At 56.5% G+C, this 54,730-nt stretch carries 61 protein-coding genes and 1 tRNA gene (2 of these 62 running past the window's edge); 33 read left to right on the top strand and 29 right to left on the bottom strand.

Annotation, left to right across the window (positions count from 1 at the left end):
- On the bottom strand, window positions 1–1,007 hold the 5' portion of the coding sequence (locus TPEN_RS04535; RefSeq protein ID WP_011752547.1) for a radical SAM protein. The gene continues 118 nt to the left of window position 1, outside the view; only the first 1,007 of its 1,125 coding nucleotides appear in the window; the start codon lies at window positions 1,005–1,007; its stop codon lies beyond the left edge, outside the window.
- Between the two features lie 97 nt (window positions 1,008–1,104).
- Between TPEN_RS04535 and tpiA the strand changes: the two genes are divergently transcribed.
- Window positions 1,105–1,788, top strand: a complete 684-nt coding sequence (gene tpiA, locus TPEN_RS04530; protein WP_011752546.1) for a triose-phosphate isomerase — start codon at window positions 1,105–1,107, stop codon at window positions 1,786–1,788.
- Between the two features lie 189 nt (window positions 1,789–1,977).
- Here the strand turns inward: tpiA and TPEN_RS04525 are convergent, their stop codons facing one another.
- Both TPEN_RS04525 and rpl12p read right to left on the bottom strand, forming a co-directional pair.
- Window positions 1,978–2,622, bottom strand: coding sequence for a prepilin peptidase (locus TPEN_RS04525; protein ID WP_052885146.1), 645 nt, complete (start codon window positions 2,620–2,622; stop codon window positions 1,978–1,980).
- Between the two features lie 50 nt (window positions 2,623–2,672).
- Window positions 2,673–2,999, bottom strand: a complete 327-nt coding sequence (gene rpl12p / locus TPEN_RS04520; RefSeq protein ID WP_011752544.1) for a 50S ribosomal protein P1 — start codon at window positions 2,997–2,999, stop codon at window positions 2,673–2,675.
- 158 nt (window positions 3,000–3,157) lie between these two features.
- On the opposite strand from rpl12p, the gene TPEN_RS04515 reads away from it, so the two are divergent.
- Genes TPEN_RS04515 through TPEN_RS04505 form a run of 3 tightly spaced genes read left to right on the top strand, consistent with a single transcriptional unit; the run spans window position 3,158 to window position 4,800 of the window.
- Window positions 3,158–3,898: an ERCC4 domain-containing protein gene (locus TPEN_RS04515; RefSeq protein WP_011752543.1), complete on the top strand. Its 741-nt coding sequence runs from the start codon at window positions 3,158–3,160 to the stop codon at window positions 3,896–3,898.
- 52 nt (window positions 3,899–3,950) lie between these two features.
- Window positions 3,951–4,259 (top strand): metal-sulfur cluster assembly factor, encoded by a 309-nt coding sequence (locus tag TPEN_RS04510; protein ID WP_011752542.1) that lies wholly within the window; start codon window positions 3,951–3,953, stop codon window positions 4,257–4,259.
- A gap of 1 nt (window position 4,260) precedes the next feature.
- Window positions 4,261–4,800 (top strand): HemK2/MTQ2 family protein methyltransferase, encoded by a 540-nt coding sequence (locus tag TPEN_RS04505; RefSeq protein WP_011752541.1) that lies wholly within the window; start codon window positions 4,261–4,263, stop codon window positions 4,798–4,800.
- A gap of 174 nt (window positions 4,801–4,974) precedes the next feature.
- Here the strand turns inward: TPEN_RS04505 and TPEN_RS04500 are convergent, their stop codons facing one another.
- The gene (locus TPEN_RS04500) at window positions 4,975–5,193 is read right to left on the bottom strand and encodes a hypothetical protein (protein ID WP_011752540.1); all 219 of its coding nucleotides are present in this window, start codon (window positions 5,191–5,193) and stop codon (window positions 4,975–4,977) included.
- An 18-nt stretch (window positions 5,194–5,211) separates the two neighbouring features.
- Between TPEN_RS04500 and TPEN_RS04495 the strand changes: the two genes are divergently transcribed.
- Window positions 5,212–6,684 carry a hypothetical protein gene (locus TPEN_RS04495; protein WP_011752539.1) on the top strand — a complete coding sequence of 491 codons (1,473 nt, stop codon included), beginning with the start codon at window positions 5,212–5,214 and terminating at the stop codon, window positions 6,682–6,684.
- A gap of 98 nt (window positions 6,685–6,782) precedes the next feature.
- The gene (locus TPEN_RS04490; RefSeq protein WP_011752538.1) at window positions 6,783–7,253 is read left to right on the top strand and encodes a pyruvoyl-dependent arginine decarboxylase; all 471 of its coding nucleotides are present in this window, start codon (window positions 6,783–6,785) and stop codon (window positions 7,251–7,253) included.
- On the opposite strand, the gene TPEN_RS04485 is transcribed toward TPEN_RS04490, so the two are convergent.
- Window positions 7,231–8,442 (bottom strand): Cdc6/Cdc18 family protein, encoded by a 1,212-nt coding sequence (locus TPEN_RS04485; RefSeq protein ID WP_148677948.1) that lies wholly within the window; start codon window positions 8,440–8,442, stop codon window positions 7,231–7,233. The genes TPEN_RS04490 and TPEN_RS04485 overlap by 23 nt on opposite strands.
- A 277-nt stretch (window positions 8,443–8,719) precedes the next feature.
- On the opposite strand from TPEN_RS04485, the gene TPEN_RS04480 reads away from it, so the two are divergent.
- Entirely contained in the window at window positions 8,720–9,616 is an 897-nt protein-coding gene (locus tag TPEN_RS04480) for a hypothetical protein (RefSeq protein ID WP_148677947.1), read from the top strand.
- A 190-nt stretch (window positions 9,617–9,806) separates the two neighbouring features.
- On the opposite strand, the gene TPEN_RS04475 is transcribed toward TPEN_RS04480, so the two are convergent.
- Window positions 9,807–10,052: an Lrp/AsnC family transcriptional regulator gene (locus TPEN_RS04475; RefSeq protein ID WP_052885141.1), complete on the bottom strand. Its 246-nt coding sequence runs from the start codon at window positions 10,050–10,052 to the stop codon at window positions 9,807–9,809.
- 151 nt (window positions 10,053–10,203) lie between these two features.
- Here TPEN_RS04475 and TPEN_RS04470 point away from each other — a divergent pair, with 151 nt between their 5' ends.
- Genes TPEN_RS04470 through TPEN_RS04455 form a run of 4 tightly spaced genes read left to right on the top strand, consistent with a single transcriptional unit; the run spans window position 10,204 to window position 12,759 of the window.
- A complete protein-coding gene (locus TPEN_RS04470) occupies window positions 10,204–10,503 on the top strand; it encodes a hypothetical protein (RefSeq protein WP_011752534.1) in 300 nt (99 codons plus the stop codon).
- Between the two features lie 12 nt (window positions 10,504–10,515).
- A complete protein-coding gene (locus TPEN_RS04465) occupies window positions 10,516–11,577 on the top strand; it encodes a DUF354 domain-containing protein (protein WP_011752533.1) in 1,062 nt (353 codons plus the stop codon).
- Window positions 11,578–11,635: 58 nt separating this feature from the next.
- Window positions 11,636–12,031 (top strand): PDDEXK family nuclease, encoded by a 396-nt coding sequence (locus tag TPEN_RS04460; RefSeq protein ID WP_011752532.1) that lies wholly within the window; start codon window positions 11,636–11,638, stop codon window positions 12,029–12,031.
- A gap of 20 nt (window positions 12,032–12,051) precedes the next feature.
- Complete coding sequence (locus TPEN_RS04455) at window positions 12,052–12,759, top strand: MBL fold metallo-hydrolase (RefSeq protein ID WP_011752531.1); 708 nt, start codon at window positions 12,052–12,054, stop codon at window positions 12,757–12,759.
- 130 nt (window positions 12,760–12,889) lie between these two features.
- On the opposite strand, the gene TPEN_RS04450 is transcribed toward TPEN_RS04455, so the two are convergent.
- Window positions 12,890–14,032, bottom strand: a complete 1,143-nt coding sequence (locus tag TPEN_RS04450; RefSeq protein WP_011752530.1) for a site-2 protease family protein — start codon at window positions 14,030–14,032, stop codon at window positions 12,890–12,892.
- A 101-nt stretch (window positions 14,033–14,133) separates the two neighbouring features.
- On the opposite strand from TPEN_RS04450, the gene TPEN_RS04445 reads away from it, so the two are divergent.
- The gene (locus TPEN_RS04445) at window positions 14,134–14,979 is read left to right on the top strand and encodes a signal peptidase I (protein ID WP_011752529.1); all 846 of its coding nucleotides are present in this window, start codon (window positions 14,134–14,136) and stop codon (window positions 14,977–14,979) included.
- 58 nt (window positions 14,980–15,037) lie between these two features.
- On the opposite strand, the gene TPEN_RS04440 is transcribed toward TPEN_RS04445, so the two are convergent.
- Window positions 15,038–16,363, bottom strand: a complete 1,326-nt coding sequence (locus TPEN_RS04440; protein WP_011752528.1) for a RuvB-like helicase — start codon at window positions 16,361–16,363, stop codon at window positions 15,038–15,040.
- 105 nt (window positions 16,364–16,468) lie between these two features.
- Here TPEN_RS04440 and TPEN_RS04435 point away from each other — a divergent pair, with 105 nt between their 5' ends.
- The 3 genes from TPEN_RS04435 to TPEN_RS04425 all read left to right on the top strand — a co-directional run bounded on the left by TPEN_RS04435 (window position 16,469) and on the right by TPEN_RS04425 (window position 20,403).
- Window positions 16,469–18,703, top strand: a complete 2,235-nt coding sequence (locus TPEN_RS04435) for a DEAD/DEAH box helicase (RefSeq protein ID WP_011752527.1) — start codon at window positions 16,469–16,471, stop codon at window positions 18,701–18,703.
- Between the two features lie 62 nt (window positions 18,704–18,765).
- Window positions 18,766–19,110, top strand: coding sequence for a helix-turn-helix domain-containing protein (locus TPEN_RS09975; RefSeq protein ID WP_011752526.1), 345 nt, complete (start codon window positions 18,766–18,768; stop codon window positions 19,108–19,110).
- Between the two features lie 51 nt (window positions 19,111–19,161).
- Window positions 19,162–20,403: a nicotinate phosphoribosyltransferase gene (locus TPEN_RS04425; RefSeq protein ID WP_011752525.1), complete on the top strand. Its 1,242-nt coding sequence runs from the start codon at window positions 19,162–19,164 to the stop codon at window positions 20,401–20,403.
- Here TPEN_RS04425 and TPEN_RS04420 read toward each other — a convergent pair.
- Window positions 20,400–20,876, bottom strand: a complete 477-nt coding sequence (locus tag TPEN_RS04420) for a GIY-YIG nuclease family protein (protein ID WP_148677944.1) — start codon at window positions 20,874–20,876, stop codon at window positions 20,400–20,402. The genes TPEN_RS04425 and TPEN_RS04420 overlap by 4 nt on opposite strands.
- Before the next feature lie 66 nt (window positions 20,877–20,942).
- On the opposite strand from TPEN_RS04420, the gene TPEN_RS04415 reads away from it, so the two are divergent.
- Together TPEN_RS04415 and TPEN_RS04410 are read left to right on the top strand one after the other, a co-directional pair.
- On the top strand, window positions 20,943–22,658 hold the full coding sequence (locus TPEN_RS04415; protein WP_148677943.1) for a 2-oxoacid:acceptor oxidoreductase subunit alpha: 1,716 nt from the start codon (window positions 20,943–20,945) through the stop codon (window positions 22,656–22,658).
- Window positions 22,655–23,509 (top strand): thiamine pyrophosphate-dependent enzyme, encoded by an 855-nt coding sequence (locus tag TPEN_RS04410; protein WP_011752522.1) that lies wholly within the window; start codon window positions 22,655–22,657, stop codon window positions 23,507–23,509. The genes TPEN_RS04415 and TPEN_RS04410 overlap by 4 nt, the downstream gene beginning before the upstream one ends.
- 8 nt (window positions 23,510–23,517) lie before the next feature.
- On the opposite strand, the gene TPEN_RS04405 is transcribed toward TPEN_RS04410, so the two are convergent.
- The 3 genes from TPEN_RS04405 to twy1 form a co-directional block, all read right to left on the bottom strand.
- On the bottom strand, window positions 23,518–24,210 hold the full coding sequence (locus tag TPEN_RS04405) for a hypothetical protein (protein WP_148677941.1): 693 nt from the start codon (window positions 24,208–24,210) through the stop codon (window positions 23,518–23,520).
- An 86-nt stretch (window positions 24,211–24,296) separates the two neighbouring features.
- The gene (gene nucS, locus TPEN_RS04400) at window positions 24,297–25,019 is read right to left on the bottom strand and encodes an endonuclease NucS (protein WP_011752520.1); all 723 of its coding nucleotides are present in this window, start codon (window positions 25,017–25,019) and stop codon (window positions 24,297–24,299) included.
- 16 nt (window positions 25,020–25,035) lie between these two features.
- On the bottom strand, window positions 25,036–26,097 hold the full coding sequence (gene twy1, locus TPEN_RS04395) for a 4-demethylwyosine synthase TYW1 (protein ID WP_245534187.1): 1,062 nt from the start codon (window positions 26,095–26,097) through the stop codon (window positions 25,036–25,038).
- Window positions 26,098–26,343: 246 nt separating this feature from the next.
- Here twy1 and TPEN_RS04390 point away from each other — a divergent pair, with 246 nt between their 5' ends.
- Complete coding sequence (locus TPEN_RS04390) at window positions 26,344–28,191, top strand: MFS transporter (RefSeq protein WP_011752518.1); 1,848 nt, start codon at window positions 26,344–26,346, stop codon at window positions 28,189–28,191.
- A gap of 17 nt (window positions 28,192–28,208) precedes the next feature.
- Here the strand turns inward: TPEN_RS04390 and TPEN_RS04385 are convergent, their stop codons facing one another.
- The 4 genes from TPEN_RS04385 to asnS all read right to left on the bottom strand — a co-directional run bounded on the left by TPEN_RS04385 (window position 28,209) and on the right by asnS (window position 32,770).
- Window positions 28,209–29,006, bottom strand: coding sequence for an anaerobic ribonucleoside-triphosphate reductase activating protein (locus TPEN_RS04385; protein ID WP_011752517.1), 798 nt, complete (start codon window positions 29,004–29,006; stop codon window positions 28,209–28,211).
- A gap of 1 nt (window position 29,007) precedes the next feature.
- Window positions 29,008–31,095 (bottom strand): ferrous iron transport protein B, encoded by a 2,088-nt coding sequence (gene feoB / locus TPEN_RS04380; protein ID WP_011752516.1) that lies wholly within the window; start codon window positions 31,093–31,095, stop codon window positions 29,008–29,010.
- Entirely contained in the window at window positions 31,088–31,333 is a 246-nt protein-coding gene (locus TPEN_RS04375; protein WP_011752515.1) for a FeoA family protein, read from the bottom strand. The genes feoB and TPEN_RS04375 overlap by 8 nt, the downstream gene beginning before the upstream one ends.
- Before the next feature lie 144 nt (window positions 31,334–31,477).
- The gene (asnS, locus tag TPEN_RS04370) at window positions 31,478–32,770 is read right to left on the bottom strand and encodes an asparagine--tRNA ligase (protein ID WP_011752514.1); all 1,293 of its coding nucleotides are present in this window, start codon (window positions 32,768–32,770) and stop codon (window positions 31,478–31,480) included.
- Window positions 32,771–32,837: 67 nt separating this feature from the next.
- Between asnS and TPEN_RS04365 the strand changes: the two genes are divergently transcribed.
- Window positions 32,838–33,422 carry a methyltransferase gene (locus tag TPEN_RS04365; protein WP_187146358.1) on the top strand — a complete coding sequence of 195 codons (585 nt, stop codon included), beginning with the start codon at window positions 32,838–32,840 and terminating at the stop codon, window positions 33,420–33,422.
- An 11-nt stretch (window positions 33,423–33,433) separates the two neighbouring features.
- Here the strand turns inward: TPEN_RS04365 and TPEN_RS04360 are convergent.
- Together TPEN_RS04360 and TPEN_RS04355 are read right to left on the bottom strand one after the other, a co-directional pair.
- Window positions 33,434–33,530: transfer RNA gene (locus tag TPEN_RS04360), tRNA-Gly, on the bottom strand.
- A 138-nt stretch (window positions 33,531–33,668) separates the two neighbouring features.
- On the bottom strand, window positions 33,669–34,400 hold the full coding sequence (locus TPEN_RS04355; RefSeq protein WP_011752512.1) for a DUF2208 domain-containing protein: 732 nt from the start codon (window positions 34,398–34,400) through the stop codon (window positions 33,669–33,671).
- A gap of 95 nt (window positions 34,401–34,495) precedes the next feature.
- Between TPEN_RS04355 and TPEN_RS04350 the strand changes: the two genes are divergently transcribed.
- Together TPEN_RS04350 and TPEN_RS04345 are read left to right on the top strand one after the other, a co-directional pair.
- Window positions 34,496–34,981, top strand: coding sequence for a hypothetical protein (locus TPEN_RS04350; RefSeq protein ID WP_052885137.1), 486 nt, complete (start codon window positions 34,496–34,498; stop codon window positions 34,979–34,981).
- A 44-nt stretch (window positions 34,982–35,025) separates the two neighbouring features.
- Window positions 35,026–35,616: a COG1361 family protein gene (locus tag TPEN_RS04345; RefSeq protein WP_011752510.1), complete on the top strand. Its 591-nt coding sequence runs from the start codon at window positions 35,026–35,028 to the stop codon at window positions 35,614–35,616.
- Here TPEN_RS04345 and TPEN_RS04340 read toward each other — a convergent pair.
- Together TPEN_RS04340 and TPEN_RS09970 are read right to left on the bottom strand one after the other, a co-directional pair.
- Window positions 35,613–36,872: a Glu/Leu/Phe/Val family dehydrogenase gene (locus tag TPEN_RS04340; protein WP_011752509.1), complete on the bottom strand. Its 1,260-nt coding sequence runs from the start codon at window positions 36,870–36,872 to the stop codon at window positions 35,613–35,615. The genes TPEN_RS04345 and TPEN_RS04340 overlap by 4 nt on opposite strands.
- Window positions 36,873–37,105: 233 nt before the next feature.
- Complete coding sequence (locus TPEN_RS09970) at window positions 37,106–37,276, bottom strand: hypothetical protein (RefSeq protein ID WP_011752508.1); 171 nt, start codon at window positions 37,274–37,276, stop codon at window positions 37,106–37,108.
- A gap of 154 nt (window positions 37,277–37,430) precedes the next feature.
- Here TPEN_RS09970 and TPEN_RS04335 point away from each other — a divergent pair, with 154 nt between their 5' ends.
- Window positions 37,431–38,390 (top strand): isoaspartyl peptidase/L-asparaginase, encoded by a 960-nt coding sequence (locus TPEN_RS04335; RefSeq protein WP_011752507.1) that lies wholly within the window; start codon window positions 37,431–37,433, stop codon window positions 38,388–38,390.
- 24 nt (window positions 38,391–38,414) lie between these two features.
- Here TPEN_RS04335 and TPEN_RS04330 read toward each other — a convergent pair whose 3' ends face one another.
- Window positions 38,415–39,296 carry an AEC family transporter gene (locus TPEN_RS04330; RefSeq protein ID WP_011752506.1) on the bottom strand — a complete coding sequence of 294 codons (882 nt, stop codon included), beginning with the start codon at window positions 39,294–39,296 and terminating at the stop codon, window positions 38,415–38,417.
- Between the two features lie 58 nt (window positions 39,297–39,354).
- Between TPEN_RS04330 and TPEN_RS04325 the strand changes: the two genes are divergently transcribed.
- From TPEN_RS04325 to TPEN_RS04300, 7 genes are all read left to right on the top strand, one after another.
- Window positions 39,355–40,287, top strand: a complete 933-nt coding sequence (locus TPEN_RS04325) for a sugar phosphate isomerase/epimerase family protein (protein WP_052885135.1) — start codon at window positions 39,355–39,357, stop codon at window positions 40,285–40,287.
- A 16-nt stretch (window positions 40,288–40,303) separates the two neighbouring features.
- A complete protein-coding gene (locus TPEN_RS04320) occupies window positions 40,304–40,687 on the top strand; it encodes a cyclophilin-like family protein (protein WP_011752504.1) in 384 nt (127 codons plus the stop codon).
- Window positions 40,684–41,460, top strand: a complete 777-nt coding sequence (locus tag TPEN_RS04315; protein WP_011752503.1) for a class I fructose-bisphosphate aldolase — start codon at window positions 40,684–40,686, stop codon at window positions 41,458–41,460. The genes TPEN_RS04320 and TPEN_RS04315 overlap by 4 nt, the downstream gene beginning before the upstream one ends.
- Window positions 41,461–41,569: 109 nt before the next feature.
- Complete coding sequence (locus TPEN_RS04310) at window positions 41,570–41,875, top strand: ArsR/SmtB family transcription factor (protein WP_011752502.1); 306 nt, start codon at window positions 41,570–41,572, stop codon at window positions 41,873–41,875.
- Window positions 41,862–42,215: a hypothetical protein gene (locus TPEN_RS04305; protein ID WP_011752501.1), complete on the top strand. Its 354-nt coding sequence runs from the start codon at window positions 41,862–41,864 to the stop codon at window positions 42,213–42,215. Before TPEN_RS04310 ends, TPEN_RS04305 begins: the two co-directional genes overlap by 14 nt.
- On the top strand, window positions 42,212–42,349 hold the full coding sequence (locus tag TPEN_RS09965; RefSeq protein ID WP_011752500.1) for a hypothetical protein: 138 nt from the start codon (window positions 42,212–42,214) through the stop codon (window positions 42,347–42,349). The genes TPEN_RS04305 and TPEN_RS09965 overlap by 4 nt, the downstream gene beginning before the upstream one ends.
- A gap of 1 nt (window position 42,350) precedes the next feature.
- Complete coding sequence (locus TPEN_RS04300; RefSeq protein WP_011752499.1) at window positions 42,351–43,034, top strand: polymer-forming cytoskeletal protein; 684 nt, start codon at window positions 42,351–42,353, stop codon at window positions 43,032–43,034.
- 14 nt (window positions 43,035–43,048) lie between these two features.
- Here the strand turns inward: TPEN_RS04300 and TPEN_RS04295 are convergent, their stop codons facing one another.
- The gene (locus tag TPEN_RS04295) at window positions 43,049–43,918 is read right to left on the bottom strand and encodes an SPFH domain-containing protein (RefSeq protein ID WP_011752498.1); all 870 of its coding nucleotides are present in this window, start codon (window positions 43,916–43,918) and stop codon (window positions 43,049–43,051) included.
- Window positions 43,919–44,021: 103 nt separating this feature from the next.
- On the opposite strand from TPEN_RS04295, the gene TPEN_RS04290 reads away from it, so the two are divergent.
- Window positions 44,022–44,879 (top strand): hypothetical protein, encoded by an 858-nt coding sequence (locus TPEN_RS04290; protein WP_011752497.1) that lies wholly within the window; start codon window positions 44,022–44,024, stop codon window positions 44,877–44,879.
- A 7-nt stretch (window positions 44,880–44,886) separates the two neighbouring features.
- On the opposite strand, the gene TPEN_RS04285 is transcribed toward TPEN_RS04290, so the two are convergent.
- From TPEN_RS04285 to TPEN_RS04275, 3 genes are all read right to left on the bottom strand, one after another.
- Window positions 44,887–46,131, bottom strand: a complete 1,245-nt coding sequence (locus TPEN_RS04285; RefSeq protein WP_052885134.1) for an NfeD family protein — start codon at window positions 46,129–46,131, stop codon at window positions 44,887–44,889.
- A 79-nt stretch (window positions 46,132–46,210) separates the two neighbouring features.
- Window positions 46,211–47,032: a DUF92 domain-containing protein gene (locus TPEN_RS04280; protein WP_011752495.1), complete on the bottom strand. Its 822-nt coding sequence runs from the start codon at window positions 47,030–47,032 to the stop codon at window positions 46,211–46,213.
- Window positions 47,033–47,081: 49 nt separating this feature from the next.
- Entirely contained in the window at window positions 47,082–47,600 is a 519-nt protein-coding gene (locus tag TPEN_RS04275; protein ID WP_011752494.1) for a hypothetical protein, read from the bottom strand.
- 457 nt (window positions 47,601–48,057) lie between these two features.
- Between TPEN_RS04275 and TPEN_RS04270 the strand changes: the two genes are divergently transcribed.
- Genes TPEN_RS04270 through TPEN_RS04260 form a run of 3 tightly spaced genes read left to right on the top strand, consistent with a single transcriptional unit; the run spans window position 48,058 to window position 51,443 of the window.
- The gene (locus TPEN_RS04270) at window positions 48,058–49,224 is read left to right on the top strand and encodes a nucleotidyltransferase family protein (RefSeq protein ID WP_011752493.1); all 1,167 of its coding nucleotides are present in this window, start codon (window positions 48,058–48,060) and stop codon (window positions 49,222–49,224) included.
- Complete coding sequence (locus tag TPEN_RS04265; protein ID WP_011752492.1) at window positions 49,221–50,579, top strand: phosphohexomutase domain-containing protein; 1,359 nt, start codon at window positions 49,221–49,223, stop codon at window positions 50,577–50,579. Before TPEN_RS04270 ends, TPEN_RS04265 begins: the two co-directional genes overlap by 4 nt.
- 12 nt (window positions 50,580–50,591) lie before the next feature.
- On the top strand, window positions 50,592–51,443 hold the full coding sequence (locus TPEN_RS04260; protein WP_011752491.1) for an N-glycosylase/DNA lyase: 852 nt from the start codon (window positions 50,592–50,594) through the stop codon (window positions 51,441–51,443).
- On the opposite strand, the gene TPEN_RS04255 is transcribed toward TPEN_RS04260, so the two are convergent.
- From TPEN_RS04255 to iolM, 4 genes are all read right to left on the bottom strand, one after another.
- Entirely contained in the window at window positions 51,425–52,210 is a 786-nt protein-coding gene (locus tag TPEN_RS04255) for a GTPase (protein WP_011752490.1), read from the bottom strand. The genes TPEN_RS04260 and TPEN_RS04255 overlap by 19 nt on opposite strands.
- Before the next feature lie 41 nt (window positions 52,211–52,251).
- Entirely contained in the window at window positions 52,252–53,271 is a 1,020-nt protein-coding gene (gyaR, locus tag TPEN_RS04250; protein ID WP_011752489.1) for a glyoxylate reductase, read from the bottom strand.
- 79 nt (window positions 53,272–53,350) lie between these two features.
- Window positions 53,351–54,271 (bottom strand): creatininase family protein, encoded by a 921-nt coding sequence (locus TPEN_RS04245; RefSeq protein ID WP_052885133.1) that lies wholly within the window; start codon window positions 54,269–54,271, stop codon window positions 53,351–53,353.
- 32 nt (window positions 54,272–54,303) lie between these two features.
- On the bottom strand, window positions 54,304–54,730 hold the 3' end of the coding sequence (gene iolM / locus TPEN_RS04240) for a scyllo-inosose 3-dehydrogenase (protein ID WP_052885132.1). The gene runs 779 nt beyond the window's last position; only the last 427 of its 1,206 coding nucleotides appear in the window; its start codon lies off the right edge, out of view; its stop codon occupies window positions 54,304–54,306.

Below are 54,730 nucleotides of genomic sequence, written 5' to 3'. Positions count from 1 at the left end.
ACGAGGTGCTCGGGCCTATACTGGTCCATCACGTTGACAAGCGCTCTTGGACAGTTTTCCGAGATCCATTTCAGGACGGGCTTGGTGCAGCACTCTACGTGCGACGGGAGCACCAGGTGCCTGATGATTATGTCTCTGCCTGCGTCGCAGACTACTTTGTGGTTTCTCGAAACAACCTCGAAGTACCTTGGAACCCCGGAGAGCCTCCTAGCGCAATCGTCATTACCGTACTTGAAGTCCGGTAGCCATATGTCCACCACGTCTAGGAGCAGTGATAGAGCCTCCTGCGACATGTACATGTTGGAGTTCCACAGCAGTGGGACATTTACGTCCATGTAGCGCAACGACTCGAGTATAACGTGGAGCTGCTGATCCGGGTTCCCGCCCACGTAGTTAATGTTCCTGGCCCCCCTGAGGTACAGGGCGGTGGCTATTCCTGCGAGCTCCTGTGGAGTAACCTTCTCGCCGTTATCAACCCTGGTGGAGATATCCCAGTTCTGGCAATACACGCACTTGAAGCTACAACCCGTGAAGAAAATTGTCCCGGACGGTACTAGCGGCGCCTCCTCCCCGACATGGAGGAAAGCGCTAGCAACACGCACCTCCTTGCCTAGCCCGCAGACGCCCCTCTTGCCCTCCTCTCTGTTCACCATGCAACGCCACTCGCAGAAAAAGCAGCTACGAAGCATTCTCTTTGCGATCTCGATCTTCAAGTCGAGGTACGACTTGCTCGGCAAATTCTTCTCCAAGCCCTTCTCCACGGACTCCGCGTAAACCTTTTCAAAATCTCTGGAGTAGCTCCTATGCACGTCGAGAAGCTCCTCGAGGGGCGCCTTTTCATCGTAATCTACGGGCATTCTTCTGGCAACGCGGTAGCGCGCCGGCTTCTCACCCCTGAGCACGCCGAGGTAGTGTGAAAGCCTCTCCCTGACCTCGGGGTACTCCCAAACGGTCACCGAGTCGGGCCTTATGAGCGATATGTACTCGTATTCCTCCCTAAACCGCATCCTAACCAGTATACCGCCGAAGACGATAAATCCGTTACTTTCTACATTTAATTCTCAAAGCTTTTAAGCTCGATAAAAGGTTATAAGCAAGGTAGGCATGAAAATTGGGTATCCACTAATTCTAATAAATTTTAAGGCGTACTCGGAGGCTTCCGGCAAGAGGGGGCTACAGCTGGCGAAGGTTGCCGAGAAGGTAAGCAAGGAGACTGGTATCACGATAGCCGTTGCGCCCCAGCTAACAGACCTCGCCTTCATCGCCAGCCAGGTCGAAATACCCGTGTTTAGCCAGCATGTAGACGACGTTCCGCCGGGTAGCTATACCGGCCACGTAACCCTGGAGGCTGTCAAGGATGCTGGCGCCGTAGGCACGATGGTGAATCACAGCGAGAGAAGGGTTAGAGCAGACCAAGTAGACGTGATAGTGAAGCGGGCGCGCAGCCTAGGACTGACAACGGTCGTGTGCACGAACACTCCTGAAGTCACAGCTGCTATGGCAGCCCTGGGTCCCGATATGGTGGCAATCGAGCCCCCGGAGCTCATAGGTACGGGTATACCCGTCTCAAAGGCGAAGCCCGAGGTTGTTACGAGCTCCGTAGAGCTCGTGAAGAAGGTAAACCCGAACGTAAAGGTGCTCTGCGGCGCAGGGATAACTGTCGGCGAAGACGTCGCCGCCGCCCTTAGACTCGGCACGGTGGGCGTGCTCCTAGCATCCGGCGTCGTGAAGGCAAAGGACTGGGAAAAGGCTATCCTGGATCTAATAAGCCCCATAATCAAGAAGTAGGCGCGGAAAAGGGTTAGGCGGGTTCCCGAAAGATTTCTTTTCGTCTTCCCATACTTGAACTTGGCTTCTCGCTGGCTGAGCGAGGAGCTCTCCACCTAGCCCTGTTCTTCATCTGCTCAGTACCCGGATTTCCGATCATTGCTCAAGTGAATCACTGCATGCACGTCAAAAAAGCTTTTGTGAGCAGCCTCAAAGCAACCAGCATAAGGCTAGGTAGGCAGAGTAGCCTAGGGCTATGAAGGTAACATAGGGGGCTAGCGCTGTCGCCCAGAAGCCGGGGAGGGACGGGGGCTCGGCGCGGCCCGGGATTCCGACGCCTATCTCTATTTTAAGCCCATCCGCGTCTACCCTCGTGGCGGGGGCGAGCATGTAGGAGTACCTTTCGTACTCCTCCCTGGAGACGTACCTCATAGCTACGAGTGCAACCAACCTTTCGAGAGTATTCAGCCTGTAGCCCTCGAATTTCTGAGGCTTGCCGAGGTTCCAGTAGACGTTGTAAGCCGCGAAGAAGGCTGTTGGTACGAGGGAGAGGAGCAGGATCGTTCCCAGTGGCACGGCGAAGAGCGGGGATAGCCTCGGCGGCTCGAAGAAGCCCAGGAAAGCGAAGGCTATGGCGTCGGCTTCACCAGTTAAGCCCAGTTTAAGGGATAGAACTGCCAAGGCGAGGCTTACAGCTAGGGATAACAGGTAGAGTTGGAGTACGATTCTTCCAGAAGCTAGCTCCGCCGCGAGGAGGGGGGTTGCCAGAAGGGTTCCCGCAATCCATACCTTGTCGTCGATCTCGCGCGTTCTGAAGTCTTGGTAAGCCGCTACCCAGAGAGTACCCGCTACCACCAGGCTTCGCAGCAAAGAAATAGCGTCATGAAAGCACATGTACCGTCTTCCTAGAAGCCGAAGAGGGACGCGAGACCCTCTTCGACCGTTTCCTCCTTTACCTCTTCCTTCTTCTCCTCTTTCTTCTCCTCCTTCTTCTCCTCGGCGGGCGGAGCCTGCGCGGGCGCCGTAGCTGGGGCCGGGGCTCCTACCGCGACTGGTAGGGCGGCGGTTTTAAGTGCTTCCTCTATGTTCACTTCCTTCAATGCCGCGACTAGAGCTTTTACCCTGACGTCGTCAACCTGTATTCCTGCAGCTTCGAGTATGCGCTTCACGTTTTCCTCGCTTATCTCCTTCCCAGCGTGGTACAGCAACAGGCTTGCATACACGTACTCCATGCCTTCCACCCACTAATCGCAACGTCTTGAACCCCTCCTAGTATATAAACCTAGCGCGCATGCCTAGGCGTGTCTTACCTTTGCTCTGCGAAGATACTGGGAGTTTCCTATGCTCGCGAAAATCTTTTTAGCAAGGACTTCTGCCTACCTGGAGAGAGATGCAGGTACCTGTTGTTATTGTGGATGACCGTGAGAGAAGGTCTCCCGTGCTCTCCGAGCTGGCTAGGCTGGGCGTTAGGTACTCGGTTGCCAGGCTAGAGGTCGGGGACTACGATGTCGGCGGCGTTTACGGGGTGGAGCGGAAGAGTTCTGGCGACTTCGTGAACTCGGTTATCGATGGGAGGCTTTTCGAGCAGGCAAAGTACCTTCGGGAGTCGTACGAGACTGCTATAATAGTCGTGGAGGGCGATCTATCGGAGGAGGTTAGCCGGAGGCAAGTATCCCTGAACCCTCTTTTCGGAGCTCTAGCGGCGCTGGCCGAGAACGGGGTCTCCGTTCTCCAGGTTAGGAGCTACGCGGAGACGGCGCTTCTGATATACGTGCTGTGGAAGAGGCTTCAGAAACACGGGTCAAGCTTTCTCGTTAGGTCGAAGAAGAAGGTCTTCAAGGAGTCTACCAGCATACCGGTAGTACAGCTCAATCTCATAGCGAGCCTGCCGGGGATAAGCAGGGAGATGGCGGACAGGATACTGAGAGAGTTTCACACCCCTAGACGCTTCTTCACGGCGACACCGGCGGAGCTTCGCAGAATCCACGGGCTCGGGCCTAAGCGGATACAGAAGATACTCCAGGTCCTAGACACTTCCTACGTGTCCGCTAAGATGCTGAGCGACTCCCGCAAAGCCGAGGCGAACAGCAACGAAGAAGAGCTTGACCAAGCTCGCGGGGAGGGCGAGTAACGCGCGCTACTAAACATTTTTAAGGGGGTGTGCGGCGATATGACGGGGGAATATGGCGGGAGAAGTCACCCAGGAGCGCGTCATGGAGGCTTTAAAGGAGGTATACGACCCGGAAATACCGTTTAACGTGGTGGATCTAGGCCTCGTATACGGCGTCGAAGTTGACGGTAGAAAAGTAAAGGTGAAGATGACGCTGACGGCTATTGGGTGCCCGATGTCGTACTTCCTCGTTGAGATGGTCAGGGATGTTATCAAGGAGAAGATCCCGGAGGTTGAAGACGTGGAGGTAGACCTCGTCTTCGACCCTCCCTGGACGCCAGACCGCATTAAGCCGGAGGTGAGGCGGCTACTAGGGATATAGCGTGGTATACGAGCCACGTGAGGATACTTTTCTCCTTTTGGATTGCTTGAAGCGGGGTTTCCGCGGAGGCGTGCTTGTAGAGGTAGGCTGTGGCAAGGGAGTGGTCAGCGTTTACGCGTCGAACAGAGCTGACTACGTCGTCGGGGTGGACATCGCGTGGGAGGCTGTTAGGCTTTCCCGCGAGCTTGCGCGCGCATCGAAAGAGTGCCTAGTCGACTTCGTACAGGCGGATATGCTAAACCCCTTTAGGGATTCCTCGGCTGACGTCGTCGCCTCGAACCCGCCCTACCTTCCTTGCGATTACCGAGAAGACCCCCTAGTCTGCGGCGGCGAAGACGGCGTTGAGTTCTCGGCGAGGCTTGCACGAGAAGCCTTCAGGGTTCTACGTAGGAGCGGAGAGCTATTCCTAGTTGCGTCGTCTATTTCGAATTTCGAGAGGCTCCTCGATGTATTAAGGGGCCTTTACGCGAGCGTTGAGGTGGCAGAGGAGAGAAGACTCTTCTTCGAGAAACTCTTCTGTCTACGCGCGCTGAAACCTTGACCTTTAGAGCGCGCTGGATACGAAAAGAGACCCTTACACAGGGATACAAAAGTTCGCTTTCTGATAACGTCGATAGGGATGATATGTCCACGCACGGGCACCCAGTCAGAGTAATCGCGCGCTAAACCCGGGAAACGCTTCCCGGTTTACAAACCAAGAAAAAGAGAGTGAATTTTATGCTAGCCCTAGCCCCCTTAGCTCCTCGACGTTCTCCTCAATCTCTCTTGCTAGCTCTTCGTCTTCCTCGACGCGCGGGGCGCCTCTCACGGAGGCTAGGAACTCCTCTATCGCGTCTAACGCCTTGACGAGCCGCGCCTCGTACAGCCCGTCCCCCTTAAGAGTGCTCGCCAAAAGTCTCGAGCGCGCCCCTCGCAGGGGCGCCCCGTCCACCATTTAAGGAGGGGTGTTGGTATGAGTGGTAGAGGCATGACGGGGGGTGAAGAGGGCGAGGAGGTTGTTAGGAAGCTTGTCTACGGGAGGGCGGCTCAAAGCTTGTATGCCACCAGGACAGAGGATAAGAGGAGGTCTAGGGGCGGGAAGAAGGGCAGAGTACATTACCGCGGCCTGCATGATGCTGTGACCGAAATTAACTGGGACTTTACGCGCTTCGTGGCGCACGCGCTGAGTGTCGTGCCGGACGAGGTTTACCCCAGGTTTGGCAGGCTGTTTGACTACGATTTGAGGCAGTACCTACTACTGGGAGACAGCGAGAGACCGAGAGAGGGAAGCGCGGTCGTGGAGCTCAAAGGAAAGCTACAAGCAATCGTCGATGCAACAGAAGACGGCCTTAAAGTTGAGAGGCACGGAAAGATTTGGCGCGTCTACCCGCCCAGGGAGAACTGGCATGTGACAGTCTCAAGGCCCAATGCACATAGCTGGACTGTCCACGTCCCATTGGAGGGTTACTGGGTTGAGTCAGAGTTCCCGGAGGTACTCGCGAGGACTTCGCCCGACATCCTAAGAAGCCTGCAGAAAGGGTGGCTTCTTACGGACGTAATGCCGCCACGTGAAAGTTACCTTTACGTTTCCTTCAGCACTACCCAGGCGTGGCAACTTCCAGCCACGCTCGCCGACTTTCCAAGCGACGATGTCCACCTCGGCATTAGAGCAGGAGTTCTCGGCTCCACCAAGATGAGCATTATGTGGGGAGTGAGCATCTATGGCTATGCGGAGGAGCTTTCCTGGGCTTCAAGGCTTGTCGGCGAGGTTAAGCGCGCTGAGTACCGCAGTTTGGTCGAGGAGTGCAAGGCGCTTAATGGTGACTCGGTGGCGCTGATAACCGCCTTCCTGGGGGACGGCATCCTTGCGTTCTTCCTAAGGCTTCGATGGCTCTACTTCAGGGTTGGCAACGAGATAGTTTACTTACCTACGGAGAGCGCTGTCTTTAACGCTCGTGTTGCTGTCGAACGGGCCAGCGAATACGTAGCATTTGTGGGCAAAGTTACTAGGTGCGCAAAGGTTAGGCACGTCCTATTCGTTGCCTACGGAGCACCGGGTAAGAGGGGCAGGAAGCCCGGGCAGAAGGTGGCTTGCCAGTGGCTCGGCCTCTATGCGCCGGTCGCCGGCGCGTTGCTTAACCTCGTTATGGTTACTGTCGGCGACGAGTATGCCTACATCTACGCCCGTATACCCGTTGATAGCGCGCCTCCAGGCTGGTACCAGCGCGCGCTGGAGGAAGGCTGGGACGTCCGGGTGGTTCGCATGAGTGACAGGGAGTACTACCAGATCCCCCAAGATTCGTTATTTGAGCACGCGGGCGAGAACCCGGAGCTCTGGGAGGCGCTATACCGCTTCGCAGTTGCAAAGGCGCAGGCTAAGCCGGCCGCGAGGAAGCTAGTCGAAGAACTGCTAAGATTTAAACCAGCTGGGGCAAAGCAAGAATAAAAGGGGTAAGACCGGCAGGAAAAGGCGCCCGGCCCCCTCCTCATTAAAGATCGATACGTTTTTATCTTCGCGGGGGTTTTGCTCCGCGAGATTCGAGGATGTTGCTCCCGAAAAAGTACTTCGTAACGAAGGGTAAGGGGCTGAGCAACGTATCGCCGCTGATGGCGTTCAACAATGCGTTGAGAGAGGCCGGTATACACCAGTTGAACCTTGTGCCCGTCTCCTCCATCCTTCCACCGGAGGTCGAGGAGGAGAGCCCCAGGAGGCTTCCAGCCGGCAGTATAGCGTTCGTCGTTATGAGCGAGAAGAGAGCGAAGGGTCCGGCGAGGATAAGCACCGGCATATCCTGGGCTCGCGGAAAGCCCCACGGGTACGTCATAGAGTTCCACGACGGCAACAGCTCGGCCGAGACCTCAAGCAACCTTTCGGCGATGTGGAGTGAGATTAGGCTGAGAGACGTTCTTGAGCTCGAAGAGCCTCGCTACCTGGTAGAGGAGCTCGAAATCCCTCCAGGCTACTACGGTAGCGTCGTGGTGGCGCTGGTCTTCAGCGATTATAGCTTCCTCTAGCCTTCCTAAGGGTATTTCCGAGAAGCAGTTCTTCGACGTTTTCTCCAGCAACTAAATTCACAAAGATCTTCAAGGGACCGCTGACCTTTATGTACCCCAGGTCGTGGAGGCGTTGCAAAGCCGTTGCGATCTCCCTTCTGCCCAGCGGGGGTATTCCCAGCCTCTCGCAGATCGCCTGGGCCTCTTCGAGTACTCTTTGCTCGCTCACGTAGATCGTGTCGCTACTACCGGCCGCTCTAAGCGCAGCTGCGAGGACTATTCTCTCCGTTCTGCCGAGCATCTTCGCTGCATCGTCGTCGAGGTAGCTTCTCCCCATTATCTCTGCTAGGGCCCTCGTTACGTGGAGACGCGTAATCTTGTCGCTCCCCTCCTTGTCGGCTATCAGCGCAGAGTAGAGGAGCACGTCTAGAGCCTTCCTCACATCTCTCTCGAACATGTCGACCGTTATCTCCGCGATGTACTCCGCTACGGGCTCCGGGAGAGCCTCCGGGCTTGCGAGAGCCTCGCTCGCCCTGTAGAGAAGGATGTCGACAAGCTGCGATAGAGTGTAGGGTGGGAAGCGCACGACTAGCGCGCCCAGGGAAGACTTCTCCTCGGGCGCCAGCCCCCGAGCCCAGTCGTCGTTCCTAGCTATAAAGATCACGCCTGCAACGTTGCTGACTCCGAGCTCCGGGAGCCTCGTCAGGTTGTAGACTATCTGGCCTCCCTGGAGGCTTCGTGGTCCCGTTAGCTCGTCTGCCTCGTCCACTATTACCAGGTGTAGCTTCTTCTGCCTCCTAGACAGCTCGCCCACCACCTTCATGAAGACTTCCGCCGCGCTGAGGCTCCTCGAAGGCTTAGCACCCAGCTGGCTGAGAATACTGGTGTAGACTATCCATGGAAAGCCGTCGGCATCTCTACTTCTCAGAGACTTCAGGTTGACGTAGATCGTGGACACGTTTTCGCTCTGCTGCTCCACGCTCCTCGCGAAGAACAGGGACGTCGAGGTCTTACCCGTACCCGTAGGCCCTATCAACTGGACAACCCTGAAGAAGGGGGCTTTAGGTAACTCCGGGAAAAGCGATGCCAAGCGCTCTATTTGAGGCTCCCTGTGCGGAAGCCGCCTCGGGACGTACCTGCTGCTGAGCGCCGAGGGGTTCGCTAGGATCATACCCTCTTCCCGAAGACCGTACTGGAAATTTATTTTCAATGTTACTAGAGAACATTGAAAGTATTCTCGAACAAACGTGAACCTCGCGTTAATCAGACTTCACGCGCAACGCAACAGAAAACATCAGAAATCGAGAGCTTCTTCACCATAGTCGTGCGCGAGCTGTCTCATCATGCATTTCACACAGCAATACACGGTCTTATCAGCTTTACTTTTCTGAGAAGAGAGCTCAGGCGCACGACGCATGAAGTACAGTAAAAAAGGATAAGTAGTTAGTTTTTCACGAGAACGCTTGAAGGCTTCGACGCCTAGACACGTGGTTGGTATGGAAGAAAATGTGCGGGAAATCGGGCGATCCACAGTTGCATCTATGCTTGCAGTCGCGGTGGTAGTCTCTTTATTGTCAGCTGTATGGGCGTTAGTGCTCGTCTCGAGTGGGATAACCGAGGTTTTGGGTAGCCCCTTTGTCTACGAAGAGGGGCCTAGGGGGGCTATAGTCAACAGCGTCCTCACGCTCTTGCTGGTACTTCTTGGCACCGGCGTGTTACTCGCGATGATCAAGCTGAGGAAAGCGCGCTTCATACCCGCGCTTACGGCGTTCGCAGTGGCGTTCTCGTTCTGGGGGATCTCCGAGCTATACTTCTACGCATTCTCTGCCTTCGACCAGAGAATACTGCCCATCGCCGACGCTACATCGATCCTCCTGGCGGTTACGACCGGGGCGTTAATCCTGAAGCCCGTAAACGCGACACTACTCAACGCGTTGCTCATAGCCTACGGAACGATGGCTGGCGCCTTACTCTTCGCAACCCTACCCTCGTGGAGCGTTTTCGGGATAGCCGTAGTGCTGGCAGCCTACGACCTCTACTCAGTCTTCAGAGGTCCTCTCAAGAAGATACTGGAAAGCACAATCGCGCAGGAGCAAGCCCCAGCAGACAAGCTCCACTCCCCGCTCAGAGGCTCAGTTGTCGTGATCCGGGGGCTAGCCCTCGGCATGGGCGACGTACTAGTATACTCTATGCTCAGCCCAGCCTTTCTCCTTTACCCAAGAGTGTCCGTGGAGAGGTGGATTCTCTCTAACCTAGCGCTAACAGCCGGGCTGTACGCAACCCTAGAGATGCTAAAGAGGAGAAGGTATATGCCAGCGCTCCCCCTACCCGTAGCATTCTCCGTCGCCGCGTACCTAGCCTACACCCTCGTTTCGGGCACCTAGCACAAACAGAAACTCTCCGCATACCCAAAGTACAATCCACAAGACGGTCAGTCCGCCCGTTCGCTACTCATCAAATCGTCCACCAACGCTCTCCTCATCCCACTGCAAAAGGGAATAAGGGGTATTTCTACGTAACGTAAGGGAAAGATAAAATGCGCGTCCTTTTTCCTCTAGCGTGCGCAAGCATGGGTTATCGCGAGGAGGTTATGAGGGTAGAAGTTCTCGTAACTCCTCCAAGCTTCCTGATGTTCGTTACTACCTTGTCGAGAAGCTCAAGCGCGGGAAGCGAGATTTTAGCTACGATGTCGTATTCCCCGTAGACGATGTATGCCTCCTCGACGAACTCCATCGACCTTATAGCCTTTAGAACGTCGTCTTCCCTCCCAACACCTACGTTGACGAGCAAGAACACCGTTATCTTGTTTTGAGAGCTCATACTCTCTCGAAACATAACCTTTGCAAGCATGATTAAATATGTAACTGTTCGCACCCGACCTGCTGGCAAGCCGAGACCTCCATATCTCTGCGAACAGCAAGGATTGCGCGATAGTTAGTGATTTATACCCCGCGAGTGCTAGCCTTTCTCCGTGAACGCGAAAGTAGTCCTGGTGGCTCTGCTCTCGGTGTTGGCGATAGCGCTTTACTGGTCGCCGTACCCGTTGATCGTAGGTGGGTACGTGCTTGGCGGGTACCCCTGGTTAGCTCCCGACGGGCAACCGCGAAGTACGATGATAGCTCTCGGGGTTATCTTCTCGGTAGCCTTCCTCTCTGCTACAGCGGCAATGTACGTTTTAGCGAAGAAGAACGAGGAGCTAGGAGAGGAGCCTGCTACGCCGGTCGAGCAACCGAGAGGGGCTCCGAGCGTCACGCAGGAAGAAGAATGGTAGGCGTGAGCCACGGTGCGCGTGTGGGTCGAAGCGCTGACCCCTAAACAGGTGCTTCTCTTCTCGTACCTCCAGCACGAGCTTCCAGGCTACGAGTTCTTCCTCACAACCAGGGACTACGACCTGAACAGAGAGCTCGCGGGAAAGCTGTGGAAAGAGTACTACGTAGTTGGTAGGCACGGGGGGCGGACCCCTCGGGGGAAGGTTGCCGAGAGCCTTCGGAGGCAGGCCTCGCTACTACGACTGGTGGAGTCGAAGAACCCTGATGCCCACGTAACCTTCGTGTCTCCTGATAGCGCTCGAGTAGCCTACGGAGTAGGCATACCCGTTGTAGCTTGCAACGACACACCCCACTCGACCATAGTGTCCAGGCTGGTAATACCGCTAGCAGAGGTGCTTGTGGTTCCCCAGCCTGTCGCCGCGTACTTCGAGGACTACGCGAGGTTAACGCGTATAAGCCCCTTCAGAGGAGTATTCGAGGTAGCCTGGGTCGCTAGAACCCAGCCGGACGAGAGGGTTCCCCGGTCCCTGGGCCTCGAACCGCTCAACTACGTGATCGTGAGAACAGGAGAGGAAAAGGCTTTCTACTACAAGGAGCCGCGCGCCGCGCTCGAAGTGCCTCTCAGAATGACTAGGTACATTCTGCGGAAAACGGACATGAAGGTCTTGCTATACCCGCGCTACCCCGAGCAGAAGACGGCTTTAGCTAAGGGGCTGAGCGGGTACGAAGGTAGGCTAGTCTTCCTAGAGCGAGCCGAGGTACTCGTACACCTCGAGTTCTTTGCCCGCCTCGTTATCACGGGCGGAGGGACCATCGCGACGGAGTCTGCGCTACTCGGTACACCGGCTATAACAACGTTTCCTGGCAGAGTAGAGGTACACGAGTACCTGCGGGCGAACGGCTTCCCAGTGTACAGCGGTGTAACACTGGAAAACTTGCCCCGCATTTTAAGAGCTGATCAAAGCATAGAAGGCAAGATGAAGGTAAAGGCAAAAGCAAGCAAACTTTTCCAAGACCCCGTACGGCACATTGCTAAAGAGCTTCAATCAATACTTACCGAGAAGATGAAGACTTAGACGCGCGCGCTGTGCGCTTATATAGGTGTGGCGCGCGATAAAAACTTAGAGATTGTGCATGTCTAGAGAAGTAGTTAGCAGAAGACAGAAAGCATTCAACGTGGAGAGAAGACTCGTTAAGATGCTGTCGTCGAACAGGGAAAACTACGTCTTCAGGGTGCCCGTGAGCGGGGTAGGCGAGAACTTCCCCGACGTGTTCCTGGTAAACAACGTGGAGGATCGAGTCGTCGCCTTCGAGGTAAAGACTACGGTGAATTCCAAGGTGAAGGTTAAGGCGCACCAGGTCTCCAAGCTGTTCCGGTTCCTGGAGGCGTTCAAAAAGTACAAGACGAGGGAGGCTGTGATAGCAGTATGGTTTTCCTCTGAGGGGAAGTGGGTATTCAGGAGGGTCGACGGGCTTTTCGCCTCGGACATCGTGATAACGAGCGAAGACGAGAGCGACTGGAAGCCCTAGCCGGGGGAGTGTTGCGCGCCATGACGGGTACTGGCGAAGCCCCTGTCTCTTTAACGTTGAAGGTACTTGTAGACGACGTCCCGTCTGTGGAGGGTGTCGTCCCTGCTCACGGCTTATCCATCCTCGTAGAGGCTAGGTACAGGGGGTACGAAAAGAGATTGCTCTTCGACGCGGGTCCCTCCGGAAGAATACTACTCTACAATGCGAAGATAATGGGGGTAGACCTTAAGCCTGACTTCGCAGTGGGAAGCCTGCCGCTCTACCACCACGTGGGCGGCTTTAAAATACTAGATCGCCGCATACCGGTTATCAAGCCCCGAAGGGTGCTCCCGGAGCCGCGTGAGGCTAGCATATCCGAGCTACCGCACTTGCCGGGCTTCTACCTGGTGATGTCTCCGAGCCACTGGAATGAGCAGGCCCTCATGGTGTCCTTGGAGCTGGGAGCAGTCCTCATAACGGGGTGCAGCGTGCACGGCTTTTACGAGACGTTCGGCTGGATTCTCAAAGGCTCGTTGAAGCTCTACGGCCTAGTCGGCGGCCTGGGGATAAGTACCCGGGACTTCGTCAACATGAGGTTCCTAAGGCGGCTCGCGCGCGGGGGCCTAAGCCTAGTCTTCCCGCTACACTCAACGAGCCTAGAGGCTAGGAGGAGCATAGTGAAAACGCTCAACAAACACCCCTTAGAGTACGATGTACCGGGCGCGGGCGCCGAGGTAGAAGTAGGTTGATCTTCGGGACGCTTTCGTCCTTCTCTAAGAGCCCCCCGACCCGTAGGGGGAGGCGCTAAAGGAGCGATGAGAGAACAAGCGGATGTCCGTGGAGCTTGTAGCGTTTACTAGAAACCCTGAAGGCCCGGGGTTAGGGGGTTAGTGGCGCGAGCCCGAAGACGCCGGCCGATGTCGCCATGCTTGCCAAAAGTACTATGAGCATATAAGCGCTACAGGCCCACACAGCCACCTTGGATGCACGCCCAGGCGCGACTGCCTGGAGCAAGTAGCTGAGGAGTTTTCCTCCGTCCAGCGGGACTATCGGCAACATGTTTATGATGGCGACACTCGACGTCACCACCAACATCCACCAAAAAGCCCTGTAGAGCCATTCGTTGGAGTAGCTCTGGTCGATCTTCACGCCTATGAACCCCCTCCCCGGGCTCTCCGGGTGCTGGGCTAGCACCAAGGAGTAATTCACGAGCACGCTGCCCCTCATCACCGTGAGTTTTATGAGCCTACCCGGGGCTGAGCGCTCCATGACCTTTGAGAAGCCTTCCAGAGTAGGCGTTGGGGTCCCGTTCACCGCTACTATTACGTCGCCCGGTTGAAGCCTTTGGAAGGCCGGAGACCCCTGGATAACCCCCGACACCAGGACACCGTTGGGCCTGGGGGCTAGGGGTGTGAAGAGTACGAGGTAGAACAGCGCCACTAGTAGAAGGAACGTGGCGATGTTGGCGAAGCTCCCGGCGGCGAGCACTCTCAGCTTACTCCTGAGGGGCTTGCTGTCCAGCTCGTCCTCATCTATCTCGGCGAAGCCTCCAGGTACTAGGAACGCGAGGAATACACCCATGGACTTTATCCTGACGCCTTCGGCCGCCGCCTGGAAAGCGTGTGAAAGCTCGTGGGGGATTAGCGTTACCGCTACCGCCAGTAGGAAGTAGGCAAGCTCGTTCAGTCCGACTGTGACCCCAGGTACCAGCGGCGATACAGGGCTCGCCCCCGGGCTCGCGGTAAGCAACTTGAAGAGGTTGTCGTGCAGGAAGAATACTCCGTAGGCTCCAAGAGCGATCCCCGTTACTACGCCGAGATCCCCTACAAGGCCCATTAGCCGCTTATACTTCTTGCCGACATCCTCCACTAGCCTGTTAAGCCTCCTAGTCTTCAACACTACAACGCCGCCCTGAAGTTCGAGCCACGTGCCCGCAACACCGCTCCTCGCCCTGAGCACCAGATATACGAGCATGTAGAGCCCGGCCGCAACCAGCAACGCGAAGAGACTGCCTGCCTCCATCCACGGTCAGCAGGTACAAGAAACTGTGCGCTTATTCAATCTATCGATACTCTACGCGCGATGTTTTTATTGGCGGACGCGGCGCAGTGAGACGGGTACCTATGAAAGTGCAACTTTCAAGAGAACTCGCGTTAGACGTGGCGGCGATCGTTGGTCCCGCGGTAGTTTCTTCGCTCGCGATGCTTATACCCATAGAGAACTTTCTCTCGAAGTACCCGTTCGGAGTACAGTACGCATGGTACTACCCCTGGAGGGGGATGTTCGTCGCACTCCTCCTGTGGATATTCTCGGGGGCAACGTACTCGGAAAAGCGTTATTTTCTGAAGAAAGTCTTCCTGGGCAGCTCGGCCGCCTTCGTGACTTTCCACTACTCCCAGCTCTGGGTTGTCAGCAGGTACGTACGAGTACAGCTCATGCCCCTGTTCTACCTCGTTGGCGAGCATAGCCCATTCTTCCTAGACATGGGGCTTGTAGTTCTCATTCTAACACTGCTCGCCTTCCGCAAAGAAGTAAGCACACCGAGCAGCCAGGAGCGCCGGAGTGAGTCTAGAGGCGTAGTGGTTGGGGGTTGGAGGGAAATTGTATTGTATGCTTTGACTATAGTGGGGTTGCTGGTCTTCTTGTTATCGCTTCGATTCGTGCTCTCAACCCCCGTCCCCCTAGCCGTTGTTTCGAGCTGGTCCATGGAGCCCGTGCTACACGTTGGAGACGTCGTGGTAGTCGCCGGGGGGAACAGCTACACACTCGGCGATATCGTGATATACGAGAGAGGAGGAGAGCTCATAGTTCACCGAATAGTTTTATCGGTGAACGGCAAGTACGTAACTAAGGGAGACGCCAACCCCCAGGCTGACAACATCGTGCTAGGTAAAGACGCGATATACGGAAAGGTTCAGATCGTAATACCGTACATCGGAGCATTAAAACTAATATTCTACAAAGGCTAAACACGCAAAAATCTACCCTTTTTGTGCGCCCGAAAGGCATTGATGCGCAGGATTCACGCTATTTTAACATTTTCTCCTCGAACTCCTTAAGGTACTGCGCCGATTCCCTCGTGCTTATGAACAGCGTGCTCACCTCCCTCACTTCTTCTACTCCCACGGAGCTCTTACCCCTCTGCTCGGCTAGTATCTTTGCGGGCGCTAAGAGATGCGCAGCGTAGCGCAGGCTTCTCTCCGTTCCCAGCCTAACGAGCTCTTCCAGCGCCTGCTCGTCGAGCGTGACGCCCTCCTCTTTCGCCCTGATCTTGAGTATCTCCCTTATCTCATCCGCAGTATACGGCTTCGTCTTGATTATCAGGAGCCTATCCAGAAGGTCTAGGGGCATTCCGTGCGGCGCCTCCACGTCTGTCCCCCTGATCTTCGTGAAGCCGCGGTTCGTCGCGAGTATAATTATGGGGCTTAGCTCGCTCTCCATGGCTCTTGAGAGGAAGCTGAAAGCCTCTATGTCTAGCATGTGAGCATCGTCGATGAAGAGAACACCGGGTATGAGCTCAGCCCTCCCGCTGTCCACCCACTCCTTCACGGTCTTATCCACCTTAGCCCTGACGTCCGGGGGAATCTCCCTGTACTCCGGGGCACCGAAAATCAGGGAGAGCAGGCTCTCGCTCCTAGCATGCATCTCGTCGAGCTGGTGTAGTGTGAGCGTGTACACGAACTCCTTCTCCTTGTAGACGGGGCCCGACGGCACGTCGACGAGCTCCCGCACCCCCACGTCGTAGTTCGCCGCGCCCTTAGCCCTACCCACGCGCGTAACCCTACCCGTCTCCTCGTCTATCCAGATCACGTCGCCCTCCTCAACGCCCTTCTGGAGAAGCTGGTAGACTATGTTCGAGTCTACGCGTAGGCTCCTGGTCTCCTTCTCCGTCCTGAGCGTAATCGTCCCGCCAACGGGTACTTGTACGTACGGGTTAAGCGGGTGCCTGTCGAATTTGTAGTCCACCTTGTCGACCACTCCCTCGTAGATCCAGCGCCTTTCCCTTATCCTTACGCCTATGGACTTTCTCAACGCCTGCATGAGAACCTCTGTCTTCTTCAGCTCCGCGGAGTAAATCTCGCTACCCGAGAGGGCCATGAAGGGAGTCTCCGGGCCGAGCTCCCTAGCGATCGCGACCGCGATAGCAGTTTTCCCGGTGCCGGGAGGACCGACAAGCAGGATCGCCCTCCCAGCCATCTTGCCAGCCTTGATTAACTGGACTACGAGCCACGCCGCCCGCCTAGCCTCTATCTGCCCCACGAGGCCGTCTGCCACTGGTAGCGGCTCGTTGTTCCTTATCCCGAGGCCTTTGATGTGGCTGTGAACCCCGATCCTCTCCCCGCTCTTCATCATCGAAATATCTCCTCAATAACGCAGGAGTTAAAAAGCCTTCGCGCAAGCTACGCGCGTTTAGGTTTAAAGCTAGCATGCGTAGATTATAGCGCGCGGCGAGTGGCGGTGTCCTCGGACGACGTACTCGAGGCTTTGAGGAACGACAGCGGCCACAGGGTAGTCTACGTCTTCTTCGAGAGCCCTAGGGAGCCTGAGCCCGGGCCCCCCGTGGAGGAGGTCGTAAAGGAAGAGGTGCTCGTCAAGGCTTTGAAAAGCAGGGGTATAGCGAGGCTCTACAGGTTTCAGGCTGAGGCTATCGAGTCGATAAGGTCCGGGAACAACACGCTCATAATAGCGGGTACCGGTACTGGGAAGACGGAGGCGTTCCTGGTACCAATCCTGGAGAGGCTCTATAGGGAGCCCGAGGAGACCGGCATCCTGGTGTACCCTACGAAGGCGCTCGCAAGGGACCAGGTGGAGAGGATATACTCGTACGCCGGGGCTGTCTTCGGCTTCAGGGTCTCCGTGTACGACGGGGATACCCCTGAGAAGGAGCGCGAGATGCTACAAGTGTACCCGCCCAGGCTACTCGTAACGAACCCGGACATGCTCCACCTGAGCCTGCGCAGAGGGGAAGGCGTGAAGCCTATACTCGAGAAAGCCAAGTTCGTCGTGTTGGACGATGCGCATATATATAGCGGGGTTTTCGGGTCCCACGTTCACTACGTCTTAAAGCGCATGAAGAGGTTCATGCCAGCGGACGCAGTCTTCGTGGCCTCCTCAGCCACCATAGGAAACCCGCGCGAGTTCTCCCAAAAGCTCTTCGGAGAGGAGTGCAGGGTTGTCGAAGCCGGTCTGACCCGGCGTGCCCCCGTGTACCACGTGATGGTAAGGCCCGCGGCGAGGTCACGCATGGCGGAGGCGCTGCGCCTCTTGAAGATCCTCGCTGAGCGGCGTCTGCGGACGTTACTTTTCGTGGACAGCCACAAGGTGGCGGAGAGCCTCAGCGTCCTAGCGCAACGCGAGGGGCTTAAAGTCTCCGTGCACAGGGCGGGGCTTCTCCCGAGCCACAGAAGGAGCGTCGAGGAGAAGCTCAGGAAGGGGGAGCTCGACGCCGTCGTGACGACCCCTACGCTGGAGCTAGGGATAGACATAGGCGAGCTCGACGCCGTCGTGCTGTACGGCGTGCCTCCCACGTTCAGCAAGTACGTGCAGAGAGCCGGCAGGGTGGGGCGGCGGGGCAGGACGGGGTACGTCGTCATGATCCTCGGGGACGACCCGATAAGCTCGTACTATGAGAGAAACCCCGCGGAGTTTTTCAACCAAAAGCCGGACCCGGTGTTCCTCGATCCCCTAAACGAGGAAGTTATGCGCGTACACCTGGTGGCTATGGCTCAGGATGCGCCGTTCAGGCTGGACAGCCTAGGCGGGGCTGAGCGCAGAGTATGCGAGAAGCTACTAGAAGAGGGGTTGCTGAGGCTAGCCCCGGGAGGGTTCGTCGAGCCGACAAGCAGGGGGTTAAGGTTCCTGGCGTCCCGCGACAACATCAGGGGTATAGGGGAGCAGGTGAAGATAGTAACGGATACAGGCAAGGTCATCGGGTTCCGGGAGATGCCCCAGGCGATAAAGGAGCTCTACCCGGGAGCTATCTATATCCATGGGGGAACTCCCTACATCTCCCTGGGCATAGAAGGTAGGAAGGCGAGGGTCAAGCTTCTACCGACGTCCACGATACCCGTGACGACCTCGCCGCTATACTACACCTGGCCGTTCGAGAATGAGGTCCTCGACGAGAGGAGCGTTTTCGGGATACGCGTCTCCTACCTGGAGCTCGAGGTTGCGGATCACGTCTACGGCTACGTCACGAAGAGCTTCCCAGAGGGCCACGTCATTTCGCAGAAGATACTCGAGGAGGAGCTCACCTACAGGTTCAAGACGAAGGGGTTGCTCCTGGAGATGCAGCCTAACCCCCAGTGGAGCGAGCTTCAAAACGCGGAAGCCTTCCACGCAGTAGAACACGCCCTGATCTACGCGGGGCAGCTCGTCGTAGGCGCTGCGCCGACAGACATGGGTGGCATCAGCTTCCCCTCCGGCCACATATACATCTACGACGCCTTCCCGGGAGGGTCGGGCGTAACGAAGCAACTCTTGGAGAGGCTCAAAGAAGCTCTGCACAAGGCGTTCGACATAGTCTCGAGGTGCACCTGCGAGGATGGATGCCCCAAGTGCATTTTCTCTCCTTACTGCGGCAACAACAACAGGATACTCTCGAGGCGGAAAGCCTCCCAGGTTCTCGGCGAGGTACTATCGCTGAGGATCGCGGGCAGAAGCCCCGAGAGGTACGGCAAGCCTCTCGTGTAGCGCGCGTCAAAAAAGGTTTATCTAGATCTCCTTCACCTCTTCCACAGCAAGGTGCAGGGCTAATGCCTTCGAAGGTGCTGACGCTCAGGGAGGCTCTAAAGAACCCTCTCAGGAGGAGGATCGTCACGTACCTACTGGACAACCCTGGGGCGTCCATTAGGCAGCTGTCCAGAAGCCTCGGAGTCAGCATAGGCTCCCTGAGCGGGCACCTAGTCATACTGGAGAGAGTCGGGCTTATCAGAGAGGTACGTAACTCTAAAAGGGTCGAGCTCTTCATCAACAATGAGGTCCTGCTCCACGGTATCACAGACGAAGCACAGTACTCCGGCGAGGCGGACGGAGAGGTAGCCCGCCAGCCGCGGGAGGAGGGCAGAGAAAGAGCCCTACAGCGCCGCGAGCCTCTGTAGCAACGCTCGCGTAGAGAAACTCTTAAGAGCGTGACCTTTACGTACTAAGTTGTGGCTCAAAGAAGCGAAGCATGGGAGAAGCGTTTCATCTACGCAACCTTCGATGAAATCAAGGCCGGGCTGACCACGGACATCTACTTCGTCAGGACCCGTAGGATCCTCGAAAAGTACGGGTTGCTCGACGCCGAGGTTCACATGGAGGTTACCGCTAGCCGGTTGCCTGAGGACTACCGGTGGGGCGTCTTCGCGGGTTTGAGAGAGGTATTGAAGCTGTTGGAGGGTAAGAGGGTCACGGTGCGCGCTCTCCCGGAGGGCACGCTCTTCAAGGCGCAGGACTACTACGGCTACAAGATCCCCGTCTTAACTGTGGAAGGACCTTACGGCGAGTTCGTAGAGCTGGAAACCCCGCTGCTCGGCTTCCTGGCGTCTGCCAGCGGCATAGCGACTAAGGCCGCCAGGGTCAAGAAAGCAGCGGGCGATAAGCTCGTGTTATCCTTCGGCGCTAGGCGCCAGCACCCCGCCCTGGCTCCCTTCGTGGAGTTCTACGCATATATAGGCGGCGCCGACGCCGTATCCGCAGTTTTAGGGGCAGAGGCCCTCGGCATAAAGCCTACGGGCACTATGCCCCACAGCCTGCTCATAATCTTCAGGGCCTTCAAGGGAGACCACTCTCTGGGCTGGAAGGCGTTCGACGAGGTAATCGAGAAAGACGTCGCGAGGGTTGCCTTGGCGGACACCTTCTTCGACGAAACGGAGGAGGTAGTTCTCGCGGCGAAAACCCTTGGCGAGAAGCTGTGGGGGGTCAGGCTCGACACACCGGGGAGTAGGAGGGGGAACTTCGAGGACATCATACGCGAGGTGAGGTGGAGGCTGGACACCCTGGGCTACAAGCACGTCAAGATAGTCGTAAGCGGAGGCATCGACGAGTACAGGATTCCGTCCCTCGCGCGCGCCGGGGCGGACGCCTTCGGCGTTGGAGCCGCCATATCCACAGCCCCCCCGATAGACTTCGCCATGGACATAACGGCTGTAAAGCGGGAGGGCAGGTGGGTGCCGATCTCGAAGAGGGGGAAGCTCCCTGGGAAGAAGCAGGTGTACCGCTGCGATAAGTGCATGGTCGACGTAGTCGTACTCGAAGGCTCCGAGCCACCGGTGTGCCCGAAGTGCGGTGCCCAGATGGAGCCACTGCTTGAAACGTTCATTGAAGACGGGCGGCCCACAAAGAGAGTTGAGTCGCCTCAAGAGGTAAGGGCGCGCGTCTTAGAGCAACTAAGCAGGCTAGAGGAAATCTAGCTCACGTGAAGCACGCCGGGGGTTACCCCGTTTCTTCTGAAGGCTTCAACCGCTTTTTCGAGGCAATCTTTCTCGCCCCCGCCGCATTCGAGCAAGTGAGACGTGCATCCATGCTTGCAGTCAGACGACCCGAAGCCCGGGAGAGGGTGCCTGCACCCTAGCTCTTCCAGTGGGCGCGTAAGCACACACTCTGGAAGATGCGTCTCGCCGTAAACCACGTAGGCTACGCTTGCCCCTGGCGCGGCTAGGAGCCTGTCGATATGCCAGTGCACCCTCTTCTCGCGCCTTAGATGCCTGGAAACTCGCGCCCTAAGCCCGCCCGGCCCCTTGGCAGAGCCTAGATAGAGGTAGATACCCGCACGCAGAGTGACTTCCTTGCCGCTAATTGAAGATAATTTAGCGTCACTCTTCAGCACTATCAACAATATGTAAATTCCTTTCCCGCTCGGCGCAACGTTATCTGCTGGCATCATAGCTTTGCCTACACATGACATTCGAAAGAATCTTTTTAGACTTAGCTTTACATAATTCAAAGCGGTGTGCCTGTGGAGAATGTAATCGATTTAGGCCTCATGGTGGCAGGACCGGCCGGGGCAGGTGTGTTCGCGTCGAGCCTGCTCCTAGGGAAAACCCTGATGCGGCACGGCTTCAGCGTTTTCGTAACGAACGAGTACCCCTCCCTGATCAGGGGAGGCCACCAGTGGGCACAGGTGAGGGCTGTCTTCGGAGGCTACAGCTACTCCCACAGGAAGACTGTTGACGCTGTTCTAGCCTTGGATAAGTTCTCGGCGGAAGTACACATAGCCGATCTGAAGAACGGTGGCATTGTGGTATGCGATGAGGGAGATGCGCCCACGCAGGCGGACCCCAGGGTGGTAGCTTTCCCCCTGCGCAGGATAGTCAAGGAAGAGGGGGGTCCCAGCGTTGCAAGCAATACCGTCGGCGTCGGCGTGCTTCTGGGGGCGCTCGGGCTAAGGATCGAAATAGCCGAGAGGGTTATCTACGACCAGTTTAGAGGCAAAAAAGAAGCTGCGGAGCTTAACGCTAGACTGCTTAGAAGGGGGTTCGAGCTTGGAAGGTCCTTGGAGCTGGGGGTTAGGGACAGGGTTATGTCCCTAAAGCCCGCAGAGGAGGGGCGGAGCCTCTTGATAGACGGGAACTCCGCCGTTGCTCTGGGAGCGCTGTCCGCCGGCCTAACTTTCTTTGCCGCTTACCCAATGACGCCGGCTTCCCCGATACTACACTTTCTGGCAGAGGTGCAGAGAGACCTCGGCATAGTGGTCTTTCAGCCGGAAAGCGAGCTAGCAGCTATCAACATGGCCATCGGCGCCGCGTACGCCGGTGCGCGCTCAATGGTCGCGACGAGCGGGGGTGGGTTCTCGCTTATGGTGGAAGCACTCGGTCAAGCCGCGATGACGGAGACGCCGATACTCATAGTCGAGGTTCAGCGTCCAGGGCCCTCCACGGGGCTACCCACGCATACCGCGCAGGGCGACCTCAGGTTCGTAATTCACGCCTCCCAGGGCGAGTTCCCGAGGGTAGTCCTAGCGCCCGGCGACCCCTACCAGGCCTACGTGCTCGGTAACGTGGGGCTTAATCTTGCGTGGAAGTACCAGGTACCGGTGATCATCCTTTCGGACAAGTACCTGGGTGAGAGCTACTGGACCCTGAAGGACCTACCCCAGCTCGGCGTTGAAGAAGGGAAAGTATCCAGGGAGAGCGTCAACGGGACCTTTCCCAGGTACAAGCTAACAGAGGACGGTGTTTCCCCGATGGTCTTCCCGGGAACCCCGGGCTCTCTTGTTTACGCCAACACGAGTGAACACGACGAGTACGGCTTCGGGACTATCGACCCGTTGAAGGTCAAGGCTATGCAGGAGAAACGGTTCCTCAAGCTAAGGAAGCTACGGGAGGAGGCCGAGAGGAGCGGCGTCGAGGTCTACGGAGACGGAGAAGTACTCGTAGTCACATGGGGGTCTACGAAGATGATAGTACTAGAGGCCTTAAGGAGGATTAGCGGCGTAGGTCTCCTCCAGGTGGTATGGCTGGAGCCCTTCCCGAAGAACAAGGTTAAGTCGGCCGTTCACGGCAAAAAGATCCTGGTCATCGAGAACAACATGACGGGGCAGCTCGTCTCCTTGCTGAGAGAACACCTGTTCCTGGAGCCGGCCGACGTGCTCCTGAAGTACGACGGGAGGCAGTTCTACCCGGAGGACGTAGAGGCTTGGATCGCGTCGCACCTGGAGGCGAGGTGACCGCGTTGGATCCCGCGATCTACGATACCGGTAAACGGCCCGTGTGGTGCCCCGGTTGCGGTAACTACGGCGTGCTCTTGGCCCTCAGGAAAGCCTTGGCAGAGCTCGAACTTAAACCGGAGAACGTGGTCATAGTCACGGGGATCGGTTGCCACGGCAGGATAAGCGACTACATGAAGACAAACGGCTTTCACACGATCCATGGTCGCGTCCTCCCGCTCGCCACGGGCATTAAGCTCGCAAATCCCAACTTAACGGTGATCGGGCATAGCGGCGACGGAGACGCCTACGCGATAGGGCTAGGGCACCTGCCACACGCCGCCCGTCGAAACATAGACATCAAGCTTATTGTCCATAACAACATGGTTTTCGGGCTCACGACGGGACAAGTAACGCCTACGACGCCCCTAGGGGTAAAGACGAAGTCTACGCCGTTCGGAAACCCCGAGCACCCCCTTAACCCGCTCTTGCTTGCACTCGCGAGCGGGGCTACCTTCGTGGCACGGGGCTTCAGCGGCGAGGTGGACCACCTGAAAGAGCTCATCAAGCGCGCCATACTGCACAAGGGGTTCGCCTTCATAGACGTGCTCCAACCATGTGTAACGTTCTTTAATACCTACTCGATCCTTCGGGAAAAGGTCTACAAGCTCGAAGAAACGGGCCACGACGTTAAGAGCCTGGAGCAAGCTTTCAGGAGGGCAATGGAGACGGAGAGAATACCAATAGGCGTCTTCTACGAGGTTGAACGCCCAACGCTAGAAGAGGCTTTCAGCCACGCGATGAACCCCCCGCCAGCTCTGAGACCTCTCTCGCCGCCTGACCTCACCAGGCTCCTTTCGAGGTTCCGCTGAGAAGCCCGCTACTCGCCGGTACCCGGGGGAGGCTCGAGGAGCGGTAACACCTCCTCGGATAGGTACTCGATTATCTCCTCCAGTGTTAACGGCGAAAAACATACAACGACGCCGTTCCTGCTAACACCGAAAACCCCGGCGTCGTCCCTGTAAACGACGTACTTTTCGCTCCTGTTCCTCGCGAATTCCTCGCCCAAGGCAGAGGCTAGATCCTCGCCGTAGAGCACGGCTGTCCTCAACCCTCTCCCCTCGGCGCTCTCGAACACGACCTGCCTAACCTCCTTGCCCCCGTATATCCTTCTAAGCGCCTCTGGCGAAAGGTACGTGCCGTAGATCTCGCCGCCACTCCCGTAGATGTTCTCGGAAAGCAACTCAGCCACTCTGGAGGCGAGCCTTCTCCCAGCGAAAACGAGCAGGTAGAGGCTTCCTTTGTATTCGACGAAGGCGAAGCGCACCCTCCTCTTCACGGGGACCACCAAGGACTCGCCATCCAGGTCCAGCGCTTCTTGGTAAACCTCGACAAGCACACCTACAACCGCGCCTCCTTCGACCCTCAACTCCTCGACGCGTACTCCCAGCTCGAACTCCTTTCCCAGGAAGTTCACCCTAGATTTAAGTAACGAGAGGTTCCTCAGTTTACCCGCTATCTCCTCTAAGCTATACGTGCCAGGGGCTCCGAACAATGTTATAGCCACTGCCACGACGCTCTCTAATAACTCCTTTATTCGCACGTATTTAAGCGTCGCGCACGCACGCGATACCTCTTTCTGTGTCTGTGTCCCGGCGTTTACCAGAAGGCCGTCAACCGACTCAGCACTTCCCTGGCATCCTTCATGCTGACTTGCCTGTACTCCAAGCCCTCAGCCTTAAGGGCTCTGATCGCCGACACCGTGAAGCCGGGCGCTGCCAGGATCCCCCTCACCTTCCTCCCCGTCTCCCTCTTTATCCTCTCCACGTAGCGCTTCAGCTGGTAGACTGCCTCGACGCTGGCCTTCTCACGCTTAACCTCCACTACGACGAGGTTCCCCTCGGAGTCTACGAACACGGCATCCGCGAAGCCGGCCGAGCCCAGGGAGACCTCTGCGCCTACAGGCTTCAGATTCTCTCCGAGCATTTTTGAGGGGTCTGCGAGGATCGCCCTTCTTAAGTCCTCCTCGTCCCCCCACATCGTAAACCGAGCGCTGTCTTCGAGCTTAGCGGAGAAGAAGTGCTTCACGCTGTGCACCTCTATGAGGAGCCTTTCCCTTCTCTTAGTGCGGGTGACGATAATCCTGAAGCCATCGTCGTCGCCCTCCACCGAGACCACGCTTCCAGGGGGCTGGTAGTTCACGGGCTCGTAGCCCACCGGCCTGTGAACGATTACGGAGCCGTCCTCCTTGATTAGAATGACCCTATCTCCTTCTTCAAGCTTCGAAGAAGCCCTACCCTCGTACGTGACAGTACACCTCGCAACGAGAACCACAAGCTTCTTGGAGCTCACCGCTGCCCGAAGTTCCTCGACTACCGTCATGCCTGCTCACGCACGTCTAGTAGTAGAGGATCTTGCCGTGCTCTTCCATCGTGAAGTCTTCGACCTTGGAGCGCCAGGACTCGTCAAGCTTTGCGACCCTCGCGCGCCACTCCTCGACCATCTTCAGGTTCCTCTCCCAGACATCCTCGTCTCTCACTAGCATTACTACCCGGCTTTTATCGTCCTCCACTTTCACCTTGTAGCCCGTCAGCTCTTCCAGCTTCTTTGCGAACTTTTCGAGCTCCTCGATTGTCGGCATGGCTGATATAGGTAGCCTCTTCTGGCTCTCCCCGACCCAGGTATAGCCTTTCAGCTCGACGAACATGGGGTTCCCGAGCTTAATAAGCTTCGAGTAGCCCTCGGGGTCTACCATGTTCAAATCCTTCACCATCGTAAGCCTGAGAACAGTCCTGCTCTCCGTGAACCTGTCTAGGAGCTCGAGGCTCCTCAAAACGTTCTCCCAGGCGTTCGGAATCCTCGGGTCAGCTGTCGCTGTGAAGACCTCCTTGTTTGGTCCGTAAAGGCTCAGGTAGAGGTTCGTCGGCTGGGCATCTCTTTTCACGAGCTCCTCTAGCCTTATGGGTATAGACCCGTTCGTTACGAGGAAAGCCGTGAAGTTACGCTCCTTCACCTTCTTCACGAGCTCGGCAAGCTTGGGGTAGAGTGACGGCTCGCCGTCCAGGCTTATTGTGAAATGCCTTGGAAACATCGCCTCCAGAAACCTCTCCCTCGACACCTTCGGGTTCCCCTTGAAGCCTATCAAGAGGAGCCTCTGCGCCACGATACTCCCGTTTATGATGTCCTCAGGCTCGTCCCACCGCCAACCCGGCGGGAGCTTGAAGCGGCCCGGTAGGTGCATTCTCCAGCAGAACTTGCAGGCAAAGTCGCAGAAGTTAAGGACAGGCGTCATCTGGAGACATCTATGACTCTGTATGCCGTACCAGCTCTTGTAGCATAACCTCTCACCGCGCAACGCAGACCTCGTCCACCTGCACACAGCAACGGCGCTGTGATTTCCTACAAGCTTGTAGCCAGCCCTGAGGTACCTCGCTACGTCTAGGCGCTGCGCCTCCTGCATTGGTGACACTGACATATCTCCAGGGATCCTTATTCTTAAATGTTGCTTTTCAGACTCTTAAACGCTGCATAAGAGGAAGAGCCGGGCACCCGCTTTCCTTGCACGCAACGTGCACGACGAGGAGACGGCTTCCATGTCGTCGGGTATAAAACTATCTAGCAATACGACTTGTTAAATAGAATCTATTACACATTATATTTACTCAATAAAAGTAGATTTATGTAGTTTTGTGCAGTAAGATTCTGGGTGGGGTCCCTGAGACGCGAGAGCATCGCGATGGCTCTAGTACTCTTAACTGAGATACTCGTCGGGCTAGCTACAGGCGTGCAGCGAACCATACTTGGTGTGGCTTCGCACGCAGCTGGCGGGTCTTTCCTTCTGCCCATAGTCTCGTTCGGCGCCTTCAAGGCTACGTTCGACCTGTTCACGGGGCTGTACGCGGGGAAGAGTAGGCGTAAGTCCCTGCTGACGGGAACGCTGGTATACACTACGGGTGCGGTAGCCCTATTGCTACTCCCTCCCCCGCTTAACTTCCTGGTAGGCAACATCTTCGTGGGAGCCGGCGAGGGGCTCGTCTTCGCTACCAGTGCGCTCGCAATCCGGGACATTCTGGGGCTCGAGCGTTCATCGCTCAGCTTCGGATACATCGAGAGCGCGTGCTACTTCGGTTACTCTATCGGAGCGTTCGTTAGCGGGCTTGTCTACGGCTCCCTAGGGGCACCTGCGACGCTGTTCGTGATTCTCGCTTCCTCTGTTCTAGGCGTGGTCTCGGCTGCCAGCTCGCATGAAACTATGCAGTACACGCTGCAGGAGCGGGAGCGCTTCTCGACGACGATGAAGACGTCGGAGATCGTGAAGCTACTCTTCTCGAACCCTAGCACGGCGTCAGCCCTTCTCGCGGCGCATATGGCGAAGGTAGCTGATAGCATTGCATGGGGTGTTATCCCGGTCTACATGGTCGCCAAGGGTCTCCAGGTGTATCACGTAGGCTTCGCGCAGTCCCTGTTGCTACTCGTGTGGTCCTCTACTATGCCCTTCTGGAGTTCGTTCTCGGATAGGGTCGGCAGGCGCGCGCTGGCAACCCTTGGGTTGATGATCAACGGCGCCCTCTTGATAGCCTTGCCGGGCACGCGTAACTTCCCAGAGATGCTGCTCATAGTCCTGGTCATGGGTTTAAGCTACGCTATGTACTACCCGATACTGCCTGCACCCGTGGCAGACATGACGCCCCCGGAAGGGCGGGACCTAGCGGTAGGGGTTTACCGCGCGTTAAGGGATTCGGGCTACGCCACTGGAGCGCTTATCGCCACGCTTATACTCTCGGTTGCGCCCAGCTCCCTGGATAGCGTCTTCATAGATATCGGGAGTATGCTGGTAGTAACGGCAGCAGCCTTCTCCATCGTCTTCAGGGAAACGAGACCTACGTGGCCCTTCCTTAACCTCGTCATAAGGCACGTTGAGATAATAAGGGACGTGCTTGTGTACCAGCAGAAACTCGTGGAGAAAGCTTTCGGCGGCTACGCAGAGGAGTTGGAGTCGGGGATACGCGTGTTAAAGGATATGGAGAGGAAGGCAGACGCCGTGAAGAGGGAAGTCACCTGGAGGATTTACTCGGGGTTGCTACCCACATCCAGCAGAATAGACTTCGAGAGGCTCGTCGAGGAAATCGACAAGGTCGCCGGCGCGGTTATAGAGTGCAACGAGAGGCTTCTATGGGTGAAGCACAGCGAAAAACTCCGGGACTTGAAGCAACTCCTGCTGGAAATGTTGAACGAGAACATCAGGCTGGCGGACATGCTCATAGAAAACCTGCGCGTGCTCAGCCTATCCCCACTCTACGCGGTGCGCGCTTCGATCGAGATAGACGCGGGAGAGAGGAGGGTCGACGAGTTAAGGATAAAGGCAATACACATGATTAGAAAGCTCTTGGACGAAAACGAGATCGACATCATGTCGGCGCTGAGCCTCATGGAAGCTGTAAACCTGCTAGAGCTAACGAGCGACGACTTCCAGGACGCCGCCGACATCATCAGGATAATCAGCTACCGGCACGCCGCCCTACCTCCCGATAGAATCGCGCGGTTCGGCGCCTAGCGCGCGAGATGCCAGCTTTACCGCACCCTCACCGCTCCTTCCTCGATGGTCCTGTACCATACCTCGAATTTCCCCGGAAGTATCTCCGCCACCCTTTTAGCGGTACTCGCTACGACGTCCCTGGGGGTCTTCGGCTTCCCTCTGTACTCCTCCGGTACTCCCTCGTAGGGTATAAACTGCTGTACAACATATGCTATGCGCTGCGCGCTCAGCTCCATTTCTGAGAGCTGACGCGCTATCCTCTCCAGGTGCGCGGGCTCTAGAAGCCCGGGTACGAGGAGAGTTCTCAGCTCCAGGAAGCGGGCGTGTCTACCAGCAATGGCTATGCCCCTCCTGACGTCATTCACTACTTTCTCCGCTACTTTCGCAGGCAGGCCCACCACCTGGGAGTAAAGCATCGGGTCGTCCAGCGGAGCTTTGACGTCTACTGCTACGTGTTCAACGTCGACGCTTCTCAGAAGGTGCTCAAGCGCCGATGGGATGGAGGCGTTGGTGTCCAAGCTGAGCGGCAATCCAACTTCGGTCTTAACCCTCTCGAAGAGCTTCTCAAGCCTCCTGTACTGCAACGTAGGCTCTCCGCCCGTCACGTGGAAGTAGTCAACGAAAGCCCTGGCCCGCGAAACTGCGGATACTATCTCGTCAACGGTCGCCCTGCGAACCTCCAACCCTCTCGCAAGCCTGCTGTTAGCGCACCAAGGACACCTGAAGTTGCAGTAGGAAAGCCAAAGCGTGAAGGATACGCTTTCAAGCACGTCGACCATGCTCGTCTCCTTCCAGCCCCCAATCAGTAGTACGTCCTCTGAGTGCTCGCGCATATCAGTGCACCAGCGCGCTGAGCAGGCTGTATACTGTGAAGGACGAAGCGAAAGCTATAAGGAGCTCGTAGAACACGAGCAGCAAGGCGTACTTAATGTTCCTTGTCTGGACGTAGAACGCTGAAACCGTTGCGAGGCACGGCGTGTACAGCGTCGCGAATACCATCAGTGAGGCTACTTGGGCCGTGTTCAGTCCAAGAGACGAGAAAGCCTCGCTAAAGGTATTCGCCCCGGTGGCGATTATTAGCGTTGAGGCAACGCTTTCCTTAGCTATGAAGCCTGAGAGCAACGCTAGCGCTACCTGCCACTTCCCTAGCCCTACGAGCGCTAGAGCCGGGGCGAGGCTTGTGCCGATAAGGTAGGCATAGGATGTGCCTACGTCCTGCGTGTAACCGGCGGGGCCTGTGCTCATGAGTATCCAGACGACGATCGACAGCGAGAATATTATGACCCCTGCCTTCTTGAGGAAATGCAGGGTATTGTCCCAGGCATACCACCAGATAACCCTGAGGCTTGGCCTGTGGTAAGGCGGCAGCTCTACCAGTAGCTCCGGCTCTTCCTCCGCTTTGAAGAACAACTTGGAGAAAACATAGCCAAGAGCGGCTACAAGGAGGAGGGCGTATGCGTAGATGAACACGAGGAGGAAGGCGGAGACCAAGGGGTTCGGAATAGCCGAAGCTAGTAGTAGCAAGACTACGAGCCTGGCCTGACACGGTATTAGAGGCGCCAGCAGGGAGGCGAGCACCTTTTCTCTATCCGTGGAGAGTATCTTGGTCCCCATTATCGCTGGAACGTTACACCCGAAGCCCAGGAGGAGGGGCATAAGAGCCTTCCCCGAGAGCCCGATACGGACCATGAGGTTGTGGTAAGTCGCGGCTATCCTGGCCATGATCCCCGTATCCTCCAAGAAGCCGAACACTACGAAGACCAGGAAGATTAATGGCAGAAACGATAGCACACCCCCGACTCCCGCCAGTATACCGTCGACCGCCAAAGAGACAGCCCACTCGGGGAAACCCTGGCTGGCGAGCAGCGTCCTTAGGTAGTCCCCGAGCGACGCGAAGAGCGACGACAGGAGACCGCTCAGCGTGTATTGTTCGAATATCGATGCGAGCTCCTCCATGCCTAGAGCCTCAGCTATCTGCTTAATCGGAAAACCCGTGTTCAGCCCCAGCACTAATACGAGGGATCCCAGCACGAGTAGGAACAGTACCAAGTGGCCTATCGCGGGGCGGAGCAGGTAGCTGTCAAGCCTCTCCGTAAAAGCAGGCGTAACTACCCTCTCCGCGTGGACGGACTCTTCGAGTACCTTCGCTATTAAACTGTAACGCGCACTCGCAGCTAGCAAGGAGGGGCTCTTCCCCGTTTCGTCCTCGACGATCTTCCTAAGCCTTAACGCCTCTTCGAGAACATCCGGGCACGCCTCTCGGGCCTTCCTCTCGATCTGCCTGTCGCCCTCAAGTAGCCTCAGGGCGAGCCACTCCTGGGGCGCGTTGCCCAAGGCGCCGCACTTGGAGATCTTCCCGGAGAGCTGCCCGGCGTAGTAGTCGAGGATGCCGTAGGATAGCTTTAGCCTCTTCGTTCTTAGGCTACCGGTGGCGACCGCCAGGGTTGCCTCCAGTAGCTCGTGGAGCCCCGTTTTCTTCAGCGCCGAGATGGGTACAACCGGTACTCCGAGTAGCCTCGAAAGCCTCTCTACGTGGATGTGTACCCCCATCTTCGCGGCTACATCGATCTTGTTGACGGCAATAACCACCTTATCGTATAGCTCGAGGACTTGAAGGGCGAGGTACATTGTGGTCTCCATAGACACAGCGTTCACGACTACTATCACGGTGTCCGGTTTCTCGTTCACGATGAAGTCCCTAGCTATTTCTTCTTCCTCGCTCTGAGCGCTCAGACTGTAAGTTCCCGGCAGGTCGATAAAGCGTATCCTCACGCCGTGGTGCTCCACCTCTCCCTCGTACCTATCCACAGTTTTTCCCGGCCAGTTGCCTACGAACCTATGAGCCCCTACAAGCACGTTGAACAGCGTGCTTTTACCGACATTGGGGGCGCCGGCTAGCGCCACCCTAACCTCTTTAGCCACTCTGCACCACCTCGACTAGAAGTCTCATCGCTATACCCCTTCCAAGCGCCAGCCTAGCCCCGTTCCTCTCTATCACCGTTGGACCCGCGCCGTTGAAAACCACTCTGAACTCCACGCCCGGAAGTATTCCGAGCTCGAACAGCCTCCTCAACACTCCATGACCGCCTTGAACCTCGACTAGCCTTACAACGCTACCTGGCGGGACGAGCGCTAGCGGCACGTAACCGCGGCTTGCCATCGTCATACCCTCCTTTGAAACTGCGTGAGCATCTTATATGCTTTGTCGCATGCGCGCGAAAGACGAGAACGCCAGCCTCCCGTGCATAGGCGACTCATGGGTTCTTCGAAAAAGTGCCCGGAGCCGTATACCTATAGCGAGAAACTAGGGGTAGGTGCGCGTAACCGTCCTTGGGAACGGTATAGAGTCAACTATGTGGTCGAGCCCCGCTATCCAAGTTACGAGCCTATCCATGCCGAGCCCAAAGCCGGCGTGTGGCACCGTGCCATAGCGCCTGAGGTCCAGGTACCATTCGTAGTCGCTCGGGTTTAGCCCGAACTGCTTGATCTTGTCCAGTAGCTCTTCTAGCTTCTCTATCCTCTCCCCTCCGCCTATTATCTCGCCGTAGCCTTCCGGAGCTAGGAGATCCGCGGACAAAGTTACTTCCGGCCTCGAGGGGTCGTTCTTGTGGTAAAAAGCCTTCACGCCGACGGGGAAGCCGTAAAGGAAGAAAGGCTTGTCGAACTCCTCCGTGAGTGCCCGCTCCTCGTCCGCCCCCAGGTCGTCGCCCCACTTCACGTTTAAACCTTTACCCTGCAGTATCTCTATCGCCTTGTCGTAGCTAATCCTGGGGAAGGGGGGCTCCACGTTCTTCAAAGGCTCCAGGTTCCTCCCGAGAAGCTCCAGTTCCTCCCGGTTCTTCTCCAAGACCCTCCTAACTATGTGCGAGACGAGCTCCTCCTCTACCTTCAGTATTCCTTCTAGCCCCGTCCACGCGACCTCTGCCTCCGCGTGCCAGAACTCCGTAAGGTGGCGCCTCGTCCTCGACTTCTCCGCCCTGAAAGAAGGAGCCACGGTGTAAACTTTTTCCAAGCTGTAGATGAGCGCCTCGAGGTAGAACTGGGAAGACTGCGTTAAGTAAACCGTGCTCCCGTCCACGTACTTCACCGGGAAAAGCGTGGCCCCGCCCTCCACCGCCGCCGATATGAACATCGGGCAGTGAACCTCGTAGAAACCGTTGCTCCTAAACCACTCGTGGAGAGCTTCGAAGACTGTGCTCCTCAGCTTCAAAACAGCGGTCATCTTCCTGCTCCTCACGGCAAGGTGTCGAACCTCGAGTAGAAACTCCCTCGACGCGTCTCTTCTGATCGGAAAGTTCTCCGCGAGCCCAACTATCTCTATGTTTCTACCGGCTATTTCCTTGCCCCCCGGCGCCCTGGGATCCTCCCTCAGAGCTCCCCCAACGATCACGGAGGACTCCACGGTCACCTTTCTCGCCAAGGCGTGCCCCGGAGACTCTGGCGTAAAGACAGCCTGTATTATCCCGGTTGAATCCCTAACCACCACGAAGGCTTTATCCCCGAGGTCGCGCCTACGGTAAACCCACCCCCTCACGGTCACCTGCGAGCCTGCAGGAAGCCTTAAAGCCTCGCGTATCGGCTTAACGGCTGTGGACATAGAGCGTCCACCTTCGATCACTAATAGGGTGCTTTTAACATTTCTATTGCTCATGCTCAGGCTTTACATGCGTCTACACGCCCAATTCGCGAGGTTCCTGGGGTTAACTCTCTTAGTCCCCCCGGGGTGCTTCACGCCTATAGGTACTTACAGCACCTGGCTTGTATCGCGCGTACTAGAGGCTTCTCCCAGTGCAGAAGTAGCCGTGGAGGTAGGGACGGGTGTCGGAACGCTTGCACTACTAGCCGCGAAGCGCGGAGCCTACGCGGTGGGGGTGGAAGTAAGCGAGCCTTGCCTACGCGCCGCTAAGGCGAACGCCAGGAGAAACAGCCTCGACGGGCTACTGGACTTCGTGCTCTGCGACGCTGGAAGCTGCTTGAGGTCTAGCAGTGCGGGGCTCGTCTTCACGAACCCTCCCTACCTGCCCGTCGACTCCGAAAAGCCGGAAGACGTCCCGGTCGCTGGGGGCTCGGACTTGTCGATCTTCAAGAAAATGCTCGTCAACGCTGTCAGAATAGCTAAGCCAGGGGCTCCCGTGGTTTACTCTGCTAGCAACCTCACCGGCTTATCGATCGGAAAGATATTGCTGTGCGCGCGTACCCCGATCGACGAGGTCTGCGCGTACCTAGTAGTTCGCCCCCGGAGAAGATAAGCGTGAAAAAGTGGTGCGGCCGCCGGGATTTGAACCCGGGTTCTCCGCGCCTACACAGGGCTCTGCGGCGTGGCAGGCCGCCATCCTACCAGACTAGACTACGGCCGCCAAAGTTCAAGGAATTAAAAAAAGCATGCTTAAAAGCTTTTCCTCACACTTGCATAGCGGGTCTGCATAGACGGTTATGCGGCTACGCACCTAAAAGCCTCGCGCGCCCCATGCCCTCGGCGATGCGCACTGTGGATGCTATGCTTTGTAGCTCTTTAGTATGTTGGCGAGCTTGCTTGGCTCCGGGTTGTAGAGCCTGATCTTCTGCGTGATTGATGTTCCCATTATTTGTTGGGTTATGTTTAGCTGTACGAACTTCCTTCTCGAGTCAACGATGATGTCGCCTTTCCAGGGGAACTTCACCGGGGTTCTTTCGTCCACTATGATCCCCTTGGAGGTTACAGTGTAAGATGTAGCAATAATGAGAGAGCCCGTCTTTGACTGAAGCCTGCGCGCGTAGAGCCCCGTAGCCAAGGAGAATGCGTAGAAGAACCCGTAGAGCGCGAGGAAGCTTAGAAAGTTCGCCGTCTTCTCGTCTAAAGCCATGCTCTTACCTAGACCTGTAAAGAACTCCCTGAAGCCAGGTATGTAGAATACGAGGATAAATACTACTAGCGATAAAAGTGGGATCATGCTTGCCTTGAACTGTGCCATGAGCTCCGGCTGGGTGAGCTGGAAGTCTTTTTCCCTGAGTTTAAGCACTTCGTCGGGCTTTGAAGAGTAGAGGATTTCCCCGCTTTTCACCTCTTCAAGGTCCCTCAAGACGCTCCTCGCGTGACGCCCAGTTACAACCATCATTATAACCATGAAAGCCGTGAAGTAGAGAATAAAGAAAAGCCACGTCTTATCCGGGTAGTTCGCGTTCATGTAAGCGAAGAGTACCATCAAGACGAGGCCGAGGAGATACTGTAGTATTAGCGCTCTACTCATACCTTTTCCAGAAGATAAGCGTACTTATAAAGCTTCGTAGCCGCGCGCGTCGAGAAGACTTTATAGCGCCTGCGAAGTTTACGTAGTCTGCGTCGGTGGGCGGGATGAGCTACGCGAAGCTACTGGCGTTGCTGGGCATACTCATGTCCGTCCTATCGATTGCTTTGGCATCCTACCTACTACTAACACTGGAGAAGACCTCCAGGATTCTGGACAACGCTTTGAAATACCTCGGCGCGGTGGAGAAGAGCTACTCCGTCGATGCTTACTCCCCCGTAAACGTACGCGTATGCCTCGCCGTCAACTCCTCCACCGAGCTGTCACGGATGACATGCACAAACGGAACGTACCTCTCCGGAAGCACGCTACTCGCTGTGATCTCGAAGCACTACGAGGTTGCCGTGAGAAGCGACGGGGTGCGCGTGTGGGTAGAATCCGTCCGCGGCGAGCCGTGTAACGGTAGCTGGAAAGTGTACGCCACGAACGGATCCTCCCTTAGCGAGAGGTACGACCTACTCCTACCAGTCGGGGGTTCCAGCGAGGTGCTGGTGGTGTGCGAGGCTCAGAAAACACCTCCGTAAGGGCACAAGTTATACTTAAGAGCAACACTCACGGGTTACTTGATATGAGCCGGCGCGTGCTACTAGGGCTTTCACTGCTACTCCTCGCCACGCTTCTAGCAGTTAACGCTTTCTCCGCGGGCACTCTTAGGGGCGAATCTCCCCGCGTCGAGGTTCAAGGATACCCCAGGCTCCTGGTATACGCTCCCCCGTCTCTGAACATCACGCAGGGATCCGTAGGAGTACTCGTGTGCACGGTATCCAACGTGGGCGACGCTCCCGCTGAAAACACCTACCTGTCTGTGGTGGCTGCGGGGTGTGCCTACTTGTCGACGGACGGGGAGAACTGGAAGAAGAACCTGACATTCTTCCTTGGTACGTTCCCGGGCCACAGCCTCAGAAGATTCACAGTGTTCGTTGCATGTAGGGAGGCGGAGCGGGGAAGGATCATCGTAACGGCGGTTGCGGATAACCACGACCCGGTAATAACCACAGTCGACGTAGCCGTCCAACCCCGCGAGGCGCCCCGGCAATCCTCGGTCGAGTGGACCCCGGTGCTAGCTATACTAGCACTATCCACACCGATTGCGTACTACATGGTGTCTAGGAGGCGTTCCAAGGAGAAGAAAAAGAAGAAAAGTTTTAACGATGTTTAGATCCAGCCGCGAAGCTTCATCGCTGTTACGACTCTCTCTACGGCGATAGCGTATGCCGCTACGCGCATTGGGTACTCGTGGAAGCGTTTCTGCCACTCGTTGTAAACCGTGTTGAAGTTTTCGACCATCTTCTTCTCGAGTCGCGCCAGGGCCTCCTCCTCCGTCAGCCAGTTCCCCATCCTGTTGTTCGCCCACTCGATCCAGCTCATGACGACTCCGCCAGCGTTGGCGAGTATGTCTGGTACCACCACTGCGCCCTTCTTCCTCAGTATTTCGTCGGCTTCAGGCGTCGTGGGGCCGTTCGCTCCCTCGCTTATGATCTTCGCCTTCACGCGCGGCGCGTTGTCCTTCGTTATGACGTTCTCGACTGCCGCCGGGATAAGTATGTCCACGTCGAGCTCGAGTATCTCCTCGTTCGTGATTGTCTTCTTGTAGTCCTTGTAGTTCGCGACCGCGCCTGTCTCCTCCTTCACCTTTATCAGTTCCTCGACGTTCAGCCCTGCGGGGTTGTACACGCCGCCCTTGCTATCGGTGACGGCGACGACCTTTGCTCCCCACTCGCTCAGGTACTTAGCGGCGTACATCCCTACGTTGCCGAACCCCTGCACGGCTACTGTCTTGTTCTCGACACCGTCGAGCACTCTTTTAGCAGCCTCTCTTGCCGCGATAGCAGTGCCTAGACCTGTGCTCACGATCCTCGCGTACAGGCCGCCTATCTCCTTGGGCTTCGCGGTGACAACTCCCCAGGCGTTGTAGCCCACTATCTTGCTGTACTCGTCCATGTACCAAGCCATAGTCTGGGGGTTCGTGTAGACATCGGGCGCCGGGATGTCTATGTCTTCTCCCACGATCCTGGATATCGCCGCGAAGTACTTCCTCGAAAGCTCTTCGAGCTCCCTCGGTGAAAGCTCCTTGGGATTGACTTTAACTCCTCCCTTTCCTCCGCCGTAGGGAATGCCAGCCAGAGCATTCTTCCACGTCATCCACATGGAGAGAGCTACTACCTCCCCCTCCGTGACGTTCGGGTGGTAGCGTATTCCTCCCTTGTACGGGCCTAGCGCGCTGTTGTGCTGGCTTCTCCACCCGTGGAAAACTGCTATCCTACCGTTGTCCAGCTTCACCGGGATCTTCACGTGCAGAAGCCTCTCAGGGTGCTTCAGAACCTCCACTACGTCTTCGGGGAGGTTGAGGATCTTCGCGCTCTCTGTCAGCTGCTTGACGGCCATCTGATACACGGGGTCGTTTTCGTAAGTCATGTTTACCGTTTACTTAAACGCAAGACCTGTATATAAGCAAAACCATATATACTGCACCCTGACGAGTGCTATGCGGTATAAATTTTTTTCTCTTCAAATGTAAAAAAGCAGTAACAACGAAGACTCTTTTCAAGCTACAGGCTTTGATGCTGTGTCAAAGCAACAAGTAGCATCTTTTCGGGGGTTTCCCGAAGAGTGTAGAGAAAATACCTAGGGTTCTAGGCAGGTTGCTCTTAGAACTCTTCCTCTTCTTCCTCTTCCTCCTCCCACTCTTCCTCCTCTTCGGGGAATTCCTCTTCCTCCTCTTCCTCGAAGTCCTCCCATTCTTCTTCCTCTTCCTCCTCCCATTCCTCCTCTTCTTCTGGGAACTCTTCCTCCTCTTCTAGCCAGGCTTTTAGGCTCATAGGCTTTCGAAGTTAAGGCTAGACGGCCCCTTATAGATTTTTCGCTCCCTTTACGCAAGGAAAAGTCGGGCACCTTTCCCGGCTGGTTTTATACTTTAACATCTTCGACACTCCAGCCCGTGCGTCGTGAGCATAGTTTTTAACCCTGGTTAAATTGAAGAGCGATGTGTGCGCTAACATAATCCCAACGGTCGCGGTGCACGGTGGAGCTGGAAGAGCGAGAAAGATCGAGCCCGAGGAGAAGAGGGAGATCGAGAATGCCTTGATCGAGGCGTTGAAGAGGGGGCTCGAGGCTCTCAGGGGTGGAACCTCTCTCGACGCCGTGGAGGAGGCTGTTAAAAGTATGGAGGCTTCCGGCGTTTTCAACGCAGGGAAGGGGGCTGCGCTGAACCTAAAGGGGGAGGTGGAGCTGGACGCCGGGATAATGTGGGGGAAGGACCTCTCCGTGGGTGCTGTTGCATCCCTGAGGAGGACGTGGAACGCTGTGTCTCTCGCCCGGGTAGTCATGGAGAAGACCGACCACGTACTGCTGGTTGGACCGGGGGCAGACGCGCTTGCCGAGCGTTTAGGCTTCGAGCCTCACCCGGGACCTTCTCCGAGGGCTCTCAGGAGGTATGAGGAGTACAGGAGGCTGTTGGCAAGCAAGGAGTACTACCTGTGGAGCAGGAACTACTCCGTGGCCGAAGTCTTTCTCGGAGACACGGTCGGCGCGGTTGCGATAGACTCCGAAGGGAACCTCGCTGCCGCAACGTCGACGGGTGGGCTCTTCCTGAAGCTACCCGGCAGAGTGGGAGACTCCCCAATCCCCGGAGCGGGGGTCTACGCCGAGAACGGCGTGGTCGCCGTTTCCGCGACCGGTATCGGAGAGGTCATCCTGAGGTCGACGCTCGCGGCGCGGATCGCCTCCTTGGTGAGGAGCGGTGCGCGCGTCGAGGATGCTCTTAGAGAGGTTGTTTCCAGCGTTACCAGCAAGTTCGGGGAGAACACTGTCGGAGTCATAGCGATTGACGGGTCGGGGTCCTACGCCGAGTACACGAACTGCGAGGTGTTCGTGAGGGGGTGGGCTTCGGTATCGAAGGGCATGCCTAGAGCGTCGCTAGAAGGCTCTAGGTAGCGTTCACAAGGATGAGCGAGCGTGTTAACGCGTGAAGCTCAGAAGCCACAGGGTAACTGGTAGCGCGAGGAGCGTGGAGACGAGCGTAGACGTGAATACAACGCCCGCTACTCTCCTCGAATCCAGTTTCAGCTCGCGGGATATGACGACGCAGGACACAGCGCTGGGCATCACAGACTCTACGATGGCGATTTTGGCGTCGATGCCCGTCGCTAGACCTGCCTCCACGAAAAGCAGGGTTAGCGGTACTGAGACCGAGAGACGCGTGAAGTAGGCTTTAAGCCCGTCGACGATGTTCGCGTCGACGCTTGCCCCTACCTCCATCCCGAGCTGCACGAGCGCCACTGTGGGCGCGACGCCTCCGAGAGTGGCTAGCGGGCTTAGCAAAAGCTCGGGGAGCTTTACGCCGGCTAGCGCCAGCGCTGAGGCGGCTAGGATGGCGTACACGGGGGGAAAGGCGAGCACCTTCCGCGGGCTGAGCCTCCCGCTTTCGCCGCCGAGCGCGAGCGGTGCTAGGATGTTAGACGCGAAGTTGTTCCCGAGGATGTAGAAGCCCACAGCCGATGCGCCGTAGCTCCCCCAGTATGACTGTGCTATGCCCAGTGGTATGTACCCGGCGTTTGCGTACATAGAGGCCAGCACGAGCTCTGGGTCTCCGTGAAGCTTAGTAGCGATAGCGAACGTCAGGACGACGAGCGAAGCGCTTAAAGCGGTAAGTGCGAGCGGGGCGGAGGCCGGAGACGAGGATAACCTCTGGTAGGTAGACGTGAATAAGAGCGGTGTGAGGAAGACGTAGAGCACGGTTCTCGCGAATAGCCTCAGCTCGCCTTCACCGGGCCTGCTCAAGTACCCGAATGCTAGTCCACTCGCGATGGGTACGTAGACGTCAAGCAGCTCCTTGATCATCCAGAAACAGTATTACAAAAAGGATTTATGCATGCCGAGGCGAAAATACACGATTCGCATGTTCGCAGTTTCTCTCAGAAAGAGAGGCGTAGACGCCGTGTACTCTTTCCCCTGGAAAGTTAGTATCGTTGCGTTTATGGCCAACCCGCCCGTACTTAAGGAGGATATTCAGGCCTTAAAGGAGACATTCTCCACTCTCTCCTCGGACAGGTTCTTCGACGTGATAGAGGTTCAGCTCCTCGGCGACGAGGCTTGGAGGGCTGTTGAGGGGTTTGTGAAGGCAAGCGGCGTGGAGGTTGCGAGCGGGGTCCAACCCCTCGTATTGATGCAGGGCTTTAACCCCTCTTCCCTCGTGGAAGCTGAGAGAAAGAAAGCTGTAAGCAAGCTCGTCGAAGTAGTGAAGACCTCGGCAGAGAGGGGTATAAGCAAGGTTGCATTTTCCAGCGGGCCGGACCCGGGCCCCGAGAACCGCGAAGCAGCCAAGGACGCCCTGATTAAGAGCTTGAAGGAGATAGCGGGCGAGGCGAAGAAGTTCGGGGTAACAGTCATACTGGAGACCTTCGACAGGGACTGGGACAAAAAGCAACTCATAGGGCCTATCAGGGAGGCGGTAGAAGTGGCAGAGAGCGTAAGGGAGGAGCACGGAAACTTCGGCCTGCTCTGGGATCTGAGCCACGCCCCCATGCTCGGCGAGAAGCCCTCCGACCTCAAGTTAGCGAAGAGCTACCTGGCGCATATCCACATAGGGTGCGCTAAGCGCCTACCCGACGGGCGGCTAGTGGACTGGCACCCGGGCTTTTACAGGCCCGGAGCAGTCAATGGGGTCGAAGACGTGAAGGAGCTCCTCAAAGTACTGCTCGAGATAGGGTACACAGGGGCCGTGGGCTTCGAAGTAAAGCCGGAGGAAGGTCAGCACTGGCGCGAACCCGTGGAGGCCGCGAAGGGCGTGCTCTACGAGGCATTCCTCAGGCTCGTTGAGAGCGAGCTCTAACGGGGGTGGGGTAGCGGTGCCGAAGCTTAAGGTAATCTTCCCGGAAAGCATAGGCGTCGTGGAAGTCGAGCTGACGGGGAAGAACCCTAAGACGCTCGACGCGATAGTAAAAGCAACGCCGTTCGAGAGCAGGGTTAACCTTTGGGGTGACGAAATTTACTTCTCTACCCCGGCTAGGGTCGGGCAGGAGGTTGGTCAGGAAGTTGTGGAAAAGGGCGATGTGGCTTACTGGCCTCCCGGCAGGGCTCTCTGCATATTCTTCGGCCCCACGCCGGCGAGCAGAGGTGGCGAAATAAGGCCTGCGAGCCCGGTGAACGTAATCGGAAGGGTCGTCGGCGACCTTGAAAGGCTGAAGAGGGTTAGGTCCGGCGAGCCCGTGAGGGTGGAGTACGAGCCATGACGGGGAAGGCTGTTAGGATTAAAAGGCTCTTCCGCGACGGGAAGGCGCTGATAGTCGCGCTGGACCACGGCCGACGCCACGGACCAATCCCGGGCCTGGAAGATCTCGGCAAGACACTTTCAACGATTCTGCAGGCGCGCCCGGACGCCGTCATGGTCACTCCCGCCATGATCGAGCGCTACTACGGCCTGCTCTCCGAGGTCTTCATAGTAGCGCGCATCGACGGCACAGGAGCCGTTAAGAGCCTCGACGAGACAGATGATAGGCTGATATCCTCGGTGAAGAGAGCCGTACGCGCAGGTGCGGACGCTGTAAGCGTCATGGTATACCCCGGTAGCAGGAATGAGCAGAGCCTCTGGGAGAAGCTGGCGAGGGTAGCCGAGGAAGCAGAAGACTACGGCGTACCCGTCATGGCGGAGGTCGTGCCTAAACCTCCGCAGTTCCAGGAGTACGGCGTAGACGTGGTTGCTTACGCGTCGAGAATAGCGGTCGAGCTCGGCGCAGACATTGTGAAAACTGTATACAGAAGCGGGTTCTCCAAGGTCACCCAGAGTGTACCGGCACCCGTGGTAGTTCTCGGCGGGCAGAAGGCCTCCCTAAAGGAGACATTGACAATGGTTGAGAAAGCCGTCAGCGAGGGCGCGGCGGGAGCAGCTATAGGCAGGAATATTTTCCAGCACGAGGACCCCGCGAAGGCTACCGAGGCCTTCATGCTGGTTATTCACTCCGGAAAGAGCAGCGAGGAAGCTTTAAAAGAGCTTGGACTCCAGTAGCAGTACTTTCCCCTTTTCCTCTCTTGCCCAATTAGTCGGAAGCTTCTGTGCACAAATAGTGTAAAGTAAAATTTATATATTACATCTGAATTTAGTACTCGATGACCAGATGGGAGATACCGCTGGAATCGAAGAGCTCTCGGAGGTGTTGCAAGTGTTGGCCAACCCGATAAGACTGAAGATGTTGTCCCTGATCGCCGTCAGGCCGCGCTATGCCTACGAGCTCTCGAAGATGCTTAACCTGTCGTACCCCTTAACGTACCTACACCTATCGATTCTGGAGAAAGCGGGGCTCGTGGAATCGTACTACGTCGAAGGGCCAAGAACGAAGAGGATCTACAGGTTACGCGACTTCGAGGTGAAGATTTCCCCGGAGGTTTTGAGGAAGATGGGTGAGAAGCTTGAAAATCCCTAACCCTGTACCCTTACTCGGGGTCGTCGTCTCCGCCTTGTTGCTAGTCTACGTCCCGCTCCAACTAGTACAAGGCGTTACCAGTAAATCCATCGACCCAGTCTTCGCGGCTGTAGGGCTTATCGCCAGCCTCGTTGTAGGCGGAGTCATAGCCTTCTTCTCTCTTGTCTTTAACCTCGCAGAGCCCTTCGTCGGGAAAGAAGACCCCCGGGAGAGAAGGGAGCTCGAGAAAAGGCTCGAGGTTTACCGTGCGCGCCAGAGGGCTATGCTAGAGGAGCTCGACGAGATAAAGAAGCTTCTCGAGGAGATAAGGGACCTGTTGAAGGGAGGGATGGGGGTGTGAGCGAGAAAGAGAAGCCTAAGTACGTCGACCTCTCCGACGAGGAGGTCGAGGAGCTGATACGTAAGCGCCTCAGGGAGATAAAGGACGTACTTTCCGACATCAAGCAGATACTCGAAGAGGCTGGGGTGAAGTAAGTTGTCGGACCTGCTGGACAGGTATGAGAGGGCGCTTAGAAAGAGAGGTGTTGGTGGAAGGGTCACTATAGCGGGAAGCGGGGTGGTGAGCGGGGGAGTCTACGAGAAAGTCACCATAGCGGGCTCGGGCGTCGTTGACGGAGACCTCGAAGCGGAAAGCGTATCGGTATCCGGCTCTGCTAGGTTCGAGGGCGACGTGTCCGCAGAGAAGGTAAGGTGCGCTGGTTCGTGCAGGTTCTCTGGGAGCGTGAAGGCGGAGTCGGCGAGATTCTCCGGGGCAACGATCGTTGAAGGCGAGCTTAGCTCGGAGGAGCTCAAAGTGGCGGGCTCACTTAGGGCTGGCAGGGTTAAAGCCCGGGATCTACGCCTAAGCGGAAGCTTCAGAGTTGGAGATGTAGAGGCAGGGTGGGCCGAGTTCAGGTTATCGGACGACTCGGAAGCCGGACTGGTGAAAGCCACGGACGTCACCGTGAAGAGCGAAAAGTGGGGCTTGCTCTCCGGAACCTTCGTTTCGAAGCTCTTCGGGAAGAAAATACCCGTTTTCAGAGTTTCAAGGATAGAGGCGGAAAACATCGTCGATGTAGAGGGCGTGGTGATAGAGGGCGACGTGAATGCTAAGAAGGTAGTTCTAAGGAGAGGCGGGGAGGTCCGTGGTAACATCTCCGGGAGTGTAGAAAAAGAATAGTTTCTTTCTTAGATCTACGCTTGGGACGATTTTTCGAGGTATTCTTCGAACGGTTTAAGGAACTTGAAGAGCTCCATGGGTAGCACGATCTTCGTTGCAGGGGAGGAGGCCACCTCTCTTAGCGTCGAGAAGTACTGCAACAGGAGAGTCTTCGAGTCTATAACCTTCGCCTGGTCGTCGAGGTACTTCAACGCGAGAGCCTGCCCCTCAGCCTTGAGTATTGCCGCTTGCTTCTCCCCTTCAGCCCTGAGTATCATCGCTTCCTTCTCTCCTTGGGCTACCTTCACGGCCGCCTCCCTTTTACCCTCAGCCTCCGTCACCATCGCCCTACGGTTCCTCTCGGCGCTCATCTGTTTGATCATGGCGTCCTGGACCTCCTTGGGAGGTAGTATTTCCCGTATCTCCACGGCCGTGACCTTTACGCCCCACCTAGCGGTGACTTCGTCTAGCTTTTCCCTGAGAACCTCGTTTATGTACTCGCGCTTCGCTAAGACCTGGTCGAGCTCTATGTCTCCGACCACCGCCCTCAAGGTAGTCGTCGCGATGCCTACAGCTGCGCCTCGGAAGTCTTGCACCTCTACTACGCTCTTCTTGGGGTCGACGACCTTAAAGTATATCAGGAAGTCTATGTCGACCGGGGCGTTGTCCCTTGTAATGCACGTCTGCTTCGTTACCTCTATGTACTGCTCCCTGAGGTCTACTACTATGCCCTGCTCTATGAAAGGTACTAGTACTACGAGGCCTGGTCCCGCAATCCTTACTACTCGGCCGAGCCGTAGAACGACGAGCCTCTGGTATTCCGGTACTATTCGGATGTAGCTTGCGATTATCCAGGCGAGTATTAGGAGTACAACGAAGAGGATTATCAGGGAAGCTACGTCCATGCCGTATCAGTAGTACTTCCGAGATTCTAGATAAATACTTTTAGCGCTCTTAAAGAATATATTCTTCCTAGGAAATAAGCCTCCCAGCTTCAAGGGGTTCAGAGTGAGGAGGGAGGGGGCACGCGGCTACAGGATTCTTATAGACCCCGCGTATCTCAGGAAGAGTGTCTCGAGGAGGAGCATCGAGGACTTTTTCTCCGGGAGAGCTACGCTGGACGAGATCGTTAGCTATATCGAGTGGGGCATAGACCCAAGCATTACGGCGAGGTGTGAGAAAAACGACGGCTACAGGGTGATCTTTTACGGCGAGGAGCTCGTGTGGCATTCGCTTATAGACGAGGAGCCCTCGTACCCCCTCGAGTTCTACGAGTGGCTTAGGAGGAACTACCGCAGGCTTTTTAAGAGAAAGGACCCCAGGGTGCTGGACGAGTTGAGAAAACTGCTCGACGAGACAATAGAAAGAGCACGGAAGGAGGGGGTAGAGCACACGGCGCACCGCTTGCCCAGCGACGACGACTTGGCCTCCGAGATCGATGAAATGATCGAGGAGACTTGGATGTCGTACGGAGGAAGCGACTTCGAGAGGTACCCGAGAACGGTGGAGGAGTTCGACAGCTTCTTTTCGAAGCTGGAGGGGTGGGATGTCGACATCACGGACGTCATTATTCCCGTAAAGGCTTACTTTTCCGCCGAGAAGGTGGTCCACCTCTCGGAGGAGGAGGTTAAAAGGATGGAGAGAAGCCCAAGAAGGTTCGTCTCCTTCCTGCGGACACACCTCAAGCCGTTCGTGGATCTGAGCGAAGAAGTCTACGTGAGCAGCAAGAGCCTGGACATGCTTAGGGGGTTTTTCGAGTACTACCTCGCAAAGGAGCTCAAGCTTCCGTCAAACAAGGTGAAGCTGAAAAGGGTGCTTAAAAGGGTCCTAGAGGAGGCCGTCGAGATGGAGGAGCTACTGCTTTAGGTGAGTATCACTGCGAGTGCTCCCGCCGTACCGGTTTCACCTTTAGGAACAACCCATCCAAAGCGACAACCTCTACGCTCTCTCCTTCCTCCACTACGTACTCAGAAGTAGCGGTCCAGTCCTCCCCGTCGACGTAAACTACGCCCCTCTTCCCGGGCTCTATCCGCGTCTTGGCGACGCCTATTTTCCCGATAAGCCTTTCCTGAAGGCTCGGAGCCTTCATCCTTACAGTCTCCAGTGCCTTCGAAATTACCACGGCAAGCAGGAGGACTAGGATCGCCAGGGGAACCGCTACTACCAGGACGTTGGGAGTGAAAACAGGGTAGGGGCGCGAAGCATACTCGAGTATCACAGCGAGGGCTATTAAGGCTACGCCTGCAATGCCGGCGACCTGAACCCCTGGCTTGGCGAGCTCGACTATTATCAGGGTTATGCCTAGCAACGCCAGTATGAACGTGCTAAGGCTTACGCCTATAACATCGAAGGAGTACAGGGAGATCACTATGAGGGCTGCCCCTATCACCCCCCATCCCTGGAATCCCGTAACCTTGAACTCTAAGAGCAGGAGCATGGCCCCCAGGAGTGCCAGCAACACCGCTAGGGCTGGGTCCAGCAGCACCGAGAGTAAGTCGCTGACTAAGTCGCCGGATACGTAGTGGACGCTGGCAAAGCTTAGACCCTCTTTCTGCAGTAACTCCGCGAGGCTGTCCGCCGTTCCATCCGCTATGCCGGTTGCAACTGCCTCGTCGCTCGTAAAGCTCTGCGCGTCGACCACGAGCCTCCTGGCAAGACCCCTGGAGTCGTTAACCCCCTTCTTCGAGAGTAAAGCGGCTACCCTGGCTACAACGTACTCCACAGTCTTAGGGTCGTCAGGGTACGGCTTGATCGACCCGATAACAGCGCCTTTACCCATGTAGAGCCTCTGGGCTGAAAGAGCGATCACGGCTGCCGCCGACACGGTCCTCTCCCCCGGGGGGACCCACGCGATAGTCCTCGCCTCGGAGGATACGAGTAGCTCGACTATCTTGTCCATGGATTTCAGGTAGCCGCCGTAACTACGGATAACCACGACCACCACGCCCTTGTCGGCTTCCTCTAGACCCCTCTTAACGGTATAGTACGCACCCTCGTCGATACGGCCCTCCAAGTCTACAACCACGACCCTCGGCTGAGCGTAAGCCACTGCGCATAGAAGCAGGAAGACACTAAACGCGATGAAGACGCCGACCCTACCCTTCATCCTCCCTTCCACGATACTCTTCGAGCGTCCGCATCATATGCCTTTCGATGGTGCGCGCGGCGCGCGTGCATGCTCCTCGTTAGGAAGGCCGTTACAGATGTGCCGCAACGACGCAGGAGAAAGTGCTCGAAAGGAGGGTTGCAATTATGTTCGTCACCTCGTTTGTAACCCAACTCGAGCCGGAGTACTTCACCGTCGTCGCTCCGCAAGAGTGAACCTTCTTGTCCGTTAGTACCCCGCACCTCGGACAGTAGTACTTTACCTGAAGCGTCGCCCCCACAACGCTGTCGAGGACTTCTCCCAGCCACCCCGCTACTACTACAACCGCGATGGTGGCTACGCCGAGCGGCGGGGACGCTCCTAGCAAGCTCGCGATAAGCGCCACTAAGCCCGTTAGGAGGGATCCCGCCAGGGACCCTAGCGCGCCGAGCAGGGTTACGCCGCCCGAGGTCCCCGGCTCCACCTCCACGGAAAGGTTCGTTATCAGGCGCGGCTTTCTCCCGGACAGGGATCCGAGCTCCGAGGCCCACGTATCGGCGTTCGAAGACGCTATCGCCGCGTAAGCGCCGACTAGGAGCGGGACACGGGCGCTTTGAGGGGAGAGAGCGCTCAGCAACGAGTAGAGAGCCGCCACCCCGCCCGCGCCCACTACCTGCATCAGCGTTCTCCCCTCCTCGGGCTCGGAGACGTTCATCCTCCTCTTCAAGTCGTACCCCAGCTTCGTCAAAGCAGAAGAGGAGAAAAAGAAGAAGAGAGAAGCCGCGAAAACTCCAATGCCGCCAGCCATGTAGAGCCCCGAGAAAATCACGCTCGCAGCGGCGGCGCTCCGGCTTAGGTACTTCTTCCTCCTAGCGTAGGCCGCGAGGGGCACGCCTAGGATTACGCCTATCGCGAAGCCCTGCCAAGCCTCCATACGCGTCTAAGCCTCAATTTCCGAGCACTAAATATCGGTGTCGGTTCGGTTAAAGTGTAAACTCGATTCTCTCGTAACCGTAGATCTTCTCGCCCTCGTCGACTCTCAAAACAACGATGTTCGACCCTATAATCTCGACCTCGCCGCTTGCCTCCACTTTTCCTACACTGCTCCTCGGCGGAAAGAACCAGTAGGCGGTTATCGGGTACTCTGCAACCGTGTTCTCGTAAATGTTCTCGTAGTAGTTTACCCCTTTGACCGGCTTCCCCCTAAAGTAAATAAAATAGGTTATGAAGGGTTCCTCGGGAGACGATCTAAAGCCTAGGTCTACCCCTACGACGCGCGGCCTGACGCGCGCCCCGTTGAGGATGACCTCCTCTTCGTCGAGAAAGCTCTGCATAGACGCCGCCAGCTTCCTGAGCTCAGCTTCCAGCTTCTCCATGTCTTCCGATAGACCGTAGTAGTAGCTCTCGCTGTCGAAGTAGTCGAAGATTATCGTCTGGTAGACTTCGAGCCTCCTCGTAACTACGAAGAGCCCCATCGCGCTTAAAGGCTCTAGATCCTCCATACGCGTGCTTTGTGACGAAGCGCCCGTTTTAAGTGCTTCGGGCTTGTTTGTGCAGGAGAAGGAGCCGGGCGCTTTTCCCCTGCTGGTCTTACTCTTTAGTTGTTTTCGTCCCCCAGCTTTTCGAGGCGCTCTACGAGGCTCTGCGCATTGGGGTACTGTCCAGCTTCCGCCTTCGCAAGGGGTTCGCGCGCCGTTGAGGCGTTGAACGCAGTAGAGGAGTTCCTAGCCTCCGTGAGAGGCGCAACCCCGCGCGTCGAGGAAGACAAGGAGCTGGAGAGGGCGTCGAGGAGCTGAAGGGGCTCGGGCTGACGCAAAAACTCCTTTTTTTCTCTGGTTTGTAAACGTGGGAAGATTCGTGCTTTCAGCCTTCTCCCGCGTGTATGGAGTAATGTTTCCTGTTGAAAAATCCTCAATCAACATCAAGCTTTTAAAGCTAGTTAAGCATTTTTCTCTTGGAATGATCAAGACGGCAGTTGTGCTTGCCGGCGGGAAGGGTGTTAGGCTTAGACCTTTAACTCTCACCACTCCGAAACCGCTTCTCCCCGTGGGTAACGTCCCGATACTAGACCACATACTTTCGTTGCTCTACAGGCATGGGTTTGAAAAGGTAATAGTGGCAGTCAACTACCTTGGAGAGAAAATAGTCAACCATTTAGTGGCGCGCTGGATGGATAAAGGCTTAGAGATAGTTGCTCCTCCCCTCAACCCCGCCGATACGGCTGACGCTGTGCGCAAGTGCGCCTCCTACATCGACGAAGACTTCCTGGTAACTATGGGAGACGTAGTAACAAACATGGATCTCAGATCCTTCGCCTATTTCCACGAAAGCTCGGGCTCTATCGCGAGCATAGCCCTCATAGAGGTCCAGTCGCTCAGAGACTTCGGCGCAGTGCTCCTAGACGGTAACGGCGCAGTGCTCCATTTCCTCGAAAAGCCCGGCGTGCAGGAGATGTACGTCGCTTCGCTCGCATTCGCCTTTACGGGTACAAGCAGGAAGGTTAACCTCTTCGCCAACCTGGCTAACTCCGGCTTCTACGCGTTTAGGTACGACATACTCGATGTGCTCAGGGAGAACCCCCACCTCATGGACTTCGGGAAAAACGTGTTCCCATGGCTCCTGGAAAACAACTACAGAGTGAAGGGCTGGCTTGCCGAGGAGACCTACTGGATAGACGTTGGGAGGCCTGAAAGCTACCTGACCGCGAACTTCGATCTCTTGGCAGGGCACGCCAGCCCACTAAGACCTTACGGTAGGTTCGTGGACGGTGTGTATGTCGGGGAGGGGGTAGAGGTCTCGCCGGGAGCCAGGATAATACCCCCGGTCGCCCTCGGGGATAATGTGAGGATCTCCCAGAACGCGGAGGTGGGTCCCTACGCTGTCATCGGAAGCGACACCCATATAGGTGTGGAGGCTCATGTAAGCTACTCGGTGCTTATGGGTGAAGACACGGTGGAAAGAGGTGCTCATGTAAGATATAGCGTTTTAGCAAAAAGTATAAAGGTAGGCGAGGGCGCTGTAGTAAGGGAGAACAGCGTGCTAGGAGAGGGGGTCGTTGTTAAAGAGGGAAGCATCGTGGGTCCGGGGACAAGGATTGGCGGCGGGATCGAGGTGATGGTTGCGTGAAGAGAGGGCCCTTCCCGATCTACAACAACAGGATCTACGGAGTTGCGAACACTCAGTTAACACCCGAGAACATGGCTGAGCTGGGAGCAGTGCTCGGCACGATACTCGGTGAAGGAGCGCTCGTTGTCGCCGCGCGCGACTTGTACCCTCCCAGCAGGATGCTGAAGAGGGCTTTCACGTCTGGACTCATGTCGACAGGTAACTCCGTGATCGACTTTCACGCGGCGACGCTACCAGAGCTGGCCTTCGCCGTGAAGAGGTTCGGAGCAAAGGCCGGGGTACACTTCTCGGTTGCGCCGTACAACACCGACGGGATACAAGTGAAGATCGTGGACGCCGGAGGAGTGGAACTGTCCTACGAAAAGCTTGCCGACATACTCGACATGTACGAGACAAAGCACATAGTGAGGAGCATCCCGAGCAGGATAGGCTGGATTTCCTACGCGGAGTACATACACGACATCTACGTCACGTCGGCGGCGAGCTTCATCGATACGTCACCCATAGCTGCGAAAGAGCCGCTAGTCATAGTCGACGTGAACTACGGTCCCGCCTCCGATGTCCTGCCGAACTTTGTAGGAAGCCTGGGGGCCAGGCTCGTAGCCGTGAAGGCAGGCAGGCCTCCGCCCGGGGTGAGACCCCAGCAACTCCCGTCTCCCCGTGACATAGCGATGCTCCAGGATATCACGAGAGCCTCCTCCCCCGCCTTCGCCGCAGCGCTCTCAGCGGATGCCTCTCAGGTGTTCATAGTCGACGATAAGGGTAGGATCGTCGACCCCGACAAGCTGGTAGCCGCGGTGGCGCTAATGCTACCAGAGGGGGCGCGCATAGCGGTATCCGACTCCGCGGGTAGGATCGTCGACGTAGCCGCCGAGAAAAACAAGCTGTACCTGCTGAGGGTGAAAGGGCTCGCCGGGGACGTTGCGAGGGGGGTCAAGAAGATTAAGGCTGGGATCGCCGCTACCGATTCCGGCGAGTTCATCTTCCCCCAGTTCTCCTACTCGCCCGACGGGATGCTGTTCATCGGCAAGCTCCTCGAGCTACTCTCGACGCAGGAGGTTAGGCTCTCAACGATAATTGAAACTCTCCCGGAGATGCGTGAGTACACGCTCGAGATAGACTTGGAGGAGCAGAGGAGCAGGAGGGTACTAGAGTATATATTCTCGCTTTTCAGCGAGTTCGCTCTCTCGCCGCTTAGCATAAAGTACAGGGCTGACGGCGTATGGGTGAAGCTAACGTATGACTACGAGCGCGAGAAACTCCTCGTATCCGGAGACGCTGAGAACAAGCACGCCATAGAAGCGGTAAAGAAGGAGTTTGAGCGCTTAAACGAGCTCGTCAGTAGCCTTTCTTAGGGTCAGGTTCTTATGATATTTTTCGATGAAAAGCGTGCATCAGAGCTAGGAGAGATTTTCCGCGGAAGCATCCGGGAGCTTTCACTCCTCTTCGTGGAGAGGGACCCCCAGTTCCTTGCTGTCAGGAAGATCCTAGAAAAAGCGGGCTTCCCGGAGGGGGGCTTCTACGTAGCCGGAGTAGCACTAGTAAGCTACATGCTGTCTAAAAGGGGAGAAGACCACTGGCTTGAGGCAGCCGAACTCTTCGATGGAACTCCCGGAGCGCTCTACAGGTTCGTGGAGGAAGCAGAGTCGCTACGGCGCTTCCGAGAGCATCGCGTGAAAAGGATCAAGAGGTACGTCGCGTCGAGAGAAAAGGTGCTCAGCCTGCTCAGCGAGGTTCCCGTAAACCTCGAACGCTTCGCGTCTACGGTGGCTCGAATTGTCGGGGCTAACCCAGAGGACAAGACGGTAGTCTTTGCCTCAAAGATGCTACTCTACGCATGCATAGCCGCGAACAAGGAGTACACGGGGGGCGAAAGGTTACCCATACCGGTCGACTACAGAGTGTCCCTCGTAACCCTCACGTCCGGCATCGCCAAGGGGTGGTCTTGTCTCGACGATCTTCGAGCCCACGCGTCGAACCTACGCGCAAAACACAAGGAAGAAGTTAAAGCGGCTTGGAGCCTTGTCGGCAGGCAGGCAGAGATCCCCCCGATACTACTGGACGCCCCCGTGTGGCTGGTGGGCGGCTGTATAGACAGAGGAGACTTCGAAGTCAAGAGGATAGACGAATGCTTAGAGGAGAACTTTGCCGGAGCACCCCTACACGCCCTAAGAGAGCTCTACGCTGAGCTACGGCGGTGTCAAGCCGAAAGCCCGTAGTCCTCGGGCTCCAGATAGAAGGTGTTCTTGCCAGTCTGCCAGTCTCTCAAAACGATTCTCGCTGCTTCTTCTACGAGCGGGACGCCGCCCTTCCCCAGAAGGCCCCTCCTCCTAGCCAGGTTTTCGAGAAATACTACCGGGTCTTCTGCCTCTACGTCGTACAGTTCTTTCAAAAGCCCGGGTTTCTTGCACATAATAAGCTCTAACAGCTTTTTGGCGGCGGGTACCGGGTCGTCTAGACTCTCCGGGCGCAACGCGCCTCTAAGCGCTAGCTCCTCCTGGCTCATCCTCGGAACGACCCCAGGGGTATCTATAACCCTCAACCACCCCGCCGCCCTAAGCCTAGTAATGCTCTTGGTGAAACCGGGGATAGGCGATGTCCCCACGCTGTGAGACCCCTTCAGGTAGTTGATGATGGTAGACTTCCCCACGTTGGGTATTCCCACAACTGCCGCGACAACGGGTTTCCCGCGAGGCTTCCTGGGCGCTACCCTGCGCAACGACCGCCAGAGCATCCGGGTACCCATCCTCTTCGTTGCTGAGATAAAGACTACCGGGAAATGCTTTTCGAGAACTTTCCTCCACTTCTCCAGTACATCCCTCGGTACGAGGTCGCTCTTGTTCACGACTACCAGGAGAGGCTTCCCCAGCCTCACCGCGTAGCGCTCTATTTCCGGGCTTCTCGTCGCCCAAGGGTCCCTCGCGTCTACGACTTCTACGACGACGTCTGCCCTCGCTATAACCCTCTTAACGTCCCTTAAGCTCATCAAGAAGGAAAGTTCTCAAAAAAGAAAAATAAAGCACGCGTTTACGGGATCATCTTCACTTTCTCTAAAGGTCTGACTTTGAGCACCTCTTTGTTCACGAGTGCCGGCGGCATTTCTCCCTTTAACACTGCTATAAGGTTCCTTGCGGCCAGCTCCGCCATGCGCTGCCTAGCCTCTATCGTTGCGCTAGCTATGTGCGGCGCCAGGACTACGTTGTCGAACTTCGTCAAGGGATGGTTCGGCGGGAGCGGTTCCTGCTCGAAGACGTCCAGCGCCGCCCCAGCTATCCAGCCCTCCTTCAAGGCTTTAACCAAGGCCTCCGTGTCGACCACGGGTCCCCTCGCCGTGTTAATGAGGTAGGCTGTCTTCTTCATCTTCCTAAGCCTCTCCTCGTTTATGAGGTGATAGGTCTCCTTAGTCAAGGGAACGTGGATAGACACTATGTCGGACTTCTCGAGGAGCGTGTCCAGGTCCGTGAACTCCATGTTCGGTATCACGGTTTCAACGTCCCACCTGCGCTCGATGTCGTAGTACAGTATCTTCACGTCGAAGCTGGATAACCTCTTGGCTGTAGCTACCCCTATGCGCCCCAGCCCTACTAGCCCGATAGTCTTCCCCTTCAGCTCCGGGCCCGTCAGGAAGTAGGGGTTCCAGGGCTTGTCCCACTGCCCTGTGCGGATTATCTTGTCGGCCTCCACGATCCTCCTAGTCACGGCCAGTATCAGGCCGACCGTGAACTCGGCGACAGCGTCTGTTAGAACTCCCGGCGTGTGCGTAACGTAGATTCCTCTCTTCGTGGCCTCGGGTATATCTATGTGGTCGAACCCGACGGAGTACGTACTAATGACCTTTAGGTTGGGCGCTGCGTCCATGACTTCTGCGTCTATCTTGTCTGTCAGGAGACATAGAAGGGCGTCCTTGTCGCGAATGTTCCTTAGAAGCTCTTCCCTAGAAGGAGGCCAATCCTTCGACTCGTGAACAACTACGTCGCAACACTCTTTGAGCATAGATAAGCCAGGCTCGGGTATTATCCTTGTAACGTAGACCTTTGGTCTTGCCACGTTTAGTGTTAACGCTTACGTGGTATAAGAGCTTTTTCCCCAATTCATAAATAAAAAAAGAAATTTACAACTTGGTTATCTAGTACTTGAAATCCCCGGGGTTCGGCCAGACCTGAGGGACTACCCCGGGCGGGTACGTCTTGTGTAGCCACTCAATGAATTCTATTATGCGCTGAATAGCGGTTTCGACAACGACTTCTCCTTTCTCCCTACTAGCCTTGCTGGGGTACCCTACGCTTCCTTTGGGGTAGTGGTGAATCTCCATGAAGGCGCTGATATCGTACCACCCGAAGGGTCTGCCGTAGACGTTCCCGGCTTTATCCGCCCACTTGTCTGGGATTACTCCGACCATTTTCTCGGCGTCGCTCTCCTTTAGCTTAGAGGGGTCTACGAGCTTGGGGGCAACGTACCAGAGGACGCTCGCCTCAAGTTCGTCCGCGTGTATGAAGGGGGTTTCGAGAACGAGCCCCGGCTTGAGCTCTGTCCCCTGCCTCAGGATGTCCCTAACCCACGCCCACCACGAAGTTACGAGTATCAGCGCTTTGACTCCTTCCTCTATGATAGCCTTGTCCTTGACTATGGGTAGCACGTACTCCTGGCCGTGACTGTTGAAGAGTATTATCTTCTTGAAGCCGGCGTGGCTAAGCCACTTTACAACGCTCGTAACGTAGTCTATGTACGCTTCCTTCTTTATGGGAATAGTCCCGGGCATCCCGTAGTGGTGGCTCGGGTGGCTCCCGTAGAATATGGGGGGAGCAACAGTTATCCCCGTCTCGAAGGCCACTCTCTCAGCTATGTATGCGCCTATGATCGTATCCTCCCCGGTAGCCTGCCCCAGCCCGTGGCTCTCTACCGAGCCGCACGGAACGAGTACTATGTCGTTCTTCTTGACGCGCTCCAATAGCTCGGACATCGTCATCTGGTCCAGGTATATCTTCTCGCCGAACTTGTTGTAGTATGGCTTAGAAAAGCGCGCCTCGTACTCGACCATCCCAACCATCACCTCTTATGACATAGTCATATATAAATAGTTTACGGTTTGAGAGTTATCTTGCCGTCTATCCTCTGGTGGGCCCTCTCGAAAGCCTTGTAGACCTCGTCGAGAGAGAACCTGGCGGTTATGATCTGGGTCATGTCTATCTTGCCGGCGGCCATCAGCCGTATGACGTTGCCGAAGTTGCCGAAGCCGGAGTGCCCCTGGCTCCCGAATATCTGGCCTCTCCTAACCTGGAACACTTCAAGGTATATCGGGACGTCCTCAGCCGCCCGCCCTATCTGCACTATCTTGCCGTTAATGGCGAGGCTTTTCTGCATCTGCGGTATGGTGTGTCTCGGCGCGCCGGCAGCTTCAACGTGGAAGTCCGCGCCCTGGCCCCCGGTCACCTCCATTATCTTCTCCCAAGGCTCAACGCCGTTCTTCGAGAGCTCGACCGGGTTGAACACGTAGTCTGCGCCCACC

The sequence above is a fragment of the Thermofilum pendens Hrk 5 genome (genome assembly GCF_000015225.1).
In the GTDB taxonomy this organism is placed as follows: Archaea; Thermoproteota; Thermoprotei; order Thermofilales; family Thermofilaceae; genus Thermofilum; species Thermofilum pendens.
This window is presented reverse-complemented; position numbering and strand designations above follow the sequence as displayed.

What these genes read in the sequence shown, in the direction of transcription:
- TPEN_RS04295 (WP_011752498.1), bottom strand. Translation starts at nt 43,918, where the DNA reads ATGGACGTAGCTTCCCTGATAATCCTCTTCGTTGTACTCCTAATACTC.
- TPEN_RS04355 (WP_011752512.1), bottom strand. Translation starts at nt 34,400, where the DNA reads ATGAGTAGAGCGCTAATACTACAGTATCTCCTCGGCCTCGTCTTGATG.
- TPEN_RS04255 (WP_011752490.1), bottom strand. Translation starts at nt 52,210, where the DNA reads ATGAGCTTAAGGGACGTTAAGAGGGTTATAGCGAGGGCAGACGTCGTC.
- nucS (WP_011752520.1), bottom strand. Translation starts at nt 25,019, where the DNA reads ATGACGGTAGTCGAGGAACTTCGGGCAGCGGTGAGCTCCAAGAAGCTT.
- TPEN_RS09975 (WP_011752526.1), top strand. Translation starts at nt 18,766, where the DNA reads ATGCCTTCGAAGGTGCTGACGCTCAGGGAGGCTCTAAAGAACCCTCTC.
- TPEN_RS04245 (WP_052885133.1), bottom strand. Translation starts at nt 54,271, where the DNA reads ATGGTTGGGATGGTCGAGTACGAGGCGCGCTTTTCTAAGCCATACTAC.
- tpiA (WP_011752546.1), top strand. Translation starts at nt 1,105, where the DNA reads ATGAAAATTGGGTATCCACTAATTCTAATAAATTTTAAGGCGTACTCG.
- rpl12p (WP_011752544.1), bottom strand. Translation starts at nt 2,999, where the DNA reads ATGGAGTACGTGTATGCAAGCCTGTTGCTGTACCACGCTGGGAAGGAG.
- TPEN_RS04310 (WP_011752502.1), top strand. Translation starts at nt 41,570, where the DNA reads ATGGGAGATACCGCTGGAATCGAAGAGCTCTCGGAGGTGTTGCAAGTG.
- TPEN_RS09970 (WP_011752508.1), bottom strand. Translation starts at nt 37,276, where the DNA reads ATGAGCCTAAAAGCCTGGCTAGAAGAGGAGGAAGAGTTCCCAGAAGAA.
- TPEN_RS04325 (WP_052885135.1), top strand. Translation starts at nt 39,355, where the DNA reads ATGTTCGCAGTTTCTCTCAGAAAGAGAGGCGTAGACGCCGTGTACTCT.
- TPEN_RS04375 (WP_011752515.1), bottom strand. Translation starts at nt 31,333, where the DNA reads ATGGCAAGCCGCGGTTACGTGCCGCTAGCGCTCGTCCCGCCAGGTAGC.
- TPEN_RS04270 (WP_011752493.1), top strand. Translation starts at nt 48,058, where the DNA reads ATGATCAAGACGGCAGTTGTGCTTGCCGGCGGGAAGGGTGTTAGGCTT.
- TPEN_RS04315 (WP_011752503.1), top strand. Translation starts at nt 40,684, where the DNA reads ATGACGGGGAAGGCTGTTAGGATTAAAAGGCTCTTCCGCGACGGGAAG.
- TPEN_RS04445 (WP_011752529.1), top strand. Translation starts at nt 14,134, where the DNA reads ATGAAAGTGCAACTTTCAAGAGAACTCGCGTTAGACGTGGCGGCGATC.
- TPEN_RS04260 (WP_011752491.1), top strand. Translation starts at nt 50,592, where the DNA reads ATGATATTTTTCGATGAAAAGCGTGCATCAGAGCTAGGAGAGATTTTC.
- TPEN_RS04275 (WP_011752494.1), bottom strand. Translation starts at nt 47,600, where the DNA reads ATGGAGGATCTAGAGCCTTTAAGCGCGATGGGGCTCTTCGTAGTTACG.
- TPEN_RS04455 (WP_011752531.1), top strand. Translation starts at nt 12,052, where the DNA reads ATGACGGGTACTGGCGAAGCCCCTGTCTCTTTAACGTTGAAGGTACTT.
- TPEN_RS04460 (WP_011752532.1), top strand. Translation starts at nt 11,636, where the DNA reads ATGTCTAGAGAAGTAGTTAGCAGAAGACAGAAAGCATTCAACGTGGAG.
- TPEN_RS04475 (WP_052885141.1), bottom strand. Translation starts at nt 10,052, where the DNA reads ATGAGCTCTCAAAACAAGATAACGGTGTTCTTGCTCGTCAACGTAGGT.
- TPEN_RS04515 (WP_011752543.1), top strand. Translation starts at nt 3,158, where the DNA reads ATGCAGGTACCTGTTGTTATTGTGGATGACCGTGAGAGAAGGTCTCCC.
- TPEN_RS04495 (WP_011752539.1), top strand. Translation starts at nt 5,212, where the DNA reads ATGAGTGGTAGAGGCATGACGGGGGGTGAAGAGGGCGAGGAGGTTGTT.
- TPEN_RS04510 (WP_011752542.1), top strand. Translation starts at nt 3,951, where the DNA reads ATGGCGGGAGAAGTCACCCAGGAGCGCGTCATGGAGGCTTTAAAGGAG.
- TPEN_RS04420 (WP_148677944.1), bottom strand. Translation starts at nt 20,876, where the DNA reads ATGATGCCAGCAGATAACGTTGCGCCGAGCGGGAAAGGAATTTACATA.
- TPEN_RS04385 (WP_011752517.1), bottom strand. Translation starts at nt 29,006, where the DNA reads ATGCGCGAGCACTCAGAGGACGTACTACTGATTGGGGGCTGGAAGGAG.
- TPEN_RS04280 (WP_011752495.1), bottom strand. Translation starts at nt 47,032, where the DNA reads ATGGAGGCTTGGCAGGGCTTCGCGATAGGCGTAATCCTAGGCGTGCCC.
- TPEN_RS04450 (WP_011752530.1), bottom strand. Translation starts at nt 14,032, where the DNA reads ATGGAGGCAGGCAGTCTCTTCGCGTTGCTGGTTGCGGCCGGGCTCTAC.
- TPEN_RS04500 (WP_011752540.1), bottom strand. Translation starts at nt 5,193, where the DNA reads ATGGTGGACGGGGCGCCCCTGCGAGGGGCGCGCTCGAGACTTTTGGCG.
- TPEN_RS04490 (WP_011752538.1), top strand. Translation starts at nt 6,783, where the DNA reads ATGTTGCTCCCGAAAAAGTACTTCGTAACGAAGGGTAAGGGGCTGAGC.
- TPEN_RS04440 (WP_011752528.1), bottom strand. Translation starts at nt 16,363, where the DNA reads ATGATGAAGAGCGGGGAGAGGATCGGGGTTCACAGCCACATCAAAGGC.
- TPEN_RS04345 (WP_011752510.1), top strand. Translation starts at nt 35,026, where the DNA reads ATGAGCCGGCGCGTGCTACTAGGGCTTTCACTGCTACTCCTCGCCACG.
- asnS (WP_011752514.1), bottom strand. Translation starts at nt 32,770, where the DNA reads ATGTCCACAGCCGTTAAGCCGATACGCGAGGCTTTAAGGCTTCCTGCA.
- twy1 (WP_245534187.1), bottom strand. Translation starts at nt 26,097, where the DNA reads ATGCAGGAGGCGCAGCGCCTAGACGTAGCGAGGTACCTCAGGGCTGGC.
- TPEN_RS04365 (WP_187146358.1), top strand. Translation starts at nt 32,838, where the DNA reads ATGCGTCTACACGCCCAATTCGCGAGGTTCCTGGGGTTAACTCTCTTA.
- TPEN_RS04340 (WP_011752509.1), bottom strand. Translation starts at nt 36,872, where the DNA reads ATGACTTACGAAAACGACCCCGTGTATCAGATGGCCGTCAAGCAGCTG.
- TPEN_RS04330 (WP_011752506.1), bottom strand. Translation starts at nt 39,296, where the DNA reads ATGATCAAGGAGCTGCTTGACGTCTACGTACCCATCGCGAGTGGACTA.